40 protein-coding genes (1 of these 40 running past the window's edge) are annotated in these 57,671 nt (G+C 53.7%); 33 read left to right on the top strand and 7 right to left on the bottom strand.

Annotated features, from left to right (window positions below):
• The 9 genes from FX155_RS05280 to FX155_RS05240 all read left to right on the top strand — a co-directional run.
• Positions 1 to 163 carry the end of an energy-coupling factor ABC transporter ATP-binding protein gene (locus FX155_RS05280; RefSeq protein ID WP_022487546.1) on the top strand. The gene continues 701 nt to the left of window position 1, outside the view, so only the last 163 of its 864 coding nucleotides appear in the window; the start codon falls outside the window, past its left edge; the stop codon is at positions 161 to 163.
• On the top strand, positions 160 to 969 hold the full coding sequence (locus FX155_RS05275; RefSeq protein WP_154487986.1) for an energy-coupling factor ABC transporter ATP-binding protein: 810 nt from the start codon (positions 160 to 162) through the stop codon (positions 967 to 969). Before FX155_RS05280 ends, FX155_RS05275 begins: the two co-directional genes overlap by 4 nt.
• Complete coding sequence (locus FX155_RS05270; RefSeq protein WP_154487985.1) at positions 966 to 1,634, top strand: energy-coupling factor transporter transmembrane component T; 669 nt, start codon at positions 966 to 968, stop codon at positions 1,632 to 1,634. Before FX155_RS05275 ends, FX155_RS05270 begins: the two co-directional genes overlap by 4 nt.
• A gap of 456 nt (positions 1,635 to 2,090) precedes the next feature.
• Complete coding sequence (locus FX155_RS05265) at positions 2,091 to 4,262, top strand: Tex family protein (protein ID WP_154487984.1); 2,172 nt, start codon at positions 2,091 to 2,093, stop codon at positions 4,260 to 4,262.
• 350 nt (positions 4,263 to 4,612) lie between these two features.
• On the top strand, positions 4,613 to 5,881 hold the full coding sequence (pepT, locus tag FX155_RS05260; RefSeq protein WP_022488016.1) for a peptidase T: 1,269 nt from the start codon (positions 4,613 to 4,615) through the stop codon (positions 5,879 to 5,881).
• Positions 5,882 to 5,987: 106 nt separating this feature from the next.
• Positions 5,988 to 7,301: an ATP-binding protein gene (locus tag FX155_RS05255; protein WP_154487983.1), complete on the top strand. Its 1,314-nt coding sequence runs from the start codon at positions 5,988 to 5,990 to the stop codon at positions 7,299 to 7,301.
• Positions 7,302 to 7,857: 556 nt separating this feature from the next.
• The gene (locus FX155_RS05250; RefSeq protein ID WP_154487982.1) at positions 7,858 to 9,465 is read left to right on the top strand and encodes a gamma-glutamyltransferase family protein; all 1,608 of its coding nucleotides are present in this window, start codon (positions 7,858 to 7,860) and stop codon (positions 9,463 to 9,465) included.
• Positions 9,466 to 10,142: 677 nt separating this feature from the next.
• Positions 10,143 to 10,415, top strand: coding sequence for a type II toxin-antitoxin system RelB/DinJ family antitoxin (locus FX155_RS05245; RefSeq protein WP_022487549.1), 273 nt, complete (start codon positions 10,143 to 10,145; stop codon positions 10,413 to 10,415).
• A 679-nt stretch (positions 10,416 to 11,094) separates the two neighbouring features.
• Positions 11,095 to 19,725, top strand: coding sequence for an ESPR-type extended signal peptide-containing protein (locus tag FX155_RS05240; RefSeq protein WP_154487981.1), 8,631 nt, complete (start codon positions 11,095 to 11,097; stop codon positions 19,723 to 19,725).
• An 81-nt stretch (positions 19,726 to 19,806) separates the two neighbouring features.
• Here the strand turns inward: FX155_RS05240 and FX155_RS05235 are convergent, their stop codons facing one another.
• A complete protein-coding gene (locus tag FX155_RS05235; protein ID WP_154487980.1) occupies positions 19,807 to 20,415 on the bottom strand; it encodes a TetR/AcrR family transcriptional regulator in 609 nt (202 codons plus the stop codon).
• Positions 20,416 to 20,565: 150 nt separating this feature from the next.
• Here FX155_RS05235 and FX155_RS05230 point away from each other — a divergent pair, with 150 nt between their 5' ends.
• Positions 20,566 to 21,549 (top strand): DNA recombination protein RmuC, encoded by a 984-nt coding sequence (locus tag FX155_RS05230; protein WP_022488281.1) that lies wholly within the window; start codon positions 20,566 to 20,568, stop codon positions 21,547 to 21,549.
• A gap of 322 nt (positions 21,550 to 21,871) precedes the next feature.
• The gene (gene serA / locus FX155_RS05225) at positions 21,872 to 23,461 is read left to right on the top strand and encodes a phosphoglycerate dehydrogenase (protein ID WP_154487979.1); all 1,590 of its coding nucleotides are present in this window, start codon (positions 21,872 to 21,874) and stop codon (positions 23,459 to 23,461) included.
• 854 nt (positions 23,462 to 24,315) lie between these two features.
• Here the strand turns inward: serA and FX155_RS05220 are convergent.
• A complete protein-coding gene (locus FX155_RS05220; RefSeq protein ID WP_154487978.1) occupies positions 24,316 to 25,512 on the bottom strand; it encodes an ATP-binding protein in 1,197 nt (398 codons plus the stop codon).
• Between the two features lie 394 nt (positions 25,513 to 25,906).
• Between FX155_RS05220 and FX155_RS05215 the strand changes: the two genes are divergently transcribed.
• Positions 25,907 to 26,767, top strand: a complete 861-nt coding sequence (locus FX155_RS05215; RefSeq protein WP_154487977.1) for a 5'-nucleotidase, lipoprotein e(P4) family — start codon at positions 25,907 to 25,909, stop codon at positions 26,765 to 26,767.
• 445 nt (positions 26,768 to 27,212) lie between these two features.
• Here the strand turns inward: FX155_RS05215 and FX155_RS05210 are convergent, their stop codons facing one another.
• On the bottom strand, positions 27,213 to 28,133 hold the full coding sequence (locus tag FX155_RS05210) for a LysR family transcriptional regulator (RefSeq protein ID WP_154487976.1): 921 nt from the start codon (positions 28,131 to 28,133) through the stop codon (positions 27,213 to 27,215).
• 199 nt (positions 28,134 to 28,332) lie between these two features.
• On the opposite strand from FX155_RS05210, the gene FX155_RS05205 reads away from it, so the two are divergent.
• Positions 28,333 to 29,673, top strand: a complete 1,341-nt coding sequence (locus tag FX155_RS05205; RefSeq protein ID WP_154487975.1) for an enolase C-terminal domain-like protein — start codon at positions 28,333 to 28,335, stop codon at positions 29,671 to 29,673.
• 21 nt (positions 29,674 to 29,694) lie between these two features.
• Complete coding sequence (locus tag FX155_RS05200; RefSeq protein ID WP_154487974.1) at positions 29,695 to 31,002, top strand: SLC13 family permease; 1,308 nt, start codon at positions 29,695 to 29,697, stop codon at positions 31,000 to 31,002.
• Between the two features lie 136 nt (positions 31,003 to 31,138).
• Here FX155_RS05200 and FX155_RS05195 read toward each other — a convergent pair whose 3' ends face one another.
• Positions 31,139 to 32,074, bottom strand: a complete 936-nt coding sequence (locus FX155_RS05195) for a LysR family transcriptional regulator (protein WP_154487973.1) — start codon at positions 32,072 to 32,074, stop codon at positions 31,139 to 31,141.
• A gap of 195 nt (positions 32,075 to 32,269) precedes the next feature.
• Between FX155_RS05195 and FX155_RS05190 the strand changes: the two genes are divergently transcribed.
• The 3 genes from FX155_RS05190 to FX155_RS05180 all read left to right on the top strand — a co-directional run bounded on the left by FX155_RS05190 (position 32,270) and on the right by FX155_RS05180 (position 35,326).
• Positions 32,270 to 33,268 carry a tripartite tricarboxylate transporter substrate binding protein gene (locus FX155_RS05190; RefSeq protein WP_154487972.1) on the top strand — a complete coding sequence of 333 codons (999 nt, stop codon included), beginning with the start codon at positions 32,270 to 32,272 and terminating at the stop codon, positions 33,266 to 33,268.
• A gap of 92 nt (positions 33,269 to 33,360) precedes the next feature.
• A complete protein-coding gene (locus FX155_RS05185) occupies positions 33,361 to 33,831 on the top strand; it encodes a tripartite tricarboxylate transporter TctB family protein (RefSeq protein WP_154487971.1) in 471 nt (156 codons plus the stop codon).
• A gap of 10 nt (positions 33,832 to 33,841) precedes the next feature.
• On the top strand, positions 33,842 to 35,326 hold the full coding sequence (locus FX155_RS05180; protein ID WP_154487970.1) for a tripartite tricarboxylate transporter permease: 1,485 nt from the start codon (positions 33,842 to 33,844) through the stop codon (positions 35,324 to 35,326).
• A 140-nt stretch (positions 35,327 to 35,466) separates the two neighbouring features.
• On the opposite strand, the gene FX155_RS05175 is transcribed toward FX155_RS05180, so the two are convergent.
• Positions 35,467 to 36,270 carry an IclR family transcriptional regulator gene (locus FX155_RS05175; RefSeq protein ID WP_229778443.1) on the bottom strand — a complete coding sequence of 268 codons (804 nt, stop codon included), beginning with the start codon at positions 36,268 to 36,270 and terminating at the stop codon, positions 35,467 to 35,469.
• A gap of 214 nt (positions 36,271 to 36,484) precedes the next feature.
• On the opposite strand from FX155_RS05175, the gene FX155_RS05170 reads away from it, so the two are divergent.
• The 12 genes from FX155_RS05170 to ggt (FX155_RS05115) all read left to right on the top strand — a co-directional run bounded on the left by FX155_RS05170 (position 36,485) and on the right by ggt (FX155_RS05115) (position 49,419).
• Complete coding sequence (locus FX155_RS05170) at positions 36,485 to 37,468, top strand: 2-keto-3-deoxygluconate permease (protein WP_154487969.1); 984 nt, start codon at positions 36,485 to 36,487, stop codon at positions 37,466 to 37,468.
• Between the two features lie 15 nt (positions 37,469 to 37,483).
• Positions 37,484 to 37,777 (top strand): UxaA family hydrolase, encoded by a 294-nt coding sequence (locus FX155_RS05165; protein ID WP_154487968.1) that lies wholly within the window; start codon positions 37,484 to 37,486, stop codon positions 37,775 to 37,777.
• A gap of 13 nt (positions 37,778 to 37,790) precedes the next feature.
• Positions 37,791 to 38,960, top strand: a complete 1,170-nt coding sequence (locus tag FX155_RS05160; RefSeq protein ID WP_195839614.1) for a UxaA family hydrolase — start codon at positions 37,791 to 37,793, stop codon at positions 38,958 to 38,960.
• Positions 38,961 to 38,978: 18 nt separating this feature from the next.
• On the top strand, positions 38,979 to 39,905 hold the full coding sequence (locus FX155_RS05155; protein WP_326831112.1) for a dihydrodipicolinate synthase family protein: 927 nt from the start codon (positions 38,979 to 38,981) through the stop codon (positions 39,903 to 39,905).
• A 379-nt stretch (positions 39,906 to 40,284) separates the two neighbouring features.
• Positions 40,285 to 41,709: a sodium/glutamate symporter gene (locus FX155_RS05150; RefSeq protein WP_154487967.1), complete on the top strand. Its 1,425-nt coding sequence runs from the start codon at positions 40,285 to 40,287 to the stop codon at positions 41,707 to 41,709.
• A gap of 48 nt (positions 41,710 to 41,757) precedes the next feature.
• A complete protein-coding gene (locus FX155_RS05145) occupies positions 41,758 to 42,123 on the top strand; it encodes a (2Fe-2S)-binding protein (protein ID WP_154487966.1) in 366 nt (121 codons plus the stop codon).
• Between the two features lie 57 nt (positions 42,124 to 42,180).
• Positions 42,181 to 43,758: an FAD-dependent oxidoreductase gene (locus FX155_RS05140; RefSeq protein WP_154488006.1), complete on the top strand. Its 1,578-nt coding sequence runs from the start codon at positions 42,181 to 42,183 to the stop codon at positions 43,756 to 43,758.
• Positions 43,759 to 43,798: 40 nt separating this feature from the next.
• Positions 43,799 to 44,131, top strand: a complete 333-nt coding sequence (locus FX155_RS05135) for a (2Fe-2S)-binding protein (protein ID WP_154487965.1) — start codon at positions 43,799 to 43,801, stop codon at positions 44,129 to 44,131.
• Positions 44,128 to 45,270, top strand: a complete 1,143-nt coding sequence (locus FX155_RS05130) for an NAD(P)/FAD-dependent oxidoreductase (RefSeq protein WP_154487964.1) — start codon at positions 44,128 to 44,130, stop codon at positions 45,268 to 45,270. Before FX155_RS05135 ends, FX155_RS05130 begins: the two co-directional genes overlap by 4 nt.
• Positions 45,271 to 45,431: 161 nt before the next feature.
• Positions 45,432 to 46,100, top strand: coding sequence for a GntR family transcriptional regulator (locus tag FX155_RS05125; protein WP_154487963.1), 669 nt, complete (start codon positions 45,432 to 45,434; stop codon positions 46,098 to 46,100).
• 233 nt (positions 46,101 to 46,333) lie between these two features.
• Positions 46,334 to 47,707, top strand: a complete 1,374-nt coding sequence (locus FX155_RS05120; protein WP_154487962.1) for a sodium:solute symporter family protein — start codon at positions 46,334 to 46,336, stop codon at positions 47,705 to 47,707.
• Positions 47,704 to 49,419 (top strand): gamma-glutamyltransferase, encoded by a 1,716-nt coding sequence (gene ggt / locus FX155_RS05115; RefSeq protein WP_154487961.1) that lies wholly within the window; start codon positions 47,704 to 47,706, stop codon positions 49,417 to 49,419. The genes FX155_RS05120 and ggt (FX155_RS05115) overlap by 4 nt, the downstream gene beginning before the upstream one ends.
• A gap of 225 nt (positions 49,420 to 49,644) precedes the next feature.
• On the opposite strand, the gene ggt (FX155_RS05110) is transcribed toward ggt (FX155_RS05115), so the two are convergent.
• Positions 49,645 to 51,369 (bottom strand): gamma-glutamyltransferase, encoded by a 1,725-nt coding sequence (ggt, locus tag FX155_RS05110; RefSeq protein ID WP_154487960.1) that lies wholly within the window; start codon positions 51,367 to 51,369, stop codon positions 49,645 to 49,647.
• 30 nt (positions 51,370 to 51,399) lie between these two features.
• Positions 51,400 to 52,761: a sodium:solute symporter family protein gene (locus FX155_RS05105; protein ID WP_154487959.1), complete on the bottom strand. Its 1,362-nt coding sequence runs from the start codon at positions 52,759 to 52,761 to the stop codon at positions 51,400 to 51,402.
• 317 nt (positions 52,762 to 53,078) lie between these two features.
• Between FX155_RS05105 and FX155_RS11690 the strand changes: the two genes are divergently transcribed.
• The 4 genes from FX155_RS11690 to FX155_RS05085 all read left to right on the top strand — a co-directional run bounded on the left by FX155_RS11690 (position 53,079) and on the right by FX155_RS05085 (position 57,454).
• Positions 53,079 to 53,807 (top strand): helix-turn-helix domain-containing protein, encoded by a 729-nt coding sequence (locus FX155_RS11690; protein ID WP_195839613.1) that lies wholly within the window; start codon positions 53,079 to 53,081, stop codon positions 53,805 to 53,807.
• A 181-nt stretch (positions 53,808 to 53,988) separates the two neighbouring features.
• Positions 53,989 to 54,972: a gamma-glutamyl-gamma-aminobutyrate hydrolase family protein gene (locus FX155_RS05095; RefSeq protein WP_154487957.1), complete on the top strand. Its 984-nt coding sequence runs from the start codon at positions 53,989 to 53,991 to the stop codon at positions 54,970 to 54,972.
• A 230-nt stretch (positions 54,973 to 55,202) separates the two neighbouring features.
• On the top strand, positions 55,203 to 55,658 hold the full coding sequence (locus FX155_RS05090; RefSeq protein ID WP_229778441.1) for a transposase: 456 nt from the start codon (positions 55,203 to 55,205) through the stop codon (positions 55,656 to 55,658).
• A gap of 527 nt (positions 55,659 to 56,185) precedes the next feature.
• On the top strand, positions 56,186 to 57,454 hold the full coding sequence (locus FX155_RS05085) for a DUF362 domain-containing protein (RefSeq protein ID WP_022488251.1): 1,269 nt from the start codon (positions 56,186 to 56,188) through the stop codon (positions 57,452 to 57,454).
• The last annotated feature ends 217 nt before the right edge of the window (positions 57,455 to 57,671 follow it).

Here is a 57,671-nt window from a genome sequence, read left to right as displayed (position 1 = left end):
GAACGCCTTCGCCCAGGAGGACCTGCGGGAGAACCTGCCGGAACTGTGGCAGGTGAAACTGGGCCTGGAAGAAAAGTACCAGGTGAAGCTGGGAGACTGGAGAACGGAAGAAGAAGCAGAAAAGGAACTGCTCCAGAAATTTCAGGGAGGCGCCAAGGAATGATTGAAGCAAAAGCAGTGAACTTTGCCTACCGGAGAGGCATCCCTGTGCTCCAGGACATCAGCTGCCAGGTGGAAGACGGGGAAGCGGTGGCTCTCCTGGGCCACAACGGCAGCGGCAAGACCACCCTCAGCCGGCTGTTCATGGCCCTGAACCATCCCCGGAGCGGCCAGGTGCTGGTGGACGGAGTGGATATTGCCGGCTACGAACCGGCGGACCTGGCGGACAAGGTGGGGTATGTGTTCCAGAATCCAGACCTCCAGCTGCTGGGGGATACGGTATATGATGAAGTGGCCTACGGCCTCCAGAACCGGAAAATGCCCAAAGAGGCCCTGGACCGGCAGGTCCGGGATGCGGTGGAAGCCATGGGGCTGACCCCCTGCCTGGACCAGTATCCCCGGGGGCTTTCCTTCGGCCAGAAACGGCGGCTGGGGGTGGCAGTGGCGCTGGCTCTCCAGCCCCGGACTTTGATCTTGGACGAAATCACCAACGGTCAGGACGAACAGGAAAAACAGCATATGATGGACTACCTGGCCAAACTCCAGAAAGAAAAACACATGACCCTGATCCTGATCACCCATGATATGGAAATCGCCCGGAAATTCACCACCCATGCCCTGGTGCTCCACGACGGCCAGCTGGTGTATGACGGGAAGACCGGCAATCTGTTCGACGGAAAGCGGCCCATTGAGGAATGGGGTCTGAAGCAGCCGGTGCTGTCCCGGCTGGGAGCCCTGTTCGGGGTCCAGGCGGACAGTCCGGAAGATCTGTGCAGCAAGATCCAGCCGAAAGAAGGTGCCAAAGCATGAAGATCACAGCCTTTACCAAACTGATCCTGGTGCTGGCGGTCACCGCCTGGGTGTTCCTGCTGCCGGTGCCGGCGGTGGCCACCCTGCTGGTGCTGGAACTGGTGATCCTGCTGTATATCAAACGGGACCGGATGACCATGGCGGCCATCGGCACCCTTACCGTGTTCACCGGCATGATGGTGCTGCTCCAGCTGCTGTTCGGTTCTCCCTTGTATGTGGCCCTCACCGGGGGGCTGCGGATGTTCGTCATGACCACCGCCTTTCTGTGCCTTCTGGCCTCCACCCGGATCCAGGACATTGCCCAGGCTCTGGTGGAAAAATTCCATATGCCCTATGAATACGCCTTTATGCTCACTACGGCTCTCCGGTTCGTGCCGGACTTCCTGTCCGATTCCGCCATTACCCTGGACGCCCAGTCCTGCCGGGGCTATTCCAACCGGGGGAACGCCTTCAAACGGCTTTACGCCTATCTGGCGGTGGTAAAACCCCTGGTCATGCGGGCGGTAGCCAAATCCGACACCCTGGCCCTGTCCATGGAACTGAAAGGGTTCGGTCCCAACACCTATAAAAACCGCCGTCCCATGAAGCTGCATCTGGGGGATTATGCTACCTTGCTGGTAGTGGTCATTCTCAGTACATATCCGATCTGGATAAAACATATTTAAGGACCTGCGGAGCCGGCTTCCTTCGGTGACTGGTCTCCAGCTGAATGAGAAATTTGCAGGCAAATTTTTTTGAAGGGAAACGCAGCTGGCGCTGCTAACCCACCACCAGCCTGACGGCTGGTCCCCCGCCCTTGAAAAGGGCGGATAATAAGTACGTGGGCTCATGCCCTTGTACTGAAAAAACAATGGGCGCCAGCCCAAGCGTATATCCGCCCTTTTCAAGCCCACACACTGGTTGCCACCATGATACCTACGGTCAGCGCCAGCCAGAGCGTATATCCGCCCTTTTCAAGGGCGGGGGACCGTTGCGCTTGCGCAATGGTGGTGGGTTAGCAGCCTTTGGCTGCGTTTTCTTTCCCGGAAACCCGCTGCCGCGGGTTTCTTCCTTCGGCTATTGACCATTGACGGGAGCTGCTGCTTGTGCAGCAGCTCCCTTTCTGTGAAAGGACAAACAAAATGAAACCAACTGACATCGCCCCTCTCATTGCCCGGGAACTGTCCGTCCAGCCCTGGCAGGTGGAAAAAACCGTGGAACTGCTGGACGGAGGGAACACCGTTCCCTTTATTGCCCGGTACCGGAAGGAGGCAACCGGATCCCTTTTGGACGAACAGATCCGGACCATCGAAGAACGGTTGGGGACACTCCGGAACCTGGTGAAGCGCCAGGAGGAGATCCTGACCAAAATCGACGAACAGGGGAAACTGACCCCGGAACTGCGTACCGCCATTGAAAAGGCCCAGAAACTGACGGAACTGGAAGATTATTACCTGCCTTACAAGCAAAAGCGGCGTACCCGTGCCCAACAGGCTCGGGAAAAAGGCTTGGAACCCTTGGCCACTGCCTTCCTTCTCCAGCGGGACCAGAAAGGAGATACCCTTTCCGCCGCCCGGGCCTATGTGGACCCGGATAAAGGGGTGGAAACCCCGGAAGACGCCCTGGCCGGAGCCCGGGACATTGTGGCGGAAATGGCGGCGGAAGACCCCACCCTCCGGCAGACCCTCCGGGACCAGCTGTGGAACCATGGGATGATCCGGACGGAACTGGTGGAAGATGCTGAGGGAGCCCAGACCTTTCTCATGTACAAGGACTATCAGGAACCGGTCCGGACCCTGCCCTCCCACCGGGTGCTGGCCATCAACCGGGGAGAAAAGAAAGGCTGCCTGAAGGTCCATCTGGTGTGGGAGGAACAGAACGCCCTGCGGAAAATGGAATGGCGGGTCCTCCGCCGTCCCTGCATCTACCGGGACCAGCTGAAGGAAGCCCTGGCAGACAGCTGGAAGCGGCTGCTGTTCCCGGCTTTGGAACGGGAAATCCGGAACCGGCTTACGGAACAGGCGGAAGCCCAGGCCATCAGGATCTTTGGGGCCAACCTGGGCCAGCTGCTGCTCCAGGCACCTCTGGGAGGCCATACGGTCATGGGCCTGGATCCGGGCTATCGGACCGGCTGCAAAGTGGCGGTGGTGGATCCCACCGGCCAGGTGGTGGACCATGGGGTGATCCAGGTGACCCAGAACGAAGCCCGGAAGAAGGAAGCGGAAGCCCTGCTCCTTTCCATGATCCGGAAGCACCATGTGACCCTCCTGTCCATTGGCAACGGCACCGCCTCCTATGAAACAGAACAGTTTGCCGCCAGCCTGATCCAGGCCCACCATCTGGACGTCCATTATCTCATTACCAATGAAGCGGGAGCTTCTGTCTATTCCGCTTCCAAACTGGCCCAGGAAGAGCTGCCGGAATACGATGTGACCATCCGGGGCGCCGTATCCCTGGCCCGGCGGGTCCAGGACCCTCTGGCGGAACTGGTGAAGATCGATCCCCAGGCCATAGGGGTGGGCCAGTACCAGCATGATGTGGACCAGAAGGCGCTCACCGGTACCCTGGACGGGGTGGTGGAACGGGTGGTGAACCATGTGGGAGTGGACCTGAACACTGCGTCCCCCGCCCTGCTCCGCCATGTGGCCGGGATCACCGCCGCCACCGCCGGGAACATAGTGGCCTGGCGGAACGCCAACGGCCGGTTCACCGGACGGCGGCAGCTGCTGAAGGTGCCCCGGCTGGGGCCTGCAGCCTTTACCCAGTGTGCCGGGTTCCTTCGGATCCACAACGGGAAATCTCCTCTGGACGATACCCCGGTCCATCCGGAATCCTATGATCTGGCCAAGAAAATCCTGGAAAAACTGGGCTTCGGCCTGGAAGACCTGAAGGACAGGGAAAAACTGGCCCGGCTGGCCACCCGGCGGAAACAGGTGGATGAAGCCCGGCTGGCCCGGGAACTGGAAGCCGGGGAACCCACGGTCCATGACATCCTGGATGCCCTGGTGGCTCCCGGCCGGGATCCCCGGGCGGACCTGCCCGCACCTCTTACCCGGCAGAACATCGTGAAGCTTTCCGACATCAAAGTGGGCACCATCCTCCGGGGCACCATCCGGAACGTCACCGACTTTGGCGCCTTCGTGGACATCGGCATAAAAACCGCCGGCCTGATCCACATTTCCCACCTGAGCCAGAAAAAGATCAAACACCCTCTGGATGTGGTCAGTGTAGGAGAAACGGTCCAGGTGAAGGTGATCAGCGTGGAGGAGGAGAGGGGGAGGATAGGGCTGGCCTTGGTAACGGCTGACGCATAACCCAGGGGCGGAATATGCACCCATCTACTTTGTCAGCAGCGGATTTTGACTGGGGCATGTACGTCCTTGTACTATGCCTCAGCCAAAATCCGCTGCTTTCGCGTATCTGGGCACATCTTCCGCGCCTGGCCTCCCCCTTTTTTTATCCGCCCTTTTCAAGGGCGGGGGACCATCCGCAAGGATGGTGGTGGGTTAGCAGCCTCCGGCTGCGTCTTTTTTTCAGAAAACCGCGGTACGGTTTTCCTCCTTTGGCCAGAGACCAGTGACTAGAGACCAGAGACTGATGCGGCTGCCCTGGCAGCCGCATCCTATGCTATAATATCCCCAAAACACCCAAGGAGGAATTGCCCATGTCTCAACTGACCCAACAACTGCTTGACCGTTTTCTCCGGTATGTGAACATCCCTTCCCAGAGCCGGGCCGGAATTTCCTCCGTCCCCAGCACCCAGGACCAGTGGCATATGGCCCGGCAGCTGGAAGCGGAACTGGAAATCATGGATCTGGAGGACCTGCATCTCAGCGACCGGTGCGTCCTTACCGGATACCTGCCGGCCAACCTGCCGGAAGGTTTCACCGGTTCTGTGCCCAAAATCGGCTTCTGCTGCCATCTGGATACGGTGGATGTGAACCTGAGTCCGGAGGTCCATCCCCAGGTGGTCCGGAATTACCCGGGGGGAGACCTGGTCCTCAACGCTGAAAAAGGCATCCTCATGAAGGCCGCCGAACACCCGGAGCTGGCGGATTATGTGGGACAGGACATTGTGTTCACCGACGGCACCAGCGTCCTGGGGGCGGACAACAAGGCCGCGGTGGCCAATGTGATGACCATGCTCCAGTATTTTACGGACCATCCGGAAATCCACCACGGGGCCATTTACGTGGCCTTCGTTCCGGACGAGGAAGTGGGGCTGAAAGGGTCCAAAGCCCTGGAGATCAGCCGGTTCCCGGTGGATTTTGCCTACACCATCGACTGCTGCGCCCTGGGAGAAGTGGTGTACGAAACCTTCAATGCCGGTTCCGCCCAGGTGGACATCCAGGGGGTCAGCGCCCATCCCATGAATGCCAAGGGGAACCTGGTGAACCCTACCCTGCTGGCGGTGGATTTCGCCAACTTCTTCGACCGGAAGGAAACTCCGGAATGCACCGAAGGGAAGGAAGGCTACATCTGGATCAAGAGCATCCAGTCCAACGCCACCCACGCCACGGTCCAGCTGGCCATCCGGGATCATGACAAAGCCCGTTACGAGGCCCGGAAACAGACCATCCTGGCCAATGTGGAACGGCTGAAGCACCAGGAACCCCGGGCCCAGGTCCGCTGCACCCTGGAAGACATCTACGGGAACATTGCCGATGCCATGACTCCGGACAACCGGCAGGCAGTGGACTTTCTCTACGAAGCCCTGGACGAACTGGCCATTACTCCCAAAACCATTGCCATGCGGGGGGGCACCGACGGCTCCTATTTGTCCACCCGGGGGATTTTTACCCCCAATTATTTCACCGGGGCCCTGAATTTCCACTCCCGGTACGAATTCCTGCCCCTGCCTTCCCTGGAAAAATCCTGCCAGGTGACCCTGAAACTGGTGGAAAAAGTCTTCCGGAAGGCTGCTGGAAAATAAAACGGAAAAAATCCGAAAAGTTCCTTGAAAAATGGACCCGTTTCCTGTAAAGTGTAAGGAGCTTCTATTGCCATTCTGTATTTGAGGGAAAGAAAGAGGAATCCTTATGCTTCAGCGCAAGATCGAAAAATTCCTGCAGACCTGGAAACAGGTTCCGCAGCACAATCCCCTGGTGGTCAAGGGCTGCCGCCACTGTGGGAAAACCACTTCCATCCTGGATTTTGCCAAAAAGGAATACGACCATGTGGTGTATCTGAACTTCCAGGAAAAGCCCGACTATGCGGCTATTTTCCGGGACTCCATGGATGTGAACTACCTGGTGATGCTGATCACCGCCCTGGCCGGTCCCGAAGCGGTGTTTGAACCCTATAAAACCGTCCTGGTGCTGGACGAGATCCAGGAATGTCCCGAAGCCCGTACCGCCCTGAAGGCCTTTAAAATGGACGGCCGGTATGACGTGATCGCTGCCGGGTCCCTGCTGGGGGTGAAAGGCTACGGGAAAGAGCCCGCTCCCATTGCAGTGGGCTGCGAAACCGTGGTGAACATGGTGCCCCTGGACTTTGAGGAATTCCTCTGGGCCAACGGGATCACCACTCCGGTGCTGGACATGCTCCACCAGAGCCTGGACAAGGAAACCCCCGTGCCGGAAGCCCTTCACCTGCGGCTCAACGAACTGCTCCGCCAGTATGCCCTGGTAGGCGGCTACCCTGCCGTAGTGGAAACCTATGTCCAGACCCATGACATGAATGCGGTGCTGGAACAGCAGCAGGCCATCCTCCGGGATTATGAGGAGAACCTGTTCGTGGACGTGAACAAACGGGCCCGGGCCAAGCTGAAGACCGTACTGGACGCGGTGCCCCTCCAGCTGAACAAGGAAAACAAGAAATACCAGTATGCCCAGCTGAAAAAAGGCTCCAAGGCTTCCCAGTTCGAAGGGGCTCTCTCCTGGCTGGAAGAGGCGGGCATCGTCAGCCGGTGCTACAACCTGACGGAACCGGGGCTGCCCCTGGAACGCCATGCCATCGATTCCATTTTCAAGGTCTATATGAAGGACGTGGGCCTCTATGCCGCCATGCTCACCGGGGATGACCGGCTGAAGCTCCTCCAGGGAGATCTTTCCGGCTGCCAGGGCGCCGTCTACGAAAGCCTGGCTGCCGATCTCCTCAGCAAGGGTGGCCGGAAACTCTACTACTACCACAAGAACTCCGGCCTGGAAGTGGATTTCGTCATCCGCTGCCAGGGCAAGAGCACCCTGGTGAAGGCCACTCCCTCCACCGGCAACACCAAAAGCCTCAAGACCCTCCTCCAGCAGCCGGAAAAATACCAGGTGGAACAGGCCATCCAGCTGACCACCGACAACGTGTCCCGGAAAGGGCAGGTGGTGGAGATGCCGATGTATATGGGATTTTTGCTGGGCTAACGCATAACCAGGCGCGGAAGATGCACCCATCTACTTTGTCAGCAGCGGATTTTGACTGGGGCATGTACGTCCTTGTACTATGCCTCAGCCAAAATCCGCTGCTTTCGCGTATCTGGGCACATCTTCCGCGCCTGGCGGGAAACCGAAGGTTATGCCACGAACCAAATCCCGCGCTTTCGCGCATCTGACCCACTCTGACGCCCAGGGCGGGAATCGGAGGCGAGTACTGTGCCGCCCTCGAAAATCCCCGCTTTCGCGCATCTGGACCCATCTCGTGCGCCTGGCCCTCTCTCTCTTTTTATATCCGCCCTTTTCAAGGGCGTAAGCAGGGAGCATCCGCTTCAGCGGATAGCGAGGTCGCTTATGCCGTAGCTGGGGACCAGCCGCCAGGCTGGTGGTGGGTTAGCAGCCATAGGCTGCGTTTCTCTTTTTAGAAAACCGCGGTGCGGTTTTCTTCCTTAATGACAAACGACAAACGACGAACCCACAGCGGGCCGCCTGGCGTGCGGCCCCTACGGACTGGTGTACACAGTCTTCTTTACAAGGAGGTATTCTCATGGATTACAATCTTTCTTCCTATCCTTATCCTTCCCGCCGCCGGGTGATCCTGGCCCGGCGGGGGATGGTCTGTACCGGCCAGCCTCTGGCGGCCCAGGCGGGGCTGCGGATGCTGCTCCAGGGGGGCAACGCGGTGGATGCGGCCCTGGCCACTGCCATCTGCCTTACGGTGGTGGAACCTGACTGCAACGGCCTGGGCAGCGACGCCTTTGCTCTGGTGTGGATCAAAGACCGTCTCTACGGCCTCAACGGCAGCGGCCCGGCCCCGGCGCTCCTGACCCGGGACAAGGTCCTGGCCGCCGGGTATACGGAAATGCCCCAGCGGGGCTGGATCCCGGTCACCGTCCCCGGGGCTGTGTCTGCCTGGGCAGAACTCCACCGGCGGTTCGGCCGGCTGCCTTTTGCCAAACTCTTTGAACCGGCTATTGAATACGCCCGGGACGGGTTCCCGGTTTCCCCCATTGCGGGAAAACTGTGGAAAGCCGCCGAAACCACCTTCGCTCCCTTTAGGGACGACCCGGCTTTTGCCGGCTTTTTCTCCACCTTCCTGCCCACAGGATCCGCTCCGGAAGTAGGGGAAACCGTTGCCTTCCCGGATCATGCCCGGACCCTGGAACGGCTGGCCCAAACCGGCGGCGAAGCCTTCTACCGGGGTGAACTGGCAGACAAAATCGACCAGTTCAGCCGGGCCACCGGAGGCTATCTCCGGAAAGAAGACCTGGCCGGCTACCGGGCCCAGTGGGTGGATCCCATCCGCACCGACTACCGGGGCTATGATGTGTGGGAGATTCCTCCCAACGGCCACGGGATCACCGCCCTGATGGCCCTGAACATCATGAAGGGCTTCCATCTGGAGGAACGGGAAACCTTGGACAGCTACCACAAACAGATCGAAGCCATGAAACTGGCCTTTTCCGATGCCCGGCACTATGTGGCGGACCCCCGGTTCATGCACGCCCGGGTGGAAGACCTGCTGAGCCAGGACTATGCGGATCAGCGCCGGAGCCTGATCGGGGACCGGGCCCTGGAACCCCGGTGGGGGAAACCCTTCAGCGGAGGCACCGTGTACCTGTGCACTGCTGATGGAGAAGGGAACATGGTATCCTTCATCCAGAGCAACTTCCGGGGCTTCGGCTCCGGCATGGTGATCCCCGGCACCGGCATCGCCCTCAACGACCGGGGAAACAATTTCAGTCTGGATCCGGCCATGGACAACTGCCTGGCCCCTGGGAAGAAACCCTACCACACCATCATCCCCGGCTTTCTTACCAAAGACGGAAAGGCCGTGGGGCCCTTCGGGGTCATGGGAGGCTTCATGCAGCCCCAGGGCCATCTCCAGGTAATTCTGAACTCCCTGGATTTCCATATGAATCCCCAGGCCGCCCTGGATGCACCCCGGTGGCAGTGGATCGAAGGGAAAAAAGTGGAAGTGGAAGCTCAGGTGGATCCGGCCATTATAGAAGGCCTCCGGGCCCGGGGCCACGAAATCGTCGTGAAACAGGACCGCTCCACCTTCGGCCGGGGCCAGATCATCTGGCGCCGGGAAGACGGCACCCTGGTGGGGGCCACGGAGGGGAGGACGGATGGGACGGTGGCGGCGTACTAGGGGCTAACGCATAACCCAGGCGCGGAATATGCACCCATCTACTTTGTCAGCGGGAGTTTTGGAGCTGGGCATGTACCACTTAGTACTATGCCCAGCTCCAAAATTCCCGCTTTCGCGTATCTGGGTACATCTTCCGCGCCTGGTGGGAGACGGGGGCTTGTGCCACGAACCAAATCCCTCCTTTCGCGCATCTGACCCACTCTGACGCCCAGGGCGGGAGTCGAAGGTAGTACTATGCCGCATTCGAAACTCCCCGCTTTCGCGCATCTGGACCCATCTCGTGCGCCTGGCGGGAATCGGGGGTGGATTGCACCAACAAAAAGTCCGCCCTGGGAGGGGCGGGGGACCATGCGAAGCATGGTGGTGGGGGCATCGGCGATAGCCGATATTTTGCAGGGCTGTCAGACAATAATGGATCACAGGATAAGCATGGCGTTACTGCTTCCCAATCGTTCAAAGCTGCCATCTGATGTCTGAGAGGCCCGTAAAGACCGGTTCTGACATCTTTTTCGCGCATCTGACCCATCTCGCGGGCCTGTCTCCTCCTTCCTTCGGCTGGAGACTAGTGACTGCCGGCTAGTGACAGGAAGTGCTGCATCCGGCAACACTTCCTTGTTGACATTCCATTGCAACGGCTGTATAATGCAAAACATCAAGTACAGAGGGGTTGATGGACTATGGCATCCGTTAATGTAAATATCCGTATGGATGCGGATCTGAAAAAAGAGTTTGAGGAATTTTGCAGCAACGTGGGCATGAACATGACCACCGCTTTCACCATTTTTGCCAGAAGAACGGTCCGGGAAAACCGGATTCCCTTTGAAGTGTCCGCCGACTGCCGTCGGGCAGCCATCCACCAGGTACCGGTGGATCCCACTCCGGCCCAGGGAACGGCCACCAAGAGACCGGAAGACATGTTTGAGGAAATCAAACAGGATTTCAATATTTGAAAAAAATCCGGCTGCCGCCAGAAAAAACTGGAGCAGTCGGATTTTTGTCACTCGACCAGTGACAAGTGACAAGAGAACAGTAATCGGGGGTGTGAATTTTTTCACACCCCCTTTTTAATTGTTTCAGGGTTTGGCATCCTAGGGGAAAGGAACCCATCTGACGGAGGCAGATGCTGTTGAAGGGAAACGCAGCTGACGCTGCTAACCCACCACCCTTGCGCAAGCGCAACGGTCCCCCGCCCTTGAAAAGGGCGGATATACGCTGGGGCCATGCCCCCGCTTCTGGCACCAGGGCGAAGCCTGCGTGCCATTTATCCGTCCCTTTGCAAGGGCGGGGGACCAGCCGCCAGGCTGGTGGTGGGTTAGCAGCCCATGGCTGCGTTTCCCTTTCAAGCCGGCGGAGCCGGTCTCCACAACGACCAACGATGAACCCCAAGGCACCTAACCACCTAACCACTTAGCCACTTATCCCCCCTGTCCCCCCTCCAGCCTCATGTAAAATGACACCAAATACAAAGAAAAACCGAATAAATAACCAATATTGACAAGTATCTTACAGCCACATATAATGGAAATATAATATGTATAGAACGATGTTATGTTTTCTATAATTTAAAAGTACAGCAAAAGAGTAGACTTTTTACGGCAGAAAGAGGAATCTTTCAGGGAGGATATGGTCATGAACAAAATCTACAAAGTCATCTGGAGCCGGGTCCGGCACTGCTATGTGGTGGTGTCTGAGCTGGCTAAACGGGCTGGAAAGGAAAAAAGCACCTGTCTGTCCACGGCAGGAAAGACGGTAGCCGTGCTGGGCCTGGGAGCGGTGCTCTTTATGGGGAGCCCCTGTTCAGAAGCGTTTGCGGCAACAGGGAAAGTCACTGGGGGTGCTTCAACCAACCAGGCAACAGGAGAAAATGCCACAGTCAGCGGTGGTGAAAAAAACAAGGCCGAAGGGAAAAATTCCAGCGTTAGCGGCGGTGGTGATAATGAAGCTGTAGGCGAATCCTCCAGCATTAGCGGTGGCATGCAGAATAAAGCCACCGGGAAACATTCCAGCGTTACCGGCGGTACTCAGAATCAGGCAGGGGGCCAATTTGCCACGGTCAGTGGGGGCAGCGGCAACAAAGCCTTTGGCGCAGATTCTGTGGTTATTGGGGGTACCGGCAATATTACAGGTAAAGTGGCTGTAGATAAAAACGGGGATCCTCTTCTGGATGCCAACAGAAATGAATATGCGGCCGACGCCTCCAATCCATTTCCTATTTATGGGGTAGGCTCCGTAGCCATAGGCGGCTATTCTTCCACTATCCAGGGAAACTATTCCGTAGGCATCGCTGGCGGCAGCACCAGTGCAGGGGCTGCCAGCGCTGTGGCGGCCGGCAACCAGGCCACGGTGACTGTGGCCAATGGGGTGGCCATCGGCTATGAAGCCACGGCTTCTGTCATTGATTCTTCTCGTGCAGCCGATACAGAAGGTCGTATTGTATCCTTTGGCCATAAAAAAGGTGATGTATATTATACGGTACAGTATCAGAATCATATCGTTACGGAAAACACCTATGATTCTGACGCCTACAACCGCCTGGTCAACGTAGCCGACGGCATCGATGACCATGACGTGGTGGTCATGGAACAGTTGACCAAGGCCAAAGCGGAAGCGGTGGCAACGGCTAAAAACCAGATCAAGGTCAAGGGTGATGAAACCAACGTCCATGCGGAAGAAACCACGGACCAGGACGGCGTACAGACCACCACCATCAGCCTGAAGCCCAAGGTCACGTTGAAGGACAGCACCGACACCACCGGTGCCAAGCAGGTGGTGCTGGACGGCACGGCTGGCACCATTTCCGCCGGCCTCAGCACGGACACGGGGAATTTTATTTCCCTAGACGGGACCCAAGGCCTTGCCAAGGTGGGAGCAATCCAGATCGGCAATCAGTCCTTTACCTATGATTATATGAAGCCGGGCAGTCTCAATGACGATGGGGCCACCCTCAAGCTGGAATCTGTCCGGGCAAGTGCATCGGGGAACTTTGTGACGGGCCTTTCCAACCGTACCTGGACGCCGGGAAATTATGTGACCGGCCGGGCGGCAACAGAAGACCAGCTGGAACAGGCGGGCCGCCACTTCCTGAGCATCAAGACGGCCTATAAAGATGATGATGGCAATTCGATAACGCCGGTTGCAGAAAACAGCTTGGCCAATTACTACAATGATGGAGCCAGTGGCTCGGCTTCCATGGCCTTTGGCGTGGGAACTACAGCATCCGGCGATTTGTCTTTGTCCATGGGTGTGAACAGCGCTGCTTCAGGTATCAATTCCTTGGCCATCGGCTATGGCAATGAGGCTGCTGGTACCCAGTCGGTGGCTGTGGGCAACAGTACCAACGCCAGCGGAAATTTTTCGGTTGCCATGGGCCTTGGAGCCCAGGCCGGTACGAAAAATGATGATGCAGAGTCCACCGAACATGGAGCCGCTGTGGCCGTGGGTTATGGTGCAGAAGCGGTGGAAACCGGTTCTGCTGCTTACGGCTATTCGGCTGGGGCAAATGCTGTCGAATCTTCCGCTTTTGGTACCAGTGCCAATGCCACGGCAGATGGTGGCGTAGCTTTAGGCGCACACTCTGTTGCCAATCGGGAAAAAGGATCTACCGGCTATTTGGCTCCGGATATGACGGATCCTGCCAATGCAGCTAAGGCAGCCACTTGGGTGTCCACTTCCGGGGGTGTTTCCCTGGGGGGGACAGTTGCAGAAGGTAAGACCATCAGCCGCCAGATCACCAATTTGGCTGCCGGGTCTGCGGATTCCGATGCGGTGAACGTGGCCCAGCTGAAGGCTGTGGAAACCAAGGGCATGAACTTCCAGGGCAATGATACTGACACTTCTGTCCATGTAGACCAGGGGGGGACTCTCCAGATCCAGGGCAGCGGCCGGAAGGAAGATACGGAATACTCCACCCAGAACATCAAGGTGCTGACGGATACGGCCAACAACCGGCTTTCCATTTCTCTGGACAAGAATCCAGTGTTTGATTCCGTCACTGCCGGTACGGAAAGGACTTCCGCTGACGGAGGCCAGGCCGGCTCCCTCAAGATCGTAGGAGCGGACAGCAGCAGTACCAACAAGGCCACCACCATCACTGCCGGTTATGTTGATACACCGGAACTTTCCGGTACCACTGGCACGGGCCGCCTCAGCTACACCGATGGGGATGGCGCGGCCCATACGGTGGCTACTCTCGGGGATGGTCTGAAACTGGCTGGAGATACGGGAACGGGCAGCGTTGCACTGGACAAGACGCTTGACGTAAAGGGCGGTGCAACTGACCTGGCAACGGGCAATAATATCGGCGTTACCGCCAATGGTTCCACCCTGTCCCTGAAACTGGCCAGGGATATCACCGGGCTGGATACAGTGACCGCTGGGGGCGCTAAATTGGGCACCCAGACCGACGGGAATAATCCTGCCCAAAGCGGTGACTATCTTACCGGATTGGACAATACCACCTGGACCGTAGGGCAGACCCAGCCTGTCACCGGCCGTGCGGCTACGGAAGATCAGTTGAAGAGCGTGTCCGATGTGGTGGACAGCAACAAGACCCAGATTACCACCAATACGGAAGCCATCGCCCAAGGCCTGAATTTCTCGGCCAGCAACAAGGTAGATGGCACCTATAAGACGGTCAAAAAGAACCTGGGCGATACGGTGGCCGTCCGCGCCAACGATGCTCAGGATGGGCACACCTACAAGACGGACAACCTGACCACGGAAATCGACGATAACGGCATCATCACCGTGAAGATGGACACCCAGCTTACGGCGGACAAGGTGACTGTGGGAACAGGAGATAAAACCATTACGGTGGATGGAAATAGTGGCAATATGACCACTGGTTCTTCTACTCTGGGCAGCAACGGCCTGACCATCAACAATGGTCCCAGTGTCACCCTCAGCGGCATCAGCGGCGGCAGTAAGCAGATTTCCGATGTAGCCAGTGGCAAGTCCGGGGATGATGACTCCGGTAGCCCTGTTTATGGAATAGAAACCAATGCCGCCAATATCGGCGATGTGAAGAATATCGCCGCCAAGACCGTAACCGTCAGCGGAGATGGGGCAAATACGAAAGTCGAAAGAACTCCTAATACCACAGACGGAACGGTGGACTACAAGGTCTCCCTGAATGACACCGTGACCCTGGGCAGCGATGCCGACAAGAAAATCGCCCTGGATGGCACGGCTGGAACCGTGACGGTAGGGGACCGAGTTACCCTGAATGGGAATACGGGAACGGCCACCATTGGCGGGGCCACCCTTGGCAAGTCTGGCTCGGATACATATCTGACCGGCCTGACCAACAAAACTTGGGATGGTACAGCTGTGAGTGGTCGTGCGGCCACCGAAGATCAGCTGAAGAGTGTGTCTGATACAGTGAATACTGGCTGGAATGCCAAAGTGGGAGACCAGATCCTGGCGGTTACTCCTGCCAATAAGACCCTTACTTTTACAGCGGGAGATAATATTGCTCTTACACCGACTGACAGCAGCAAAACCATTACCATTGCTACCCAACCCAATGTAAACTTCACCACGGTCCGTGTGGGAAGTACGGATGGAACCGATGGTATTTACATCGGCAGCCAGCCCGGCGGCGGTGCCAACGGCAGTGCCACGTCAAACATTACCAGTATTACAGGACTCAAAAATACAGCATGGGTGACGGACCATTTTATGTCCGGCCGGGCAGCTACGGAAGATCAGCTGAATGAAGTAGCGAAAACCATCAAAGGGGAAGCCAGTGCTTCGGATATTTATGTAGAAAGTGGCTCCGTTTCTTATGGCAATAATGGGGAAGGCACAGGGACTTTAGTCAGGAAGAATGACAAGACCACTGGGCAACTCACCGGGCTCCACGATTACTATGTAACCGGCGGCAGTGTCAGCACCGATGGTAAGACCCTGAATCTGACGAAAAATGGCGGTGATGCCATTCCGGGCATTGATATGACCAATGTGCTGAATCAGGACAGCCATCTGGTGGCTGCCGACAGTGGTGAATACACGGTAGGCAGCGACGGCAAGGTAACGCTGAAGGTGAAAAATAACGCAGCGGGAAGCACTCCTACGGATGTGGTGATTTCTGGTATTGCCAGCAATGCGGCTCTGCAGCAGGGCTTGAATTTTGAAGCCAATGAGGCAGAGAAGGAGGGCGGAAGTGCTGCCTACAAGGCTCAGCTGGGCGGCAAAGTCAGTATCAAGGGTGGTGCTGCTCAGAACGGCCATACATACAATACGGACAATATCACCACTACCATGGATAATGGCACCATCACAGTGAAGTTGGACAATGACCTGACGGCTCACAGCCTGACGGCCGGGTCCAGTACGGTCAACGGTACGGTCAGAGTGACCGGTACCGGCGGAGCTTATATTGAAATGGATGGCAGTGACGGGTCCCTCCATATGGGGAACAATGGCGGCCGGTATTCTGCTCTTTATCAGGATTATGGCGGTGCCGGTTTCCTGAATTCTGCAGACAGCTCACCTCGGCTGAAATATGATGTGGATACCGCCAAAGGCACCTATCATACCATTGCTACCCTGGAAGATGGCCTGAAATTTGCCGGTGATGATGCCAAAAATGATACATCCAAAGTCGTCAGCACAACCCTCAACAGCACCCTAAATATCACCGGCGGTGCTGCCGGCAATCTGACTGATAACAACATCGGCGTGGTGAAGAACGATGCTGGCGACGGCCTGGCAGTCAAGCTGAATAAGGACCTCACCAATATGGGCACCATCAGCTTTGCACCCACTACAGGGACTACAGGCAGTGGTATCAAGATTGGTTCTCAGACCATCGCCAACAATGGCACCAGCCCCAATGATGCTGCTGGGGATTACATTACGGGCCTGACCAACACCAAATGGTCGAAAGATGGCATCGTCAGCGGTCGGGCGGCTACGGAAGACCAGCTCCAGCAGGTGGCCAAGTCCATTGTGGACGGGAAGGAAACCGGCGGTGGCTTCGGCCTCAGCGACAATGCAGGCAATGTGGTGAAGCAGGATCTGGGCGGTTCCATCCAGCTGAAGGCGGCAGACGACAATTTGACCACCACAGCGGATACCACTGGCAAAGCCATCACCATTGGTCTGAGCAGGACGCTGACCGATATGACCAGTGCCACCTTCAAGGACGGCACCAGCGGAGCCACTGCCGTAGTGGATGGCAAGGGCATTGTGGTGACGCCGAACCAGGGAAGCGAAGCCGACAAGGTGAAACTGACCGCCGACGGCCTGTCCAATGGCGGCAAGCAGATCACCAATGTGAAGAGCGGACTCTATGATACGGCACAGAATAAGCCGGTGGATATCTCCACCATTACGGCAGGCAGCCCTATGCTGCAAAATGGGGCCACTATCGGCGATTTGCAGACCGTCAGCAATGGTGTGAAAACAGAACTGACGGACAAGGGCCTGAACTTCAAGGGCAATGACGCTACCACCACTGTCCATAGAAATCTGGGCGACACCCTGACCATCCAGGGAACCGGCGCGGATGGCCGTGACTACGACGGCGGCGCCAATGTGCAGGTCAAGGCGGATAAGAATGCCAATACGCTGACGGTCCAGCTGGATCGTGACCTCAATGCCCATACCCTGACGTTGGGGAAAGCATCCACCGGAACGGGAACAGGGGAAGCAGGGAAGCTGATCCTCAATGGGACCAACAAGGATAATGGGATGAGCCCGGTATCCATCGGTGTCACCTATCGGGGAAATCAGGACAAAGAAGCCATGAAGACGGCCATGTCCCGGATTACCTATAAGGGCGGTAATGGAAATGACCACACCGTGGCTACCCTGGAAGACGGGCTGCAGCTGGCCGGGGACAATGGGGAAGCCCTCAATACCACCCTGGACAAGAAGGTGACCATCAAGGGCGGCGTCGCGAAGGACAAGCTGGTGGACAATACCACGGACCCCACGAAGAACAACAACATCGGCGTCGTTGCCAGCCAGGATAAAGATGGCAATACCACCCTCTCCCTGCAGCTGGCCAAGGATATCACCGGCCTTAATACGGTGACGGCCGGCACGGTTGTTATGGGGAATCAGAGTGTCGTCAGTGACGGCAAGGTTACAGAAACAGGAAACTTTGTTGCCGGGCTTGAGAACACAGACTGGGATGGGAAGGATTATGTTTCCGGCCGGGCGGCTACGGAAGACCAGCTGAAAAAGGTCAATGATTCCATTACCAAAGTCCTGGGCAATGGGACATTTGCCATTACGGCCGGTGGCAGAGGGGAAGCCGTGGATGCCACCATTGAACAGAATCTGGGCAGTGCCATCCGGATTTTTGGGGATGCCCCTGTAACCAACGAGAAAAACGATGGCTCCGGGGATTTCTGGGATCGGAGCAAGGCCAATATCCTGACCAAGGTGAAGAAAGACCATGATGGAAATGATTACGTTTCCGTAGAACTCCAGGATCATCTGGACGTGGGTGTCCATGGGGATGGTAAAACCATCGAAGGCACGGACGGCAGCATGCAGTTTAAAGGCAAGTCTGCCAAAGAAGTAAATATTACCGGCGATACCGGGATCACCCTGAGCGACAATGGCAAAAAGGCCGCTGCTCTCCGCCAGGCTGACGGCGCAGGCTATCTGGATCTGACGGGGACGGCTGGAACCCAAGCTACGGTATCCGTCCATACCGTTGCCAAGAACCTGGCCCAGCAGGACCAGACTCGGCTTACCTATACCGACCAGGGCAACAAGGCTCATGAGGTGGCTACCCTGGAGGATGGGCTGATCTTCGCCGGGGATACTGATGACAATGTGAGCCGGACCCTGAACGGCACCCTGAAGATTTATGGCGGTGCAGATGTAAACAGTCTGTCCGATGGGAAGAATATCGGTGTGGTGGCTTCTTCCGACGGCCTGCAGCTGAAACTGGCCAAAAATCTTACCGGCATCGAAAGCATCACCGGGCTGACCAATACCACCATTACATCTGCTGATTTTGCCACCAAAGGCCGGGCAGCTACGGAAGAACAGCTGAAACAGGCCATGAGCAGCGTTACCACAGTCACTTCCGGAGGCGGCTTCGGGCTGACGGCAGATGATGGGAAATCGGTTAAAGCGGATTTGGGCCAGACGGTTTCCGTCAAAGGGAGCAGCAACATCACCACTTCCGTGTCCGAAGATGGCAAGTCCATCAACATCAAGCTGAACAACAATGTGGATTTGGGCTCTGAAGGCTCCATTTCTGCTGGTGGCGTGACCATCAACAACAGTGGCATTGATGCCGGCGGCAAGAACATCACCAACGTGAACAGCGGCATCGTCAAGGGCGATGACAGCGACAACACCAACGCCGCCAACATCGGCGATGTGAAGAAACTGGCCGGTGAAGCGGCCCAGGGGGCTGTGGACAGCCTGGGTACCCGGGACTTTACCGGGGATGACGGAGAAACAATCTCCCGAAAACTGGGCAAATCCATGAAACTGTCCGGCGGGGCAGATACGGCCAAACTCACCGACAAGAACATCGGTGTGGTGAAGAACGCCGACGGCACCGGCCTGGACATCAAACTGTCCAAGGAACTGACCGGCCTTACCAGCGTCACCACCGGCAACAGCACCTTGAACAATGATGGCCTGACCATCAACAACAGTGAAGGCAAAGCCGGTACGACCATCACCAACAGCGGTATCAAGATTGCCGCCAATGGGGAGGGGACCCACAATGTGGAAATCAGCAGCAATGTAAGCATGGGAGGCCAGCAGATCCACGATGTGGCTCCCGGCACCAAACCCACCGATGCGGTGAACGTAAGCCAGCTGGGGGGTGTGGTCAATGGAGTGAACAATGCCATTACCCGTCTGGACAGCCGGGTGGACCGGGTGGGGGCCGGCGCCTCTGCTCTGGCGGCCCTCCATCCGCTGGAATTCGATCCGGAAGACAAACTGAACTTCGCCGCCGGCTTCGGCCATTACCGGAGCGCCAACGCGGCGGCCATCGGGGCCTTCTATCAGCCTACGGAAAGCGTCCGCTTCAATGTGGGCGGCAGCTTCGGGGGCGGAGAGAACATGGTGAATGCCGGGGTGACCTTCTCCCTGGATCCCAAACGGAGAGACCGGTTCCAGAGCCGGATCGTCCTTATGCGGACGGTCCAGCAGCTGCGCAGCGACAACGAAACCCTGCGTCAGGACAACCAGAAGGTCCACGCCCAGCTGGACGCCATGAACGACCGGCTGAACAAGCTGACGGCCCTGGTGGAACAACTGAGCGCGAAGCAGTAACAGGCAGTAGGCTTCCGACTCCTGACTTCCGACTAAGAGGCTGTGAAGAAATGCACGATGCATTTTTTCACAGCCTCTTTTTTACGGCTTCAACGGTTCCAGCACGAACCCGATCAGCTTATCCAGCAGCTGTTCCGCCGGATGCCCTTCCGGGTTCAGGGACAGGGGCCGGTCTTTGATCAGGAACAGCATTTCCGTAATGGCCGTCAGGATGAAGGTGACATATTCATAGCCGTGGTCCTGCTGGGGTGTCCGGAGCTCGCCAGCCTCCACCGCTTTTACCAGCAGGCTCTGGATGTAGTCTCCCAGCCGGGTGAGCCGCTGCCAGGAATCGTCGTTCAGGAGCCCGGAGGGGGTGAGCAGTTCCTGGTACAGGATGATCATGTGCTGGTGGGGATCCAACTGGCTTTGCAAAATGGCGTGGAGGTATTTCTTCAGCTGCTGGAGAGGCGGTTTTTCCTCTTTTTCGATGGATTCTTCCAACCGGTGGAGCACTTCCAGCTGGCTGTCGATAATGGACTGGTACAGGGCCTGTTTGCTGCCGAAATGATAGGAAATCAGGGCACTGTTGCATCCGGCCAGCCGGCCGATCTCCTTGATGGAAACATTGTGGTATCCCTTTTTGTCGAACAGTTCCGCCCCGGCATCCATCAGCCGCTGCATGGTTTCTTCCGAATTCCGTCTGTGCATGATTGCTCCCCTCTTTACTTAAAATAATTAGTTATGTGATTAATTTAATTATAACGCAGAAAAGGGAGGGGGTAAAGGCAAAAACACCTGTTCGCCACTCTTCTTTTTTGCTATAATGGAAGAAGAATTTTACGAAAGGCGGAAACTGTCATGGAAACCATTTTGCTGGGGGCGGTGCTGTGCGCCCTCCTTGTTTTGATCGTGCTGCTGGTCCAGCTCCAGAAATCCCTGGGGGCCCAGGAAGAAGTCCGGGCCCAGCAGGCCCGGGAAGAGGCGGACCGGCTCCGGGACAGCCTGGACCAGAAGGTGACCCTGTCCATGAGCGTGGTCAGCGACCGGCTGGCCATGGTGAACCGGGGCCTGGGGTCCATGCAGTCCCTGGCCCAGGGCGTGGGGGATCTGAAGAAGGTCCTGACCAATGTGAAGAACCGGGGGATCTGGGGGGAAATGCAGCTGGGAAACCTGCTGGGAGACATGCTGGCTCCGGAACAGTACGGCACCAACGTGGCCATCCGTCCCCGGAGCCAGGAACGGGTGGAATTTGCCATCCGGCTGCCCGGCCGCACCGGGGATGCCCCTGTATGGCTGCCCATTGACGCCAAATTCCCTCTGGAAGACTACCAGCGGCTGGTCCAGGCCCGGGAAGACGGAGACGCCGACGCCGAAACCCTGGCCCTGAAACAGCTGGAAATCCGGCTGAAAAGCGAGGCCAGGGACATCCGGGACAAATACATCGCCCCTCCCTATTCCACGGATTTCGGCCTGCTGTACCTGCCTCTGGAAGGGCTTTTTGCAGAAGCAGTGTCCCGGCCGGGCCTCATCAGCGAACTCCAGCGGAAATACCGGGTGACCCTGGTGGGGCCCACCACCCTGGCCGCTGTGGTGAACAGCCTCCAGATGGGCTTCCGTACCCTGGTGGTCCAGAAACAGACCAGCCAGGTGTGGCGGCTGGTGGCCCAGATCAACACCGACCTGGGTGCCTTCGAAACGGCCGTGGAACGGGCGGAAAAGAAACTGGCCGAAGCCCAGTCCGCCATGGAGTCCGTGGGGGACCGTACGCGGATTCTGAAAAAGCACCTGGACCGGGCAGAAAAATTTACGAAAGCACTTGACAATACAGTAGAGAATGAGTAAAATCGTAAGCAAGTGCTTGATGTACCTAAATAGATATACTGAATAAACTGTCCATGAAGGAACCAAGTACACAAGGCCTTTTCTTCCAGAGAGCTGCTGGGTGTGGGAAGCAGCGGAAGACCCTGTGGAATCCACTCCTGAGACGATGGGGGCAGCAACCCATCCGGCCAAGCCGTTATCCTGGAAATGAGGCTGCAGTGCAGCGAAATAAGGTGGCACCACGTGAGAGGTTCTCCCGTCCTTGACATACCCGTTTAGGGGGTCAGGCACGGGAGTTTTTATTTTATACAAGGTACCCGTGAGGGGCGAAGGAGAGACAATCATGGACAAGAAAAAAGTCATCGTGGTGGAACGGATTTCGGACAAGGGCGTGGAAATGCTGAAGGCCCAGCCGGACCTGGAAGTGGATGTAAAATTCGACATTCCCAGGGAAGAGCTGCTGAAAATCGTGGGAGATTATGACGCCATCATCGTCCGCAGCGTCACCAAAGTCAACGAAGAATTCTACAAAGCCGCCAAGAACCTGAAAGTGGTGGGCCGTGCCGGCAACGGGGTGGACAACATCGACATCGAAGGCGCCACCAAACGGGGGATCATTGTGGTGAACACCCCGGAAGCCAATGTGATTTCTGCAGCGGAACACACCATCGGCCTGATGTTGGCTTCCTGCCGGAACACCGTACGGGCCCAGAAGATGATCGAAAGCCGGGTATGGGACCGGAAGAACCTGAAGGGCGTGGAACTGTACCACAAGACCCTGGGGATCATCGGCCTGGGCCGGATCGGCACCCTGGTGACCAAACGGATGCAGGCTTTTGAAATGAAGGTCATCGCCTACGATCCTTACATCCCGGATGCCCGGTTCAAACGGCTGGGTGTGGAAAAATGCGAAACCCTGGATGATCTGCTGGCCAAGGCCGATATCATCACCATCCATACTCCCAAAACGGAAGAAACCATCAACATGATCGGCAAGGAAGAACTGAAGAAATGCAAGAAGGGCGTCCGTCTGGTGAACTGCGCCCGGGGCGGCCTGTACAATGAACAGGCAGTGGCGGAAGCCATCCAGGAAGGCCAGGTGGCCAGCATCGGTCTGGACGTGCTGGTGGACGAACCCAAACCCATTTCTCCCCTGATCGGCCTGGACCAGTGCGTGCTGACGCCTCACCTGGGAGCGGACACCGTGGAAGCCCAGGACAAGGTGGGCATCTCCATTGCCCAGGAAGTGGTGAACGTGCTCAATGGCCAGATGGTGCCCAACGCGGTGAACCTGCCGGCCCTCCATCCTCAGGAACTGGAAGGGATGTTGGGATACCTGCAGCTGGGTGAATGCCTGGGCAAACTGTACTACCAGCTGGAAAAGGATCCGGTGGATAAGGTGGAAGTGGTTTATGAAGGCCCTGCCGCCAACCTGGAAACCACCCTGATCACCCGGAGCATCCTGAAGGGGCTGTTCGATCCCATCCTGAAGGAACGGGTGAACATGGTCAATGCGGAACTGGCTGCGGAAACCCGTGGGGTGGCCGTGGTGGAAGGGAAGATGAACGGGGAAGACCGGCTGAATCGGGTATCCGTGAAGATTTCCAGCGGGAACAAGGTATTTACCGCCGCCGGCATGGTGGCACCGGACGAAACGCCCCACATTACGGAAGTCCAGGGCTACCACTATGATCTGGTGCCGGAACACTACATGATCCTGGCCAAGAACGACGACAAGCCCGGGATGATCGGCCAAATGGGGACTCTCCTGGGGGCAGCCCACGTGAACATTGCCAACATGCAGGTGGCCCGGAAGCCCAAAACCGGCAACGCCATGATGATCATGACCGTGGACAGCCCGGTGGAAAAAGTCACCCTCCAGATGATCGCCGGCCTGGACGGGATCCAGAGCGCGGATTTTGTGACCCTGTAAAGAGAACGGCTGCCGCAGGCAGCCGTTCTGTCACTGGTCTCTGGTCACTAGTCACTAGCGGAAGGAAGGAACCCGGGCAGCGGGTTCCTTTTATTGAGAACGCAGCTTTCGGGCTGCGTTTTTTTGCAGCCGGCCGGGAAGGGCGGGCCTGCGGCACGCCCCTGCCTCGTTGCTGTCGGACCATGGTTTCAACGGTCGGAGAAACGGGGTCTTCGACAATGCTGTTATTGTGATTTCGCCCGGACCTTTGACCCCAACGGCGTAGGGGCTTGCCGTGGCGAGCCCATCCCGGCCTCCATTCCATCGGTTGTCCTGTATGCGGGATGACCGGGCGGGATTGCGATGCAGCCCTGGGTCATCCCTTACGGGGTACAGGCGGCTGATTTCCCTTGTCTTGTAATTCTCCAGGTCAGATGATATACTGGCAGCAGGCAAAATGTTGACAGTGCTCTTGAAGCACAGGAATCCCCGGTGTGGCCACACCGGGGATTCTGTTTATGAAAAATATTTTTCAAGGGAAATAGACAAGCTAATCAATAAATTTCGTACTAAAAATATCAAAAATCAAATATTTTTAGTACGAAATTTATTTTAGCCCCATCAAATCTGTTTCCTCGAAGAGAGTAAACCAAAAACCGTAAAGTGTAGACTAATAAAAACCTAGAAATAAGATTTTCATAAAGTATAGAAGAACACTTTTCGGCCATTTCCCTGCAGCGGTGGTACCGGTTCATCCTGCCCTGTTACAGCCTGGTGGCTATAGTCCTGTGCGTATCCATCCTATTTGGGACTTTTGTGGGATGGCAGTGAGGAGGGAGACGGCAATTGGGGCAGTCATAGGAGGCGGCAGCCCCTTATTCCAACAAAAATTCCAGGATATTCTTGTGGATGATACCATCCTGGCTCATGTCTGCCAGATCGCTGCTGATGACGTATTTGGGATAATTGTCCTGGATGGCTTTCAGATTGCCGAATTCCCGGTCCATGTCTTTGGGAGTCAGCAGATAGGCCACCTGGATATACAACTTTTCCCGTCCCTTCTGGCAGATAAAATCGATTTCCTGGTCCTTGAGTTTCCCTACCCGGACCTGATAGCCCCGGGTGCGCATTTCCAGATAGATCAGGTTTTCATACAGCTTGCTGATATCCAGTTTTTCGCTGGATTTGATGGCATTGCGCAGGCCCAGATCAGCGGCGTAGTATTTTTCCGTTGTGGTCAGCAGTTCTTTGCCTATAATATCGTAGCGGGAAGCCTGTTCAATGATAAAGGCATCCTGGAACCACTGGAGTTGGTTCAGGACCGTGGGAACCGATGTCTTCAGGCCGGCAGATGTAAGGGCCCCGCTGATTTTGCGGGCAGAACAGGGATTGCCGATGTTGTCCAGGACAAAGGCCAGGACCCTTTGGAGAGAAACGGTGTCCCGGGTCTTGTGGCGGGAAAGCACGTCCCGGAGGACCACCGCTTCGAACAGATCCCGCAGATACGTTTCTGCGGAGGCGGCGTCCGGCAGATAGAAACGTTGTGGGAAGCCCCCAAACCGGAGATAGTCCTGGAAAAGTTTTTCATCGGATTGGAAGGTTCCCTGCTGCTTCTGGAACTCCCGGGCTTCTTTCAGGGAAAAAGGATAGACCGGAATTTGGATATAACGGCCGGATAGGCAGGTGGCCAGTTCATTGGAAAGAAGGGTGGCATTGGAACCGGTTATATACAGATCGCAGTCAATATCCACACGCAGGGAGTTGATGAAAATCTGCCAGTCTGGAATATCCTGGATTTCATCAAAGAAAAGATAGAGCTTTTGGGGATGGGCCTTGGCATAGGACAGGATATCATCGTACAAACGGCCTTCCTGCGCCTTGCGGCGGGTTTGCAGAGATTCCATGTTGAACAGCAGGACTTGTTCCGGATGGCGTCCATGGTCCAGCAGCCAGTCTCTCATCTGTTTCATCAAAACGGTTTTCCCGGAGCGGCGGATCCCGGTGAAAATTTTGATCAGGTCCTGGTCCACAAAAGGAATGGCCTGTTCCAAGTAGTGTGTGCGAAGAATCATGGATTCACACCCTTTCAATAAAATTCTATATTTAACACTTTATCATATATATAAAAAACCGTAAAGTATAGACTAACAAAAAATATAAAATCAAGAGTTCCATAAAGCTTATAATCATATGAAATGATAAAATCGACTCCGTAGGGGCCGGTTCAGGACTTTTGCAAAGCAAAATGCCGCCAGAGCCGCCCGCCAATGCCCCAACAATCGGTACAGCAGGTCCGGGACGACCGGGCGGGATTGGGTTGCAACCCTGGGTCATCCCCTACGGGGTATATCAACCCAAAATACAACCTTCGTACAACCAATATTGTTTTAAATACCCATGGCAGAATTTTATTAAAAGCTATATAATATGCAAATCAAAGCATAAATATACACGGAGGGAACTGCCATGAAAAAACTGATGACTGCCATCCTGACTGCCGGACTGCTGGGGACCTGCATGGCCCGGAGCCTGGCTGCGGAACCTGTTTACAAATACGGGAACGGGGAGAAAAAAGGGAATATTTTAACTGTGGCTGTGGCCTGGAAACAGACTGCTGCCGAATACCGGGCCCTGTACCACCAGGCTTTCAACATTGCTCAGGAACGGGTGGACCAGGCCCTGGCTGCCCGGAAGCCCGGGGACAAACCCCTGTGTGTGGTCACCGATGTGGACGATACCCTGATCCTCCATCCCGATTACTGGGGCTCCCTGATTGCCACCAAACACGACGCCTTTGACGATCCCCTGTGGGATGAGCATATCAAACAGGACAAACTGACGGCGGCTCCCGGAGCCCTGGACTTTCTCAACTACTGTAAATCCAAAGGAGTGGAAGTGTTCTACGTCACCAGCCGGGATCAGGGAGAAGGCACCTACGGCTATGCCCTGAAGAACCTCCAGGACCTGTCCTTCCCCTATGCAGACAAGGACCATCTTACCGTGCTCATCGATACCTCCAACAAGGAAAAGGAACAGAAAAAAATCGCCCAGACCCACAATATTGCCGTGTATCTGGGGGACAGCCTGAATGATTTCCAGCGGGTGTACTATGTAAAGGACGTGGATCAGCGGAATGCCCTGATGGAAAAGGACAAGGACCTGTTCGGGAAAAAATTCATCCTCATGCCCAACCCCACCGACGGCCATTGGGTACGGGCCATTTTCGGGGAATCCGAACCGGCACCCACCAAGAAGAACCGGGAAACCTGGAAAAAAGCCGCCGAAAAGCAGCAGAGCCAGGTGATCCTGGAACATATGGGGAAATGAAGGCGGTCAGCTGTTAACGGTCAACGGCCTGCGGCACGCCCCTACCTCGTTGCTGTCGGACTATGGTTACCAATGGTCGGAGAAACGGGGGCTTCGGCAATGCCGTTATTGTGATTTCGCCCGGACCCTTGACCCCAACGGCGTAGGGGCTTGCTGCAGGCAAGCCCGTCCCGGCCTCCCGGCAGGGCACTACTGCAATGGACAATACGATTGTACCGGGTCCGTAGGGGCGGCAGGCCCGGCCGCCCGCAGACGGCCTGTTGTACAGCCCCTGCAGCAATCTATTTATTCAAAGTCGCTTAAAAATACGGAGAAAATCATAAAAAGATTTATCGTTTTCGTGCAAAATTAGCCTAAAACATTTGTTGTTTTCGTGTAATCCCATAGAATCCCCTGCCGCTGACCGTTGACAGAAAGGGGCTGCTGCCCATGCAACAGCCCCTTTTCACTTCATCAGCGCCTTCACACTTTTCCTTTTGAAATATTTCCGGATCTCTTCACACAGCTTTTTTTCCGGGGTGTGCATTACCCAGTTCTTCCGGCGGACCAGGGCGAATTTTCTTGTCACCGGGGGATCCAGCCGGTAATAATGGATCTTGTTTTCATATTCCATGCAGGATTTTCCGATAAAGGTGATGCCGATGCCCATGGCCACCATGGCCCGGGTAGTGACGATGCTGTTGGTTTCGCACATGGTGCTGGGGTCCAGGCGGATGGCTTCGAAAATCAGGTCCGTCACTTCCCTCAGGGTGGAGCCTTTTTTGCAGATCAGGAAATTGTCTTCGCCCAGTTCTTCCTCCAGATCTTTCCAGGGGAACGTATCCCCTGGATTTTTTTTGCAGTAGGGATGGTTTTTGGGTACTGCCAGCAGGATTTCCTCCACCCCCAGGATATCCACCTGGTCCGGGGAAAAGGGAGAAGTGTCATGGATGGCCATCACCGCACAGTCAATGGCTTCTTCCTGGAGCATACGGCTCAGATCGATCACGTTCCCTTCGGTGATTTCCACAGTGGCTTCCGGGAATTCCGCCTTGAAACTGGGGACCACCGCCGTGAGCATTTTCAGGCACAGCTGGGAAGTGAGACCCAGGGTGATGTGGCTTTTGTTGTTCATGGAGCGGATGTTTTCGTACAGATGCTTTTCAATGGAAAGGACCCGCTGGGCCGCTTCCACATACAATTCTCCTGCGGGAGTCAGGAGCATCCGGTTCCGAGTCCTTTCAAAAAGCGGCACACCGATTTCCTGTTCCAGTTTGGCCAGGTACTGGCTCAGGGAGGATTGGGAAATGTACAGCTCTTCCGCCGCCTTGGTCATGTTCTGCTTCTGGGCGATGGTCAGGATGTACTGGAGATGACGGGTATCCATAAAACAAGCCTCCTTGCAGACTTAGAAAAAGTAAGAGTGCCTCTTAGAAAAACTATTCAAATAATCAGATAATATTAGCAAAACTGATTGCAGGAATCATTATTACATATTGGCCAGGGAAAAGCAAATTGGCTATATTGATTACAGACAATTTGAAACATTCAAAAGCGCGCGATAAGGATTGCAAGGAGGAAAAACAATGGCAACTACACCGATTGTAACAGATATGAAGGTCATCCCCGTAGCCGGGTATGACAGCATGGAAATGACTCTGAGCGGGGCCCACGCACCGCTTTTCACCCGGAACCTGGTGATTCTCCACGACAATGCCGGCCATGAAGGCATCGGGGAAATCCACGGGGGCGAATATACGAAAGAATGTCTGGACAGCTATATTCCCCTGGTGGTGGGGCAGGAAATCGGCAAATACCGTTCCATCCTGGGCACCATCCACAGAGGAGGCAAAAAAGCCGAAGGAGATGACGGGGAAGGGATCCAGACCCTGGACATTTCCAAACTGAAATTCGTGGTCCGGGCAGAATGGGCCCTGGAATGTGCTCTCCTGGACCTGCTGGGCCAGTACTTGGGTGTTCCCATGTGCGAACTGCTGGCGGAAGGCAAGCAGCGGGACAAGGTGGAAATGCTGGGGTATCTGTTCTATGTATCTGACAAGAACAAAACGGACCTGCCCTACCTGGACGAATCTGACAGCAAGGATCCCTGGTTCCGGTACCGCCGAGGCGAAATCCTTACCCACGAACAGGTGGTGGAAGAAGCCCAGATCCTCCACGAAAAATACGGCTTCCGGAACTTCAAGCTGAAAGGCGGGGTCATGGAAGGGTCTTATGAAATGGACACCTGCCGGGCTCTGAAGAAAGCATTCCCCAATGCCCGGATCAACATCGACCCCAACGGGGCCTGGAGCCTGGATGAGGCCATCCGGCTGTGCAAACCCATGGAAGGGGTCCTGAGCTACATCGAAGATCCCACCGGCCCGGAAGCGGGCTTCTCCAGCCGGGAAGTGATGGCGGAATTCAAGAACGCCGTTTCTCTCCGGGTAGCCACCAACATGATCGCCACCAACTGGCGCCAGTTCTACCATGCAGCCGCCCTGAAGGCCGTGGACATCGTCCTGGCGGATCCTCACTTCTGGGGTATGGAAGGGAGCCTGCGGATGGCAGCTCTGCTGAAGGAATGGGGCCTTACCTGGGGCAGCCACTCCAACAACCACTTTGACATCACCCTGGCCACCTTCGCTCAAGTGGGGGCTGCGGCACCGGGGAATCCGGCTCCTCTGGATACCCATTGGATCTGGCAGGATGGGCAGAACCTGCTGAAGGATACTCCCCAGATCAAAGACGGGTTCCTGGAAGTATCCAGGAAACCGGGGCTGGGGGTCACCCTGGACATGGACCGGGTCATGGAAGCCAACAAGCTGTACAACCAGATGCCTTCCCACGACCGGGACGACGCCATGGCCATGCAGTACCTGATCCCCAACTGGAAATACGACTGCAAGAAACCCTGTCTGGTGCGGTAAGAGAAAAGGGGGAACCTATCCATGAGCTTTGCGGCCTTTGTCGGCTTTGCGATGATGATCCTCATCACCACACTGCTGCTGAAAAAGAAAGTCAGTACTCTGTTTGCCTTCACCATCATCCCCATTATCGGGGCCTTCCTGCTGGGGGCCAACGTAAAGGAAGTCTGCGATTACGTGAAATTCGGCCTGGGCAAGACCCGGGACCTGATGTTCATCATTTTCTTCTACCTGCCTTATTTCTCTCTGATGAATGAAGTGGGACTGTTCGACACCATGGTGGAATTCCTGCTGAAGCGGACCAAGCTCAGCGTCACCATTGTGATGATCATTACCGTGTTCGTTTCTCTGATTACGGAAATCGACGGCAGCGTAACCTCCACCTATCTGGTGACCGTGCCCATGATGCTGCCTCTGTACAAGAAGCTGAAGATCGATCCCAAATGTCTGCTGCTCCTGTGCTCCGCCACCATGTGCGCCCTGTTCATTACGCCCTGGAACGGCCGTACCCTCCGGGCAGCCACCCTGCTGGACGGGATTCCCGCTCCTCAGAACTACATTTTCGTCCACATGCTGCCCCTGATGCTGATCTACATTGCCATGTGCCTTGGGCTGGCTGTGCTGCTGGCCCGGTTCCAGATGAAGAAAGGCGCCGGCCAGGTGGATGAAAGCGTCATCATGGAAGACCTGGAAAAGAAAGACCAGTCCGAACTCCGGCGGCCCAAACTGTTCTGGTTCAACCTGCTGCTCACCGTGCTGCTGATTGTGGGCCTGAGTGTGGTGCCTGCTCCCGGCTATGTGATCTTCGCCCTGGGCCTGGTCATCGCCCTTACCGTGAACTATCCGGATCTGAGCCTCCAGAACCAGCTGCTGAAGAAGTACTCCAAAGAAATGTATTCCACCGCCTGCGCCGTGTTCCTGTCCGGCGTGGTGGTAGGGGTCCTGTCCAAGAGCGGCATGATGGACGCCATGGTCCAGTTCCTGGTGGGCATCATCCCCAGCGTCCTGGGACCCTGGGTGTACCTGATCATCGCCATCTTCAGTGCTCCGCTGATGCTGATCTTCACCAACGATATCTGGCAGTATGCCCTGGTGCCCATTGTGGCCGGGGTCAGCGCCAACTACGGCGTGCCCAAGGAAATCGTGGTCATGACCCTTCTGATGAACATGGGGGCCATGGTTTCCCCGGTGGCCCAGCCTCAGATTTACCTGGCCTGCGACCTGGCGGACCAGACCGAGCTCCAGGATTATGTGAAGTTCTCCTTCGCTCCTTTGTGGATCATGAACATCCTGTGGCTGGTGGCCGGCTATGCCCTGGGCATCTTCCGGTGATCTTCCATCGCCAACAATGTATCAAAACCATACATCCTTGGAAACCAACAGACCCAAAGGGCCGCCCCTGCGCGGGAGCGGCCCTTTGGGTCTGTTTTACGTCCTGCACTTCACTCTTATCTTTTCTCTGCACTCTTTACTCTTTACTCTGCACTTTAGCCTTGGCTTTCTTTATCCAGTATTCCCGGGCCTGTTGGATGAACAGCTTTTCTGCCTGATTCAAAAAAGCTCCTTTGGGATAACTGACCGCCACGTTCCAGTGGAGGGGATTTTCAAAGGCATAATACCGGATCCCCTGTTCAAAGCCCCGGGTGGTGGATTCCGCCACAATACCGCAGCAGATTCCCGCTCGGACCATTTCCAGGATGGTGGCCGGATTGGCGGTGTCAAACAGGATCCGGGGCACCATCTGCCGGGCCCGGAACAGTCGGTCCAGCACCGGACGCATGGTGGTCTGCTTCCGCAGCAGGATTATGGGACGGTCCTTCAGGGCCAGGAGAGGCAGACGGGGACGCTGTCCCTCTGCCGCCGGCAATTCTCCTTCCAGCTTCCAGTCTTCCGGTACTGCAATGAGGATATCCTCTTCATACAGGTCTTCATATTCATTGTCGTCCCGCTGGCTCCCGAACAGAGTCATGAACCCCAGATCCAGATCCCCGGCAGTGACCAGCTTCTGCATCTGGAACACGTTCAGTTCATAGGGGACCACCACCAGGTTGGGATATTCCTTGTGGAAAGCCGGGTACACATGGATGAACATGTCCGGCCCCCGGACGGGAGTCATCCCCACCCGGATGGTTCCCGTGTATCCGTGGGTCAGGTCGCTGATCTGGCTGTAGGTGTTCTGCTTCACCCGGAGCATTTCCCGGGCCCCTTCCAGGTAGATTTCCCCGGCCCGGGTAGGGCCCCAGTTTACCTTGCTGCGCTTGAAAAGAGGCGTCCCCAGCTCATGTTCCAGGTGGAGCAGCTGCTGGTTCAGGGCCGACTGGGTCAGGAACAGCTTTTCCGCCGCCTTGGTGATGCTCTTTTCTTCTGCAATTTTCAGGATGTGTTCGATTAGTCTGGTATCCATAAGTGGAAAGGACCTCCCCGCTGGTAAGACTTAGAAAAAAATTTAAGGATTCTCTGTCGATATATTAAGTGTACATCTACATTATAGGGCAATATAATAAACGTAACAAGGTGTTACGGAAAATTCAGACAGTTGCTTTTTTACTGGTTATTCTTGCATCAATCAATTTTCATAGAACTTTGAGGAGGGAAGATCATGCTGAAAAAAATGTTGTGTGCAGGGCTGGCAGCAGCTCTTCTGGTGGCCGTCACCGGCTGCGGCGGATCCAAGGACAAGGGGAGTGCCGGGACCAAGGCCAAGTGGCCCAAGAACGTGGAAGTGGTGGTTCCTTACGGTGCAGGCGGGGATACGGACTTCAATGCCCGGCTGCTGTCCCAGAAGCTGAGCAAGAAACTGGGAACCAACATTGTGGTTTCCAATATCAAAGGCAACGGGGGCGCCACCGGATCCCGGAAAGTCAAGGACGGCAAGAAGGATGGCAGTATCCTGCTGTTCAACCATACGGGCTTTGTAGTGAACAAGGCCAGCAAGGCTTCTGATTTCGGGTTTGATGATTTCTCCTTTGCTTCCATCGTAGGGCTGAACCCGGGGAACGTAATCGTGGTGAACAAGAAACTGGGAGTCAATTCCCTGGCAGACTTGAAAGCCTATACGGAACAGCATCCGGATGAACTGAAAATCGCCGTACAGACTGGTGCCACTTCCTACGTCATCGCTTCCCAGCTGGTGAAACAGGGCTTCAAACTGAAAATGGTGGATGCAGGAGCTGCGGCTTCCCGGCTGACCGCGCTGCTGGGCGGTCATGTGGACGTTATCTTCTCTCCCTACGGCGGGGTCAAGGACTACATTGCTAAAGGGGAAATGGTTCCGCTGGCTATGGATGGGGAAAATGATCTGGTGGTTCCGGACAAGAACATCAATGTGAAGACCATCAAACACCAGGGCTTTGATGCCTACGTGCCCTTCTACTACTTCGTGGCCTTCCCCAAAGGCACCGACCAGGCTCTGATCGATTCCTTCAATGCGGCGGCCAAGGACATCATCGAAAACGACAAGGATTACCAGAGTAAAATCTACAACATGTACTTCCAGAAACCCACCTTCCTGCCGGGAAGCGACGGACTGGCCAAGTTCAATGCCTATGAAAAGGTTCTCCAGAGTGTCCAGTTCACGGAAGTTGCCAAGAGCAACTGACGGAGACAGGAACCCTGGGTGAAGGGAAACAAAGCTGGCGCCGGTTCTGCAGGGAATCGGCACCAGCTTCTCCATTTACGAAAGGAAAGAATATGGGTACAAAAAAGATTGCGGAATACACCATCGATCTGGTCCTGCTGGTGGTGGGCATCGCCCTGGCGGCAGCGGCCCAGAGTATCTCCCCAGGATCCTCCATCGGCATCGGAGGGGATTTCATGCCGAAGGTCTGCACAAAGATCTGGATCTTCATCAGTCTCTGTCTGCTGCTGTGGGAAAAATTCACGCCGGATGATCACCAGAAAGGCATCACTGCCGATCTGAAATGTCTGGGACTTACCTTTCTTGCTCTTTTCCTCTATATCGTCCTGCTGGATACCCTGGGATTCGTGATTTCTTCCATTTTGTATATGGCAGCTCAGATGCTGATCTTCATTCCCCTGGAAAGCCGGAACCGGAAACACTATATGATGATCGGAATCCTGGCCATCGTAGTGCCCCTGCTGATCAATGAAATCTTCGAAGAAGTCTTTTCCCTGATCCTGCCTGCCGGGATCCTGTTCTAAGGAGGCTGTTATGGTTGCTGAAGGCATTTTATCCGTACTGAATCCCACAACCCTGCTGATCATCCTGGTAGGGGTTGTCGTGGGGATCATCTTTGGGTCCATTCCCGGGCTCACTTCCACCATGGCGGTGGCCTTGTGTCTGCCCATTACCTTTGGGATGTCGCCCCTTAACGGGATTTCCATGCTGATTGCCCTGTATGTGGGAGGCACTTCCGGCGGTCTGATTTCCGCCATCCTGCTGAAAATCCCCGGCACACCCTCTTCCGTGGCCACCACCTTTGACGGGGCGCCCATGGCGGAACGGGGCGAAGGGGGCCGGGCCCTGGGCATCGGCATTTTCTACTCCTTCCTGGGAACCATTCTTTCCATGGTGGCTCTGTTCTTCATTGCTCCGCCTCTGGCGAAAGCTGCTTTGAAGTTCGGCCCCATTGAAACCTTTTCCATCTGTCTCTTCGCGCTGACCATGATTGCTGCCATGATTTCTGACAACCCGTTCAAAGCGGTGATGGCCGGGGTCTTCGGCATCGTGATTTCCCTGTTCGGGATTTCCGACATCACCGGTTCCGCCCGGTTCACTTTCGGAATCCCGGAACTGGAAAACGGATTTTCCCAGCTGCCAGTGATGATCGGGCTTTTTGCCACGGCTGAAATCCTGAAAGCAGCCGCAGAAGGGGTGAAAGCCAAAGAAGGCCAGATCCTGGAATACAAAATCAAAGGCTTTGGGTTTACCCTCCAGGAATTCAAGGACCAGTTCGTGAACTTCATCCGGTCCGCCCTGATCGGCATCGGCATCGGCATCCTGCCGGGAATCGGCGGCGCTACGTCCAATATCGTGGCTTACAGTGTGGCCAAACAGCAGAGCAAGCATCCGGAAAAATTCGGTACCGGCTGCATGGATGGCATTGTGGCTTCCGAAACCTCCAACAACGCCTCCATCGGCGGGGCTCTGATTCCTTTGCTGACCCTGGGAATCCCCGGGGATACGGTAACCGCTATTATCCTGGGCGGCCTGATGCTCCATGGCATCATCCCCGGTCCTCTGCTGTTCCAGCAGAGCGGTGAACTGGTCTATGGGTTGTTTGCTGGTCTCATGGTGGCTACAGTAGTGATGCTGGTGGTGGAATACGGGGGCATCCGGGCCTTTGTCCGGGTCCTGGACGTTCCCAAATACATCCTGTTCCCCATTATCTTCGTCCTGTGCGTGGTGGGGACCTACGGCACCAACCACAATATGTTCGATGTTTGGACTTCCCTGGTGTTCGGGGTCATCGGCTACTTCATGAGCAAGTACAAATATCCCCAGGCTCCCATGATCTTGGGCCTGGTGCTGGGGAAAGAAGTGGAACAGAACCTGATCCGGGGCATGCAGTACACTGACGGCAACTTCCTGCGGTTCTTTGAATCCCCCATTGCCGCCGTGTTCCTGACCATTTCCATCGGGGTCATCCTGTGGGCAGTGATCAAACAGGTAAGACGGAGATTCTGCAAAGCATAAAATTCTATTGCAACAAAATAAAAAGCTGTGAAAACGGCTGACCTTGGATGGTCGGCGGTTTCCACAGCTTTTTTTGTCTTGAAGAAGAGAACAACGCTGTTTTGTGTTCCGATTTATGGACGTAAGACAATCCTTATCAATCATTCAGTAAAAAGGAAGTCATTTCCGTCAAAGTGTTCTGCCGTAAGATAGGTTTCGATTTTTTGCTTTTCAAATAACAGGATGTTCTTTATGGTATCGGCTTTTTTGCTGTTCATGCGAAATGAAGGCGCACTTACACTTAAAGCCGCTACAATTTGTTTGTTTACGCGCAGGGGAGTGGCAAAACAAGTTAAGTAATTTGAGGATTCTTCATTTTCCGTAGCGATTTGTGTATTTCGGATTTCGTGCAGCTCTTTTTCCAAACGTACAAAAGAAGTAATGGTATGTTCCGTTAATGCCTTTAATCCATAAGGATAAAGTTTCTTGACTTCTTCAATGGAATGATCGCTCAGAAGGGCTTTTCCCAAAGCCGTGCAGTAGGCTGGCAGCCGTTTTCCCACATGGGACATTAAGCGGATGGCTTCTTTATTGTCAATCTTTGCGATATACAGGACTTCTCCCTTGTCGAGAATCCCCAACTGACAAATTTCGTCCACTTGTTCTACCACAGAACTCATTTCTTCACGAATAAACTGCATAATGGTTCGGTCATTCGTATAGGATTCTCCTACACAGAAGGCACTGATTCCAATACGGTATTTTCCACTGGCAGAATCCTGTAAGATGAATTTCCTCTGGCAGAGAGTCCGGACAACAGGAAACAGAGTGCCTTTGGCTGCATGAATGTTTTCGGCAATTTCAGAGAGGGTGAAGCCTTCCGAATTGGCCGCCAGCAGTTCCAAGATATCCAGTACTCGCGCGGTAGGTCGATGAATCTGGAATTGGCTTGATTCAACCATCATGTTGCCTCCTTTTCGAGAAAGAGTTCGTATATTCGTACGCAAATTTATTATACCATGTTTTGTCTGCTTTTCTCCTCTTTTTGTGAAGAAGAAAAAGAAAAAATTCGTAAATCAAGTTGACGTTTGAAAATGCGAATGGTATGATGACGCCATAAAGTTTGTATATACAAATTAAGACGAGAATACGAATAAACAAATAGGGAGAGTACAAGTTATGAAAATTTTGCAGAATGTTAGGAAAGTACCTGCGGGAATGATGGTCGTTCCAATGGTCCTTGGTTCTCTGATCAATACGTTTGTACCGGAAATTGTGAAAATTGGGTCTTTTACAACAGCTACCTTTACCAGCGCAGGGACAGCAACTGCTATTGGTATCCAGCTCTTTTGCCTGGGTACTACGCTTCAATTAAGTGATATGCCAAAAGTCTTGAAGCGCGGAGGACTGCTGTTGATTGCTAAATTTATTATCGGAGCTGCGATCGGCATTGCAATTGGCATGCTTTGTGGCAAGGCGGGATTTTTGGGATTGACGACCCTGGCGGTGATCAGTGCCGTCACGAATTCCAATGGATCCGTTTATCTGGCTTTAATGACGGAATATGGAGATGAAACGGATTGTGCCAGCATGGCATTGCTTTCCATTAACGATGGACCGTTCCTGACGTTGGTTGCCATGGGGGCTTCCGGGCTGGCCAATATCCCTCTTGTGGCTTTAGTGGCTGCTGTAGGCCCCTTGCTGATGGGGATGATCCTGGGAAATTTAGATAAGGAGATTCCAAAGTTTGTGGCTCCGGCAGGGACGATTTTGATTCCCTTTGTTGGTTTTTGCTTGGGTGCAGGGATAAAATTAACAAATCTGGTCAAAGGAGGATTTGGTGGGATTTTACTTGGGTTGATTTGCTGCTTAGTAGGAGGAATCTTTATTGTGGCCTGTGAACGGTTCGTTGGGCACAGACCAGGATATGCGGCATGGGGCGTTTCTACCACGGCCGGCAATGCTGTGGCCGTCCCTGCAGCTGTTGCGCTGATTGATCCGGCCTGGGCTCCCTATGAATCTGTTGCGACGGCTCAAGTAGCTGCGGCTGCAGTGGTGACTGCCATTATGGTACCTTTTATTACGTCCTGGTGGGCCAAAAAGTACGGATGCCCCAAATATCCACTGGCCGGGCAGGACTTCGGTAAAGAAAATGTTATTTAAGAGGAGAGGAAAAGTATGGTAAACGCAGTTGTTATTGATGCGAAGGACAACGTGGCTGTGGCGATCGAACCGTTAAAAAAAGGCTCAAAGGCCAATATCCGGTTCCAAAATGGAAAAGAAGCATCATTGGCGGTTACGCAGGATATCCCGATTTATCATAAATTTGCCATCCGCGATATTCCACAGGCCCAGCCGGTTGTGAAATATGGTGAGCATATTGGCATTGCATCCTGCGATATCCATCAAGGGGACTATGTACATGTCCACAATGTGGGCAGCCATAGGGAAAATCTGGAAGCGGAAGTTTAAAAGGAGGAAAGCAATGATGCAAACATTTCATGGATATAAAAGACCTGATGGACGGGTTGGAATCCGAAACTATGTTTTGATTTTGCCGGCCAGTGTCTGTGCCTCTGATACAGCACGCCTGGTGGCACAAAATGTGAAGGGAGCCGTAACGTTCAACAATCAGCTGGGCTGTTCTCAGGTACCCAGCGATCAGCAGCTGACCATGGATGTTATGGCGGGGTATGCGGCCAATCCCAATGTTTATGCCACTGTTGTGATTTCTCTGGGCTGTGAAAACTGCCAGATGGATCTGGTAGTCGATGCCATTAAGCAAAGAACCAATAAGCCCCTGGCGACTTTTATCATCCAGGAAAACGGAGGAACCATTAAAACCGTAGAGAGAGCAACCCGTGCTGCGAAAGAGTTTGTCCAGGAAGCTTCCTTGCTGCAGAAAGAGGAATTCCCCCTGTCTGAACTGATTTTAGGGACAGAATGCGGAGGCTCCGATCCCACCAGCGGTCTGGCATCCAATGTCCTGATTGGGGAAGCCAGTGACCGGATCGTAGATTTGGGAGGCACGTCCATCTTATCAGAGACCACGGAGTTGATCGGGGGCGAACATATTCTGGCCCGGAGAGCGAAGACTCCTGAAGTCAAAGAGAGAATTTTTGAGATCGTCCATCGGTATGAAAAAGCCCTGCAGCTTGTGGGGGAAGAAGTCCGGGAAGGGAATCCTTCTCCTGGGAATAAAGCGGGGGGAATCACCACTCTTGAAGAAAAATCCCTGGGCTGCATCCATAAATCCGGACACCGCCAATTTACCGAAGTCTATGATTACGCTAAACAGGTAGAGAGCAAAAAGGGCCTAGTGATTATGGATACCCCCGGGAATGATCCTTCTTCCGTGGCGGCCATGGTTGCCGGCGGTGCACAAATCGTTGTCTTTTCTACGGGACGGGGAACGCCTACCGGAAATCCCCTGGCGCCTGTGATCAAAATTACCGCCAATAAGATTACCTACAGGAACATGGAAGACAATATCGATATTGATGCCAGCCCATTGATTTATGGAACCAAAACGCTGGAGGAGATGGGAGACGAAATTCTGAAAGAAATCCAGGAAGTGGCAGATGGAAAGTATACTAAAGCGGAATCTCTTGGGTATACGGAAATGGCTATCGCCAGAGTCTGCAATTTCGTGTGATTGCCAAGGAATCATTTCGTGGCAGCAATTCAAAAGAAGGGACAAGTGATTGGGATGAAGAAAGCAGAAATTTTAACGCCGGTGGTAACCGCTTTTGATGCAAAGGGAAATATTGATGTAACCGCAAACCAGAAAATTTATGAATACCTGATCGGAAAGGGTATTGATGGCCTTGTGGTCATGGGGAGTACGGGCGAGTTCTTCAGCATGACGAAAGAACAAAAAAAGCAGCTGATCGATGTTGCCTGCCAATATGCGGATGAGACGAAAGTCTTGATCGGTACAGGCGGGATGGTGGCCGATGAAACGGTCGAACTGTCCAATTATGCCCTGGCAAAAGGCGCCCATGCAGTGATGATTGTCAGCCCGTATTATTTCAAATTTTCCCAGGAGACTCTGGAAACCTATTATGGAAATCTGGCCAGCCAGATCAATGGGAACATTTATATTTATAATTTCCCGGCACGTACGGGCTATGATGTCTCTCCGGAAGTGACGCTGCGGCTGGCGAGAAAACATGCCAACATCGTGGGGTATAAAGATACTGTGACAGAAATGGGCCATACACGGAAATTAATCGATTTGCTGCGGCCGGAATTCCCAGATTTTGTCGTTCTTTCCGGCTTTGAGGAATTTATGGCGCATAATGTGATCAGCGGCGGAAACGGGTGTATTGGGGGTCTGTCCAACGTTTGTCCGGAACTGTTCCATGGATTGGCTCAGGCGTTAAATGAAAAGAAATTTGATGAAATCATCAAGTATCAGAAAATTGTGGACCAGGCAATGGAACTTTATGAAATCGGGGATCCATTCATTCCCATTTTAAAAGAAGCCATGGTCCAGAAGGGAATTCTGACAAACAATTGGTGTACGGTTCCCATGCCAAAAGTAACGGTTGATCAGTGTGAAAAAGTGAGGGTATGGCTGAAAAAAATGCCTTTTTGATTAAGAAATGCAGGTCCAAATATAGTTCTGTTTTGGTAAATTAAATATGAAAACAAGAGTGTGAGGAGAATACCCACACTCTTGTTTTCATTTTACAAGCATTTAGAAAAAAGAAAATTTCATGTATTTATACAAAGAAAGAAAATAATTTCGTAAAATCCAGGATAATTTGTGCTAAAACTGTTAAAACACGAACAATAAATTTATTATAATAAAAACAGTTCGAAAATATATTGAACTTTTCCTTATACAGTGCTAAACTTGTACACAATCCAACCAGTTCTCTACCGTAATAAAGAAAAACTGGAAGGCGCGGAAACAGACAGCGCAGGATGGAAGCAAAGTGTGGTCTGAATGGTTCAAAAGGGGAGGGGTATGTATGATTCCGAAGATTGCGGCGTTGAACGGGGGAACACTGGATTCCCTGGTGCTCAGTGTTTCTTTGCTGGGCATTCTGCTGATTGTGGGTACCATGGTCCGCCTGAAAGTGGGCCTTCTGCGCAAATATCATGTACCGGCCTCTTTGGTGGCCGGGCTGATCGGGTTGGCATTGGGGCCTTTTTTCCTGGGTGTCATTCCCAAGGAAATCACGTCTTCCTGGGCCGGATTTGCCGGACGGCTCATCACTTTTGTGTTTGCTCCCATGCTGATGTTCAACAGTGTCCGCAGCGGTAAGGGAACTGTGAAAAAAGTGGCCAGTACCATTTCCTTCGGATGGATGGTTTCTCTGGCCCAATATGCTATCCCCATGCTTCTCAGTGCCCTGATCCTGATTCCGCTGTCCCATGTGGATCCGCTGTTCAGTGTCATTGTGGAAGAAGGCTGGCTGGGCGGTCATGGTACGGCTGGGGGCATGGCCCAGGTGTTTGAAGAACTGGGATGGGCGGACGGTGCCTCTCTTTCCATTACTTCTGCTACAGTTGGACTGATCTGGGGCATCCTCAGTGGCATGATCCTGATCAATATTGCCGTACGGAAAGGCTGGACCCATTATTTCCACGATAAAGCATCTCTGAAAGCGGAGGCCACTGAAGTCTATCCGGAAGAGGAACGGCCGGCAGTGGGGCGGGCCACCATTGAAAATGGGGTCATCGATCCTTTGGCTTTCCATTTTGCCATTCTTTGTGTGGCTGTTTATCTGGGATGGATCGGGAAAAAACTGATTGACACCTATCTGCATATTTCCATTACCTGGTATGTTACGGCCCTGTTTGCTGGTCTGCTGATGCGGAAAGTCATGAACCACACGCCCTGGAAGGATTGCCTGGACCGGGGCATCATGAGCCGGATTCAGGGCATTTGCCTGGAGCTGCTGGTTACCGGAGCTGTGGCGTCTGTGAATATTCCAGTGGTTGTAAAATTTGCCGTGCCGCTGATCATCCAGCAGGGTGTGATGATGGCAGTGATGTTCTTCGGCCATATCTGGTATGTGCGGCACTTCTACGGAGAAGACTGGTTTGAATACAATATGCTCCACTATGGAGAAGCCACCGGGGTGTTTGCCACAGGCATGCTGCTGCTGAAGACCTGTGATCCGGAACTGAAATCCAATGCACTGGAAATCCTGGCACTCTCCAGTCCCTTCAGTGACTGGGCCATCGGCGGCGGAGTATTGACCGCCATGATGCCCTACTGGGTGATGAAATACGGATACATCAACTGTACCATTGCTACCACGGCTCTGGCACTGGTTCTGGCTTTTGTCCCCAAAGTCCTGGGTACCTGGCATCCTTTTGCAGAATATGCACCTGAAAAAGCCAAGGCTCCGGAAGGGGTTGCTGTGGCGGCCATGGCCAAGAACTGAAAGCTTGTCCTGATTTGATCCAGAACTGCATAGAGGGGGAAAAAACGTATGTGTACAGCAGAAAAAGAGAATGAACTTGGAGAAGCATCCCGTATCCTGGAACATCCGATCCTGGGAGAACAGAACATCGGAAAGAAAATCGTGGAATTCACTTTTGACGGAAAGACTCTGAAAGGGTATGAGGGCGAGCCCATTGCGGCTGCCCTGAAGGCTGCCGGGGTCCAGATCCACCGGTATACCCAGAAAAAGCACAAGCCCCGGGGCATCTTCTGTGCCATTGGCCGCTGTACGGACTGTGTCATGATTGTGGACGGCAAACCCAATATCCGTACCTGCATGACGCCGCTGAAGGCGGGAATGGACGTGAAGACCCAGTATGGAGTCAGTCCGCTGCCTTTCGATCAGCAGAAATGAGGCTGCAGGGGTTACAGGAAAATTCGGATTCAGCAGATGGGAGAGATGAAGATGCAAATGACACGATATGATCTGGTGATTGTAGGCGCTGGTCCTTCTGGTCTGTCCGCTGCCATCGAAGCAGCCAAAAAGGGCTTGGATGTGGTTGTTCTGGATGAAAATGCACGGCCTGGGGGACAGCTTTTCAAACAGATCCATAAATTTTTTGGGTCCAAGGAACACAAAGCCAAGATCCGGGGCTTCCGGATCGGGGAAGAACTGCTGAAAGAAGCAGATGCCCTGGGTGTCCAGGTAAAACTCAATGCCACGGTAATCGGTCTGTACCGGGACAAAGAAGTGGTCTATCGGATGGATGATGCCATCCATCATATTAAAGGGGACACGGTAATCATTGCCACTGGAGCTTCGGAAAACATGGTTCCTTTTGATGGCTGGACCCTTCCGGGAGTCATGGGGGCCGGTGCAGCCCAGACCATGATGAATCTGTATGGAGTACGTCCGGGAAATAGAATCCTGATGCTGGGGTCCGGCAATGTGGGACTGGTGGTCAGCTTCCAGCTGCTCCAGGCAGGCTGCGAAGTGGTGGCTCTGGTGGATGCGGCACCTAAAATCGGCGGCTACGGTGTCCATGCAGCCAAGGTGGCCCGGACTGGGGTTCCCTTCTATACCAGTCACACCATCCTGAAGGCGGAAGGCAAGGAACATGTGACAGGGGTGACCATTGCGGAAGTGGACAGCCATTTCCAGTTCATTCCCGGAACGGAGAAACATTTCGATGTAGATACCATCTGTGTGGCCGTTGGGCTGTCTCCCATGTCCCAGCTGTTGAAAATGGCGGGCTGTGAGATGGAAGACAATCCAAAACGGGGCGGCCAGGTTCCCATCTGTGATGAATATGGACGGACTTCCATTCCCGGTCTGTTTGTGGCAGGAGATGTATCCGGTATCGAAGAAGCCAGTTCGGCCATGATCGAAGGCCGGATGGCCGGAGAATTGGCGGCGGAATACTTGGGGTACACTACGGAAAAGGAAGAGACGGAAAGTCTGGAAGGGCTGGACAAAGCCCTGGATGGACTGCGGCAGGGAATGTTCGCTCCCAGGAACCGGGGCAAGACCATTACCGAAACGGAAGAAGGCATCCCCATTTCCACTACTTTATTGAAGAAAGGGTATGTGACTGACGAGGAAATCACCCGCTTCCCTGGGGTAACGGAAAAAGAGGAGATCCATCCGGTAATCGAATGTACCCAGAATATTCCCTGCAATCCCTGTCAGGATGTATGTCCCAACCACTGTATCAAGGTAGGAGACAACATTACGGCTCTTCCCTGTCTCAGTGCAGAAAAACGCTGTACGGGATGCGGTCTTTGTGTGGCCAGCTGTCCTGGTCAGGCCATTTTTCTGCTGAAGGAAGACAAGTCCGAGGGAACTGCGGAAATCACTCTTCCCTATGAATTCCTGCCTTTGCCCAAGAGCGGGGATAAAGGGATGGCTTTGGGCAGAAACGGGGAAACAGTCTGCACGGCGGAAGTGGTTGCCGTAAAGAGCAGCCCTGCCTATGACAAGACCAGTCTTCTGACCATGAAAGTCCCTCTGGAATATGCCATGAAGGCACGGTTCTTCAAAAAGGCGTAACGGACGGAGATCAACCGGAACAGGAAAGGACTGACAGGATATGGGAAAAATCATTGATCGTTCCAGAGATATTGGAGAATTTGTTCCGCAGCCGGATGATGACATGATTATCTGCCGCTGTGAAGAAGTCACCAAGGGAGAAATCCGGCGGGCCGTCCATGAAGGACTGTATACCATTACAGAAGTGCGGCGGTTCCTGCGCTGCGGCATGGGGCTGTGTCAGGGCCAGACCTGCGCCAAGCTGGTTAAAGGCATCATAGCCAGAGAACTGGGAGTCAGCCCGGCAGAGCTGGAACCGGCCACCAGCCGGGCTCCCATGCGTCCTCTTGAAATGGAAGTCTTTGCACGGGAAACAGGGGAGGCGGAAAAATGATGAGTACGGCAGATGTAATCATTGTGGGAGCCGGCATTGTGGGAAATTCCACGGCCTACTATCTGGCTAAACGAGGATGCAGTGTCATAGTCCTGGAAGGGGACAAAAATGTGGGAAACGGTGCGTCTTCCCGAAACGGAGGGGGCGTCCGCCAGTCCGGACGGGATGCCAGGGAACTGCCTCTCATGCAGTATGGAGTGAAGAATATCTGGCCTCATATTTCTGAAGAACTGGGATATGACTGCGAATATCATCAGGATGGGAACCTGCGGCTGGGGAAAACGGAAAAACATCTCCAGATCCTGAAAAAACTGGCAGATTCCGCCTATGACTGCGGTGTGGATGTAAAAATGATTGACGGAGATGAAGTACGGGCCATCAATCCGTATCTTTCCGAAGAAGTCATTGGAGCCAGCTGGTGTCCTACTGATGGACATGCCAATCCCCTGTCTACCACACTGGCCTTTTATATGGCGTCCAGAAGATTGGGGGTCCGGTATTACAGTGGAGATAAAGCAATTCAATTGAGGAAAATCAAGGGACATATCCGTCAGGTGATTACGGAAAGCGGAGCTGTCTATGAAGGGGATACAGTGCTCCTGGCCGCTGGATACGGAAGCCGGGCCCTGGCTGCCACTGTAGGCATTGATGTCCCCATTGAAGTGAATATCATCGAAGCTCTGGTCACGGAAGCGGAGCCTCATATGTTCAATCAGATGCTGGGGACGGCCGAAGCGGATTTTTACGGACATCAGACCAATCATGGATCCTTTGTATTCGGTGGAGACTGCGGGTTGGAAGGGTTTACGGAAGACCCCATAGACCGCCCCAACTCCAAGAGCAACTGCAGTATTACCGCTCCCTGTGTCTGCCGGGGCATCATGAAATATTTTCCGGATCTGGCCAAAGCCAAAATCGTCCGGACCTGGGCCGGAGAAGAAGACAAATGTGTGGACCTGGTTCCGGTACTGGGGAACGTGGAAGAAGTCCCCGGTCTGATGCTGGCCTGCGGATTTACCGGCCATGGCTTTGGCATCGGCCCGGCAGTGGGCAATCAGCTGGCAGAGCTGGTTACGGAAAACAAGACCGAAGTGGATCTGTCCGCTCTCCATTACAACCGGTTCGTGGCGAAGATCTGAAGAAATGCTTTACAAAGTGTGCAGCATGGAAGTTGGCTGCACACTTCTTTGTTGGCAGTGATTTCTTCAAATGGCGGTTTCCTGTTCTGGCAGAGTCTCTTTCCATGACTGTCGGTACCCGTTATAATAAAATCGACAGTGACGAAAGGAAGGGACCCGTTATGGAACAGAAAAAAGGGACTGCAGGAAAACTTTCTTACAAGGATATTGCCTATGACCGGATCAAGGATGCCATTTTATTCAACCGTTTCCGGATTGGCGCCATTTATTCTCAGGAAAGCTTGTGCCGGGAACTGGGTATCAGCAAAACACCTCTGCGGGAAGCTCTGTTGGAACTCCAGACTGATGGGTATGTGACGTTCTGCCGGGGCAGAGGAGTACTGATCCAGCCGGTATCCTTTGAAAAAGCCCATGATATCCTGGAAGCACGGATGACCATGGAACCCATCTGCGCCCAGCTGGCAGCCCAGCGGGCCAATGAAGAAGACCGGCAGGCAATGGACAGCCTGCTGACTTCTCTTCAGGAAGGCCTTCCTTCAGAAGATGGGCAACGGCTGTACCGAATCGACCACAGCTTTCATCGGGCTGTAATACAGTCTGCCCACAACGAAATCTTTTTCCGGTTCCTGGATGTGGTATTGGACCATTATCTCCGGTTTGAAGTGAAGAGCGTCTACAACAATTCCATTGATGCCCGAAAAGTGTATGCGGAGCACCGAAAAGTCTATGAGGCCATTGCAGAGAAAGATGAAAAGAAAGCCTATAAGGCTATGGAGACCCATCTGAAGAACTCTTTTGCCAGGACTTTGCCGGAATATTGGAAGAAGTAATATATTACTTTAGAATAAATTAATGTGACAAAAACTATTGAAAATTAAAGGGAAATCAGATATACTGAAAGAAAATAAAGAAAAAAATACCGAATATATTCTGCTGCAGAGGATAAGAAATATATTTCTTGAAGTGGAAACAAGATAGCCATCAACATATTTCCTAAAGCCGGATGTTTCAGTCTGTCTTCGTGCAGGCTGCTGCAATCATATTTTTTAAGGGAGGGATTTTTATGTTGGTGGCAATCTGGGTCATTACCTTTTGCCTGATCATCGGCATCGGTGTGTATGCTGGTTCCAGCATCAAAGCGGCCAGTCAGTGGTCCGGAGGTGACCGTACTCTGGGAGCCTGGTCTTTGGGGTGCGTTTTTGCGGCCTGGCAGATTGGCGGTATGGCAATAGTGGGAGCTGCTCAAAATGGATACAACCTGGGCATTTCAGGTGCCTGGTACTCCATTGCGGGCAGTTTTTATTTTATCTTCCTGGCCTTCTTCGCCAAACTGATCCGGGAAAACCTGCCCAGTGAATCCGTGCCGGAATATCTGCAGCTGAAATTTGGACAGAAGACGGCCCGGCTGTATTCTTACGCCTGGATCGTTTACGGGTTCCTGTACATTCCTATCCAGCTGAAGACGGTTTCCAGTATTGTGCAGATCGTACTGCCGGGGCTGAGCGTCAGCTGGGCCATGCTGATCGGGGTAACCATTGCGGTGGTCTACACCAGCTTTTCCGGTATGCGGGGTGCCTCTGCCGTAGGCCGGGTGGTCTGCATCGGGACTTATATCCTGCTGATGGCATTTGTCTTCACCACGCTGCCCAAATTCGGGAACTACAGCGGCCTCTTGGCCAAACTGCCGGCCCAGTATGCCTCCTGGCACAACATGCCCACCCATCGGATTATTGCCTGGATCGTAGGCGGGTGCATCAGTACGGCGGTGATGCAGTCCGTACTCCAGCCTCTGCTGTCGGCAAAATCTCCTGAAGCGGCCCGGACCGGGTCCATCCTGGGGTATGTGATTGCTGCGCCCATCTGCGTTCTGACGGCTATTTGCGGTATGTTCTCCAAGGCTTCCGGCGCTGATCTGGGGAATGGGACCACAGCTTTTGCCTATGCCATCAAAGCGTTCAGCAGCCCGTTGTTCGCTGGTGTGGTCTTTGCCTTCGCAACTATGATCATTGCGGCCACCATGGCCACCATGATGTTGGCCACTGGGACCATCATCACCAATGTGTACAAGACGGAAATCAATCCCCAGGCGGATGATGCCAAGGTGCTGAAGATTTCCAAGTGGATCACCTTTATCTTTGCTTACCTGACCCTGCTGCCGGCCAACCTGATTCCCAGCAATGCGCTGACCAACCTGTTCCTGACTCTGCAGCATGTGGCTGCGGCACCGGTAAGCTTTTCCATCCTGGCAGGGATCATGTGGAAGAAGATTACTCCTCAGGGGGCTTTCTGGAGCATGCTCTGCGGGATGATCGTGGGGGTTGCCTGGATGCTCCTGAAACTGACGGATATGCTGGAAGCGGTGTATCCTGTGGTAATCGTAACGTATTCTGTGGGGATCATCGTGTCTCTGATGACTGGAAAGAAGGAAGCAGCATGACTCAGACAAAAAAAGAAATCTATATGTGGCCTTCCTACTGGAGCCGTCCGGTGGCTCATGGATCCTGTGGTGCCATCAGCAGCAACAGCGTCTATGCCACCCGGGCGGGATTGGAAATCCTGAAAAAAGGCGGCAATGCCTTTGATGCGGCGGTGGCCGTATCACTGGCCCTTTCCGTAGTGGAACCCCATCATTCCGGATTGGGAGGCGGGTGCTTTTCTCTGCTGTACGTGGCCAAAGAAAATAAATTCGTTGCCCTGGACGGACGGGGAATCGCTCCCAAGGCGGCCGGCCCGGATCTGTTCATCAAAGATGGAGAAGTCCAGGATGAATGGAAGGATCTGGGAGGTCAATCGGTGGCTGTTCCCGGACTGCTGCGGACTTTGGAAGAAGTACTGGAAAAATACGGAACCCTGACCTGGAAGGATGTGGCAGCACCGGCCATCCGTTTGGCGGAAGAAGGCTTTGGTACAGGATATACGGAATCTCTGACCATGGAGGACGATTCTGTCCGCCGGAAACGGAGACTTTCCGCCGCTTTCCGGAAACTGTATCTGAAGCCGGACGGCAGCCAGTACCGGTTTGGAGAAAAACAGACCAATCCGGAAATCGGAAAGCTGTTGGAACAGGTAGCAGAAAAAGGGGCTGATGCTTTTTATACTGGCAGCACAGCCCAACAGATGGTGGATCTGATCAATGCAAGGGGCGGCTGTTTTGTCCTGGAAGATTTCACGGAATACCGGCCCAAATACCGCCAGGTGCTCCATACCTCCTATCATGGGACGGATGTGGTGTCCTTCGGCCCGCCCAGCGGCGGCTGTGCCGTACTGGAAATGCTGAATATCCTGGAAACCAGAGATGTAAGGAAAACCGGGCAGAATACAGCGGCTACCATCCATGCACTGGCAGAAGCCATGAAACTGGGGTTTGCTGACCGGAGCCAGGCTCTGGGGGACCCGGACTTTGTCCAAGTGGATACAGACCGGCTGGTGAGCAAAAAATTTGCGGAAGAAAGAGCAGCTTTTATGACAGAAGAAGCCGGAGAATTTGCAGCAGCAGAGAATATCGCCGCCAAAGACTATCCCGGGAATACCTCCCATTTTGTGGTCATGGATAAAGAAGGAAATGCCTTTTCTCAGACCCAGACCGTCCGTGACTGGTTCGGCTGCGGCATTGTGGTGGATGGCTTGGGATTCGTTCTGAACAATGCCATGAGCGATTTTTCGGCGGAAGCAGGTGCCATTACCAGCCAGGGGCTCAGCTATGGCATGGCCAACAGCATTGCCGGCGGGAAGACCCCACTCTCCAGCATGGCTCCCACCATGGTGTGCCGGGATGGAAAACCTTTCCTGGCCATCGGAGCGGCAGGGGGCCCCAGAATCATCACCGGGATTGTCCAGGGAATTGTCAACGGAGTGGATTTTGGCCTGACACCGGAGCGGTTGGTAGGCCTTCCTTACATCCACTGTCAGACCCGGAAACAGGGCCTGGAAGTGGAACTGGGGGTTTCGGAGGATACCCTGGACCTACTGCGGAAACGGGGTCATACCATTGTGAAGGTCCCCAGTGATCAGGCCATGAGCACCATGCTCAACAGCGTCATGTGCCGGGATGGAGAATATTATGCAGCCGGTACCCAGCGGGTGGACGGCTGCGGAGGAGCTTTGCTGCCGGATGGTCATGTGGTGTTGGAGGGCGTAAGCCAGGAGTAGAGACGGAAGACAACACTGATGATTCAAAAGGGTGCCGCATATTTCAAAGCAGCACCCTTTCCAAGTCTTATTATAATAATTAAGAGGAACAGACGGTATATTTACTTTCAGTCGTTATTTTTAAACCCATATACCCTGCAGGGATTTTCTACTAATGCAAGATGGAGAGCCTTTTCATCCGTAAAAAAACAAGGGCAGAGGTTCAAGTGCCCTTGTTTTTCTTTTTTATTTAAAACACAATCCGTCAATTCCGATGGAGCCGTCTTCTGTCAGAACACCGCCGCCGCCGTCTACCCGGTTGGTCCCGGCTGGATAGAACAGACCGTCTTTGTACATGATGCCGTTGGGCATGCAGGACATGACGCCTACATTGGGGGGCATAATGACTTTGTGTCCTTTCTTTTCCAGAAGAGCAACCGTGTCAGGAGAAAAACCGTCTTCCAGTTCCAGCCCCTGTTCCTTTGTGAGACAGCACATGAAGGGAGTGCGGACAGCCGGTTCCATCATCCTGCCATATTCCAGGGTGTTGAGAATCATTTGGAGCACGCTGGTGATGATCCGGGGACCGCCGGCGCAGCCTACGGCCAGTACAGGCTTCCCTGCTTTGAATACAAGGGTGGGGCACATGCTGGACAGAGGTGTCTTTCCAGGCTGGACGGAGTTGGCTTCTCCATAGGCCAAGCCCTGGGTGGTCCGGACCCCGGCCTTGGGACTGAAATCAGCCATGGCATTGTTCATGATAAAGCCCCGATGGGGAATCACTACTCCGCAGCCCCACCAGTTGCGGATGGTCTGGGTCTGGGCAAATACGTTTCCGTACCGGTCCATAATGGAAAAACTGGTGGTACAGCCCGGATAGGATTTTGCCTCAATGCCTTCAGTGGGAGCGAATTCCTGGGCTTGGTCCATATCGATCTTTTTGGCCAGTTGGGCAGCATATTCTTTGGAAAGCAGTTTGTCCAGCTGGATCTTCACAAAGTCGGGATCGCCCATTGCCACGGAGCGGTCTGCAAACATCATCTTCATGGTCTCAGCAATTACATGGGTGGCAGCCGCTGAATGGTATCCCATGGCTTTCAGATCAAAATTTTCCAGGATATTCAGCATCTGGATTACGTGGGTGCCGCCGGAGGATGGAGGTGCCATAGAGATGATGTCATATCCCCGGAAGGTCCCCCGTACAGGCGTACGGGCCTTGGGACGGCAGTTGACCAGGTCATCTTTGACCATAACGCCTTTGTTTTTCTGCACATAATGGATGATTTCATCAGCGATGGGCCCGGTGTAAAACCAGTCAACGCCTTTTTGGGCAACCTGTTCCATGGTGTCGGCCAGATCCGGGTTGGTGATTTTTTCTCCATAGATCCGGGGCTTCCCATTGTGGAGATAGTACTTACTGAACCCTTCATAGGCATCCCGGTTGTGTTCCGCTTCCGGAGTATCGGAGATCCGGGCATAGGGGAAACCGCAACAGAATCCTTTTCGAGCCAGATTGATAGCCGGTGCGGAGACTTCTTCCCAGCTCATGGTCCCATACTTTTGCAGGATCCCATCCAGGGCCCGGTAAAGAGCCGGGACAGCGGTGGAACGGCCGGAGAATTCAGTCAGGCTCAGATCCACATTACCGTCGGCATCCAGGAACATATCCTCAGAAGCATGTATGGGGGCTACTCCCCGAGCATCACAGCAGTAGAACCGGTTGCTGCCCTTATGGTAGAAAACGTAGAAACAGCCACCGCCAATGCCGGAGTGGTAGGGACCGACAAGCCCAAGGGTCAGAGAAACGGCACAGGCTGCATCAAATACATTGCCGCCTTTTTTCAGGATCTCCAGTCCGGCGGCGGTGGCATAGGGACTGTTGGAGGAAACGGCGCCCTGGTTCCCATAGGGATAGGGCCGATAATAGAAGATATCATTCAGCTGATAGCCAAGATAAGGATGATTGGGCATAAGAAAGACCTCCTTCAGAAAACAGAACAGTCAGTGCGCACTGCTTTTTGTTGCCACATAACCAACCAGATAACTGACAGCAATGGTGGGATACACCACATTGATCCTACCGTTCAGACCGGCGAAAATCCAGAACAGGGCAATGATAATACCGGAAAAAATGCTCAGCAGAGAAGCCTTGGCTGTAACCTTATCCCAGAACAGGCCAGCGATGACAGTAAAACTGAAGGGCGCATAGACCAGGTAGTTCAGGGTCAGGAACATATTGACCATTTGAGCAGAGGGAATCAGGAAACCTACGGCCAGGGAGATGTAGGCAACGGCGATGGTGCCCCAGCGGGATACTTTCAGGACTGTCGTATCGGATGCCTGGGGATTGATTTGTTTGGAATACACATTGGAAATGACCGTGCCGGTGGCCATCATCATGGTGGCCATGGTGGCAGCGACAATCATGGTAATGACGGCGAAGATGATCCCTGCCACCAACGGCTGGGACAAGTGAGCGATACTCCAGGCAAAGGCACTGGCCCCGTCTCCCAAGGCACTGGTGTTGGCTTTGGCCATCATGCCGATAATGGCGGTAAGAATGCAGATGGGAGCGGCAATCACATACCCCAGGATGCAGCCCCAGGTGGCTGCATGGTCGCTTCGTGCAGCAAACATGGGTTGCAGGGCCGCTTGGCTGACGATGGTGGTCAGGGCCCCACCCACTGCCCAGGCAACAATCTGCTGGACAGGCATGGCCGTCAGGTTGTTGTAACCAGAGGGAAGACGGGTCAGCAGACCGCTGTAGCCGCCCATGGCATCCAGATTCTGATAGACGAAACCGATCAGGAGCACATAGGTGGCGATGCAGACAATACGTCCGATTATGTCAGAACCTTTCATGCCGGCAAATCCTGTATAGGCTGCTGCAATGGTGACGCCCACAAACATGGCCAGATCAAGGCTGATGCCGGGCAGGACCATCTGGATTACAGAGGCGACGGTCTTCAGCTGGATAGGGACGTAGAGAATCCCAAAGACGATCCAGATATAGGCCTGGACTTTTGAAACAGAAGGACCATAACGGCTTTCCAGGAACACGGGCAGAGAGCTTGCCTTCATGTATTTCCGCATGGGTTTGGCCAGAGCGGCCATCAGAAGGAAATAGACTCCGCCGGCAATGGAGTACCAGCAGCCAGCAATACCCATGGTGTACCTATTTTGAGCGGCACCCACAATGCTCATGCCTCCGATCTGCCAGGCACCTAGCATGGCACCGACAGAGAAAATCCCCATGGAACGGTCACTGCCGTTCCACTGATCGGATTTTGTGATCCGCGTCCCGGCATAGATGCCAAAACCGATGATAAGGAGAAATGTGATGATCCAACTAGCCAGCAGCATGGTGAGACTCCTTTCTTTCTGCATGAAATTTACGGTAGAAATAAGAATAGAAAAGTAAGAAAATAAGCCATTTTACTGATAAATACAATATTTTATTTGCTCTTTTGTTAGTATCGTATTATATTTATGCTATGTTGATATAGGAATTTTCGGAAACTGATTTGGTAAAAATCGGAACTGATCTGCAGGGAACAAGGGGAAGCAATATGGAAGAAACGGAAAAATATGCGAAAATTTTATCGGTACAGCCTTTTTGGGAAGCAGAGAAGAACAATCGATTCATATTGACAGATCCGGAACTTGGAGGTCCGGTGGCTGTGGCTTACGAACTGACAGCAGGACAGGAAACCGATGGGCTGACCAGTGTACCGGGAATCGGACTGCTGGGTATTATGTTCTCTTTGGAAAAGGAGAAACCCCAGGCTATGATCTGCGGGCTGCTGAACAAAAGCAAAAAAGTGCCTCTTTACGGCGTCCATCATACCTTGTGCTGTCAGTTCTTTCCCGGGCAGTTTACCCGTCTTTTTGGAATTCCCAGCCGGGAGGTGACGGATATGGAAGCGCCGTTGGAAGATTTTATCAGGGTGGGGACCGTGCCGGAAGAAATTGCGACGGCAGAAGGGTTTGAAAACCAAATGGCAATCATCAGACGGTTTATTGAAGAGTGGAAAAACCGGAAACTGCGGGACACCAGTGACGGATTGGTCCAGTATCTGATGAAAGATGCCCTGCAGAAGCACGGTTCTCTGCAGATTGCCCAACTGGAAAAAGATACGGGGTACAGTGCCCGCTATCTCCAGCGGGTTATGCTGGAACATGTGGGACTGGCCCCCAAGACCGCACTGAACAACATCCGTTTCCAGAGCGTGCTGCGGCGGCTGTTGGAAAATCCCTTTTGCTCGCTGGCAGAGGCGGCCCAGGCCTGTGGGTATTACGACCAGAGTTATTTTACCAAAGTATTCAAGGAATACATGGGCACGACGCCGGCTGCCTTTGTGAAGCAAATCCAGGAAATGGTCCGGAAAGGGGAACCTGTCAAAAAGTAAGGTGGGTAAGTGGAAAGACAGAGCTGAAAACAATCATAAAGACAAGTATCGTATTTTTTCATTCTCATTTTCTGAATCATGAAAAGAATCAATAGCAGAGCTGAAATAGGGTAAATCAATTGACAGAACAAAATATTCATAATACACTGACAATATATATCTTCGAAAGGATGTGAAGTGGATGTTCAAGAAGTTTGGTCGGATTGCGGCGGTTACAGCATTGTCTTTGGGAATGGCACTGGGCCTGGGATACAGGGCGGAGGCCATGGTAGGCGGCAAACCCGTCATCGGGATTTCCTGGGAAAGTGCGGATCAGGAAAGCGACTATGCTCCCATCAAGAAAATCATTGAAATGGCCGGAGGGATTTCGGTGGAACTGGGGCAGATCAAAAGCTCGGATGTTCAGTATGATAAAAACGGTGCGGTGGACAAGACCTGTCTGGAACCGTCGGGAATGCTGAAACAGAAATATGCGGACAAAATCAAAGACCAGAACTTCGGGAACACCAATATTGCCACCGTGATGCAGGGCATCGATGGGGTATTTGGAACAGGGGGAGAGGATATCAGCCCTTCTCTTTACAAACATCCGGAAAAGGAAAAGAACCATGGGGAAGAGATCAATGCTACCCGGGACATTTCGGATTATACCCTGCAGGCCTACTGCCTGAAAAACAATATCCCTACTTTGAATGTATGCCGCAGTGAACAAATGATGGGCATTGTGTCCGGGGTCAAATTCATGCAGGACATCCCGGATTACTATAAAGCCCACAAGAAATCTTATGATAATCTTCATCGGATGCCTCCAGGAACCCCCAATCGGGATTATACCCGGCACGATGTACGGATCCTTCCCGTACAGTCCCATCTCCGGGCCATTGTAGGGAAAGATGAACTGAAGAACATCTCCTCCTGGCATCATCAGAACATTGAAAGTCTGGCTGGAACGGCGCTGATCCAGACTGCCGAAACTACGGACAATGGGATTTCCCTGATTGAAGGAATCGAGTACCCCGCCAACACCTTCAGTGTGGGACTTCAGTTCCATCCGGAAAATGATCTGACGGAAGTGCTGATCAAAAAGAAGGACAAGGAAAAGTTCTGCGATACGGAAATCTGCATGGGGTTCTTTAAAGCCTTGGTGAAAGCTTCTGCGAAGTAAAAAATAGAGTAACAACGCCCGGTATGCCTGTTTGGCAGACCGGGCGTTGTTCCTTTGCTGGCAGTAAACTCTGCTGGACACCATCTGCCGGGGGCAGATACTTCTGAACTTGTAAAACCCGCAGGCCCGCCCGTCCCGGCCGCCCAGGGGGCATATATTCAAAAAGGAGCTGTTGTGAGCTGCCCCCCAATTGTTAGACCAAAAATCTAACAATTGGGGGGCAGTTTTTTATGGCAAAACACAGCTATGAATTTAAGAAAAAAATAGTACTGGAATATTTGAACAGTGACGAAGGGTGTATTTCTATTTCACGTAAATATGGGACGACAAGCAGTAGCCAGCTGCTAAAGTGGGTTGCTGCTTACAAGGCATTTGGAGATAATGGACTGAAGAGATCCCGCTCTCAAAAAATATACTCTTTCAAAGAAAAACTTTCTGTGGTAGAGTCTTACTTAACAAATGAAATCTCATATCAGGAACTGGCAATTCAAGTAGGAATCAATAATCCATCCATGATTGCCAGATGGGTCAACGAATTCAAGATTGCGGGGCCGGAAGCGTTACGGTCACATAAAAAAGGCAGGAAGAGAACTTTGAAAAAATCTAAAACAAAAAAAAACAGATCCCCAGGTTCAGCAGCCGATGGTCGACATCAGTGTGGAACATGTCCAGGAGTTAGAGGATGAAAATCTTAAACTCCGTATAGAGAATGCTTTTTTAAAAGAACTGAGGAGACTGCGTTTAGAGGACGAAGCAAAAATGAGAGAGTTGCGAAAATCATCTCCAGTCTCCGAAGATCATTCAAATTGAAAGACCTTCTTTCCTATACTCAAATGCCTAAAGCGACCTATATGTACTGGCAGAAACGGTTTGACCGCGTGAATCCAGACCAGGAAGTAGAGGACAAAATACAGGAAATCCGCAGCCAGCATAAAGATTATGGATATCGGCGCATGACCGGTGACTGGGCTGGAAAAGTCCTGTTCAATACAGGCTTCCTTTGCAGGCAGCATAAAAAAGTAACGAGACAGTAAAAACCATCTCGTTACTAAGGTCTAACTTTTTGGGGTCACATCAGGGGACTGGCTGCTTTCACCGTTTTCTTCTGCACGATTTGTCAGGATTTTTGCCTGTGACAGTAATTTCGGAAAATTCTTCCATGATATACTGGACCTGCTGTGGAATCGGAATTTGGCAGGGAGGAGGAATTGCCATGAGTTCACTGGAAGAAATGCTGCAGGGATATGAAATCCCGGAGGTGGTGAAAATCCGGACCATCTTTGACCGGACACGGTTGGAAAATCCGGAGGAAACTCTGTTGGCACGGCTGCGGGCCAAAAATCTGCCAGTTCTCCCGGGACAGCGGATTGCCATCACAGGGGGAAGCCGGGGAATTGCGGATTATGTGCCTTTGATGCGGGCGGCCGTCCGGTATCTGAAGGAAATGGGTGCCGTGCCTTTTATCGTGCCGGCCATGGGCAGCCACGGGGGTGCAACGGCGGAAGGCCAGGTGGAAGTACTGCGGAATCTGGGGATTACGGAAGAAAGTGTGGGAGCCCCAATCGTTTCCAGTATGGAAGTGGTGGAAATCGCCCGGACGGAACTGGACCTGCCGGTGTACCTGGATAAAAATGCCTGGGAAGCGGATGGTATCCTGCTGTTGAACCGGGTGAAGACCCATACCTCCATTTATGGCCGGTACCAGAGCGGGCTGGTAAAGATGCTGGCCATCGGACTGGCCAAGCATGTGGGGGCCGCCATGACCCACAGCCTGGGTACGGACTACCTGAATGACAACATGGCCCGGGTGGGCCTGACGGCACTGGACCATGCCAAAGTGGTGGGCGGCATTGCCGTCATTGAAAACGGGTATGACCAGCTGGCAGATGTGTATGTGCTGAAAAAAGAAGAAATCAGGGAGGAAGAACCGAAAATTTTGGAACGGGCCAAAGCCATGGTTCCCCGGATCCCTTTTGCACATATGGATGTGCTGATCTGCCGGAAACTGGGAAAGGAAATCTCCGGTACAGGGATGGACCCGGCGGTGGTGGGCCGGCCCATCAACAACCGGCCCAATGTGGGTCCGGATGTAACGGAACTGGGAATCCTGTCTCTCACGGCCAAATCGGAAGGCAACGGGAACGGCATCGGCATGGGAGATTTCATCAGCCGGCGACTGCGGGATGCCGTGGATGAAAAAATGACGGTGGTGAATGCTTTGACTGGCATGAAGCCCTTTACGGCCCGGATCCCGCCTACCATGGATACGGATGAGCTGGTGTTCAAAGCCTGCATCAAGGCAGCGGGACGGATCGCTCCGGAAGATTTGAAACTGTGCATCATCAACAGCAGCGGGGATCTGCGGCATATCTGGGCCACCAGAGCGCTGGCGGAAAATCTGGATCCTCATAAGGGAGAACTGGCCGGAACGTATCAGAAGGTGCATTTTGATGGGTCCGGAACATTGATGCTGGAAGAATAGAAAAGGGGGGTGTGAATTTTTTCACACCCCCTTTACGTATGGTCCCTGATGAATTTTTTGGGGGACTGGCTGAAGTGGTAAACTAAAATTGGACACGGAGGGGGTAATTTTTGGACATACGGTGTATACTGTACGGATAGTACGAAATTAATTATCGGACAGAAATTCTCCCTCACAGGACAGGAGGTTTGCCGTGAAGTACACAAAAGAACAGAGA

Source organism: Acidaminococcus fermentans (assembly GCF_009696675.1).
GTDB lineage: Bacteria > Bacillota > Negativicutes > Acidaminococcales > Acidaminococcaceae > Acidaminococcus.
Note: the sequence above shows the minus strand (reverse complement) of the source record. Positions and strands in the feature narration are given on the sequence as shown.

Coding starts and splice junctions, on each gene's coding strand:
- FX155_RS05235 (WP_154487980.1), bottom strand. CDS start 20,415: ATGCACAGACGGAATTCGGAAGAAACCATGCAGCGGCTGATGGATGCC.
- FX155_RS05145 (WP_154487966.1), top strand. CDS start 41,758: ATGTGTACAGCAGAAAAAGAGAATGAACTTGGAGAAGCATCCCGTATC.
- pepT (WP_022488016.1), top strand. CDS start 4,613: ATGTCTCAACTGACCCAACAACTGCTTGACCGTTTTCTCCGGTATGTG.
- FX155_RS05190 (WP_154487972.1), top strand. CDS start 32,270: ATGCTGAAAAAAATGTTGTGTGCAGGGCTGGCAGCAGCTCTTCTGGTG.
- FX155_RS05085 (WP_022488251.1), top strand. CDS start 56,186: ATGAGTTCACTGGAAGAAATGCTGCAGGGATATGAAATCCCGGAGGTG.
- FX155_RS05175 (WP_229778443.1), bottom strand. CDS start 36,270: ATGATGGTTGAATCAAGCCAATTCCAGATTCATCGACCTACCGCGCGA.
- FX155_RS05275 (WP_154487986.1), top strand. CDS start 160: ATGATTGAAGCAAAAGCAGTGAACTTTGCCTACCGGAGAGGCATCCCT.
- FX155_RS05215 (WP_154487977.1), top strand. CDS start 25,907: ATGAAAAAACTGATGACTGCCATCCTGACTGCCGGACTGCTGGGGACC.
- ggt (WP_154487960.1), bottom strand. CDS start 51,369: ATGCCCAATCATCCTTATCTTGGCTATCAGCTGAATGATATCTTCTAT.
- FX155_RS05180 (WP_154487970.1), top strand. CDS start 33,842: ATGGTTGCTGAAGGCATTTTATCCGTACTGAATCCCACAACCCTGCTG.
- FX155_RS05120 (WP_154487962.1), top strand. CDS start 46,334: ATGTTGGTGGCAATCTGGGTCATTACCTTTTGCCTGATCATCGGCATC.
- FX155_RS05205 (WP_154487975.1), top strand. CDS start 28,333: ATGGCAACTACACCGATTGTAACAGATATGAAGGTCATCCCCGTAGCC.
- FX155_RS05200 (WP_154487974.1), top strand. CDS start 29,695: ATGAGCTTTGCGGCCTTTGTCGGCTTTGCGATGATGATCCTCATCACC.
- FX155_RS05265 (WP_154487984.1), top strand. CDS start 2,091: ATGAAACCAACTGACATCGCCCCTCTCATTGCCCGGGAACTGTCCGTC.
- FX155_RS05240 (WP_154487981.1), top strand. CDS start 11,095: ATGAACAAAATCTACAAAGTCATCTGGAGCCGGGTCCGGCACTGCTAT.
- serA (WP_154487979.1), top strand. CDS start 21,872: ATGGACAAGAAAAAAGTCATCGTGGTGGAACGGATTTCGGACAAGGGC.
- ggt (WP_154487961.1), top strand. CDS start 47,704: ATGACTCAGACAAAAAAAGAAATCTATATGTGGCCTTCCTACTGGAGC.
- FX155_RS05140 (WP_154488006.1), top strand. CDS start 42,181: ATGACACGATATGATCTGGTGATTGTAGGCGCTGGTCCTTCTGGTCTG.
- FX155_RS05220 (WP_154487978.1), bottom strand. CDS start 25,512: ATGATTCTTCGCACACACTACTTGGAACAGGCCATTCCTTTTGTGGAC.
- FX155_RS05210 (WP_154487976.1), bottom strand. CDS start 28,133: ATGGATACCCGTCATCTCCAGTACATCCTGACCATCGCCCAGAAGCAG.
- FX155_RS05130 (WP_154487964.1), top strand. CDS start 44,128: ATGATGAGTACGGCAGATGTAATCATTGTGGGAGCCGGCATTGTGGGA.
- FX155_RS05160 (WP_195839614.1), top strand. CDS start 37,791: ATGATGCAAACATTTCATGGATATAAAAGACCTGATGGACGGGTTGGA.
- FX155_RS05270 (WP_154487985.1), top strand. CDS start 966: ATGAAGATCACAGCCTTTACCAAACTGATCCTGGTGCTGGCGGTCACC.
- FX155_RS05095 (WP_154487957.1), top strand. CDS start 53,989: ATGTTCAAGAAGTTTGGTCGGATTGCGGCGGTTACAGCATTGTCTTTG.
- FX155_RS05090 (WP_229778441.1), top strand. CDS start 55,203: ATGGCAAAACACAGCTATGAATTTAAGAAAAAAATAGTACTGGAATAT.
- FX155_RS05245 (WP_022487549.1), top strand. CDS start 10,143: ATGGCATCCGTTAATGTAAATATCCGTATGGATGCGGATCTGAAAAAA.
- FX155_RS05170 (WP_154487969.1), top strand. CDS start 36,485: ATGAAAATTTTGCAGAATGTTAGGAAAGTACCTGCGGGAATGATGGTC.
- FX155_RS05185 (WP_154487971.1), top strand. CDS start 33,361: ATGGGTACAAAAAAGATTGCGGAATACACCATCGATCTGGTCCTGCTG.
- FX155_RS05230 (WP_022488281.1), top strand. CDS start 20,566: ATGGAAACCATTTTGCTGGGGGCGGTGCTGTGCGCCCTCCTTGTTTTG.
- FX155_RS05250 (WP_154487982.1), top strand. CDS start 7,858: ATGGATTACAATCTTTCTTCCTATCCTTATCCTTCCCGCCGCCGGGTG.
- FX155_RS05150 (WP_154487967.1), top strand. CDS start 40,285: ATGATTCCGAAGATTGCGGCGTTGAACGGGGGAACACTGGATTCCCTG.
- FX155_RS05255 (WP_154487983.1), top strand. CDS start 5,988: ATGCTTCAGCGCAAGATCGAAAAATTCCTGCAGACCTGGAAACAGGTT.
- FX155_RS05105 (WP_154487959.1), bottom strand. CDS start 52,761: ATGCTGCTGGCTAGTTGGATCATCACATTTCTCCTTATCATCGGTTTT.
- FX155_RS05135 (WP_154487965.1), top strand. CDS start 43,799: ATGGGAAAAATCATTGATCGTTCCAGAGATATTGGAGAATTTGTTCCG.
- FX155_RS05195 (WP_154487973.1), bottom strand. CDS start 32,074: ATGGATACCAGACTAATCGAACACATCCTGAAAATTGCAGAAGAAAAG.
- FX155_RS05125 (WP_154487963.1), top strand. CDS start 45,432: ATGGAACAGAAAAAAGGGACTGCAGGAAAACTTTCTTACAAGGATATT.
- FX155_RS05165 (WP_154487968.1), top strand. CDS start 37,484: ATGGTAAACGCAGTTGTTATTGATGCGAAGGACAACGTGGCTGTGGCG.